This window comes from Paenibacillus sp. SAF-068 (assembly GCF_051967555.1).
In the GTDB taxonomy this organism is placed as follows: domain Bacteria; phylum Bacillota; class Bacilli; order Paenibacillales; family Paenibacillaceae; genus Paenibacillus.
Window position 1 is genome coordinate 1,354,272 of sequence record NZ_JBQCJX010000001.1, and the last position, 57,671, is coordinate 1,411,942.

Here is a 57,671-nt window from a genome sequence, read left to right on the forward strand (position 1 = left end):
GTCGGCGGTGATGATAGCTGGGGTGCTCCGGTTCATCCGGAATATCTGATCCCTTCGGACGGCGAACTGACATTTGAATTCGTTATTCGTGGACTGTAATTCAAGAATCCTAGAAATTAAAGAATGTATTCTATTAAGAACAGAGGTCTTCGCTCATCGGAGGCCTCTGTTTTGTCATGTCAAACGAACAGTTCGAAAGGCATTGAATGAAACCGTTCTCTCTCCAACCTCGTAATGTACGAGACAGGAAACATAAGAGGGGGGATTCAAAATGAGTCGAAAAGCAAAGACAGGGATATGGGTCACGGTGTTGGTCTTTCTGGGCATCATTGTTGGATGTTTCATATGGTATTTCAATACAGCTTCGGGTGAACGCGCACTCAAAACGATGAGATCCAATAACTCGGGCGGCCTGGAGAGGGTTGTTAAAGTGTACAGCAATAATGGTGAATTGATTCAGACCTATGATGGCAAAATTGACGTGGAAGATACCGAATACGGAAATAAAGTATTATTCGATCTGAATGGTAAACGTGTTGTGATCTATAATGCAACGATTGTTGTTGAAGAGAAGTGAAGACACCCTATTGCTTATATGGTAAAATTAAGGAAATGACATAAGGGTCGGGTGAGATTTTTATGGTGGATATGTATCTCATAATCACTGTTGCCATTTTGGGAATGATCCTGTTCTATAGCTTGATCGCCTATTTCTTGATTCGTTTCATTTCGAAAAAAGCATTCAAGCTTACGTTAACCAAATATGAGATGACGGAGATTATGACTTGGCTCGCCGTGCTGTTTATTACCTTCATGATGATTAAGAATGGTTCAATAAATCTTCTCTTGCCGGTTGTTGTACTTATCATTCCATTGATCAATTTGCGAAGGTCTAATCGGAAGCATCGAGAGATGAACTAGTATAGCTTCCTGAGTTTGGTAATACACAAGAATGATAAACATTAGGAAAGGTTGACGGGGATTACATCACTAGTCAACCTTTTTTAGTTGCATTATGAATGTTGAAAATGAACAAGAAGGAGTTTAATGATGATCCTGGGCAAATCAACGGATACTTCCGGATTAACGCGGGTTGACGATCTTTCGGATGAGTTGCAGTCTGTTTTTGATAAAGCAGAAACCAAATATCAAGGAGTTGATATTGAAGTCTTCTTTGTTTTCAGGTGTCTTCCTGAAGAATACGATAGAAGGTCCACGGTTAGACATGTGAAGAAGGAGAATGTCATCTATTTTGATCTGGTGGTCAGTGAGGACCGGTATAAGACATTAAGCAAAACCAAACAACGGTATGCGTTAAGCCATGAGTTCTATGCTTTTTTGAGTGAGAAAATACAGAAGTACAAGATTGAACATCTAAACACAAATGAATTTATCGCAGATATAGGCATGTGGCTAAGGGAGATCGGATGGTTGCAGACCGAAGAGCAAGCCGAAATAAGTGAATTTGAAGAAACATATAACTAACAAAATAAATGAAAATATAAACAACAAAAATAGACCCTCTTTCGAGGGTCTACTTTTCATGGGAGAGGAGAAACCGGACGAAGAGCTTATGGGGAAACGTAAGTCTTCTCCGCGGTTGTCTACGACACTTGTGATGTCGATAATTATAGAATCGCCCGAATGTTTTCTTTTTATACATATGCGTTAACAATTCGTCAACATTTTTCCAAGTCATATCAAGACTGAGTATTTTTCAAACAGAACCCGAGTGTGGTACGATAGCTGTATCAATAAATTTACATAGAGAAAAGGTGACTCGTCAGTGAGAGTGGTATCTGGGAGTGCGAAAGGCAGGCCTCTGAAGGCTGTTCCTGGCACAGGTACGCGGCCGACCACCGACAAGGTGAAGGAAGCGTTATTTAGCATGGTTGGTCCTTATTTTGAGGGCGGTGCAGCATTGGATCTGTTTGCAGGCAGTGGAGGTCTCGGTATTGAGGCACTGAGCCGCGGCATGGACAAGGCTGTTTTTGTTGATTTGGAATCAAAAAGTATTGAAGTTATCCGCATGAATCTGAAGGCGACCAAGCTGGAAGACCAAGCGGCCGTATATCGTAATGATGCAGGTCGTGCATTGAAGGCACTCGCCAAACGAGGCACAACATTTGATCTGGTGTTTCTCGACCCGCCATATCGTATGAAGAACGGACACGAGTTGATGATGACCATGCACGAATTGGAACTTCTGGAACCCGAAGCAACGATCGTGCTTGAATATGAATCCAAACATGATTACCCTGAGCAATTCGGCCCGTTTGAACAAACGCGCAAAGCTGTGTATGGGGAGACGGCAGTATCCATCTATTATTATGCTCCTGAAGCAGTAGAAGATGGTGAATCCATTACACCGGAAGAGGAGGCTCCTCATGACTGAAATGATACATCGACAGGAACGGATTGCCGTATATCCTGGAAGTTTTGATCCTGTAACGATGGGGCATCTGGATATTATCGCCAGAGCATCGAAGCAATTCGATCGCGTCATTGTGGCTGTGTTGAACAATATGAGCAAAAATCCGCTGTTTACGGTGGAGGAACGCAAAGAACTGATTACGGAAGTAACCCGCCATCTACCCAATGTGGAAGTGGACAGTTTCCGCGATCTGACAGCCAATTACGTCCGGCAAAAGGAAGCTCAGGTCATCGTTCGCGGTATACGCTCGGTAACTGATTTTGAATACGAGTTGCAATTGGCATCGACCAACAGCAAGTTGAATCCGGATGCGGAAACGATATTTATGATGACGAATCCGAAGTATTCCTATTTAAGTTCCAGCATCGTGAAAGAGATCGCTCATTATCATGGAGATGTTACAGATCTTGTATCACCTGAAGTGGAAGCTGCGCTTCGTCAGAAAATCAGCGAGAAAACCGGCGGTTAAACCAGAAGGTAAGACCCGATAGACTAATCATGACTGCAAGAAGTAACGCAAGACCCATGCATGCAGCAGGGAAGATGCTCCAAATGGTGTTGATTGTGTATGTGTTACCTGGACCATGTATCCATAGCCAACCGAATGGTGTCGAGAGCCCCTGCGCTGCATTGGTCTGTATTGTGGTCCAGGCTTCTGTGCTATAACGACTGAACGGCATCCATAGGAACAGACTGATGAAAAAGGCGGTTAATCCATGAATCAGACGAACTCCGGCAAAGTACAACATGGATTTGCTGTTTGGACCCGTTGTTTTCAGTACAGCAGAGACTTGCAGATGGGAGCATAAACCACCCCACCCCAGAACGGCTGCAAGCAGAGGTATAAGCAGGGCGGGGGTAAGTGTAGTCTGACTCAAATGATAGGTTCCCAGGTGAAGCTCAAAGAAGGCTGGCCATAGCGCAGCAGAGGACCCTGGCGTCAGATAAAGGGAGACCAACCGGATAAACACGGCAAAACCGATCATGTATCCTCCAGTCATCATCAAGGTCTGCACAGCTTGGGATACGGTGTCACCGAGCAGTTTGCCAAACCCTCTTCCATCACGACTATGGGCTTCCCTTGCTGCAATCGTCATTTCAGACCACATACTGCGTCTTTTGAACGTAGAGTGTTGAGGTGCAGATGAGCGACTTATGGAACTTGGAGGACTTGCAGACTGAGAATCAAGAGAGCTGTCATTTGCTTGCACGGCTGTCGAGCCAACCTTGTCTGTCTGGTTACCCGGTGCAGGCAGGAGACGTGTGGCCAGAATGGCGGCGATCCAGCCGCTAATCCAGTGGACCACGAGTAAAAAATATCCGGCCGCTGGCTGGTGGAGAAATGCAGCACCGACGACCAGTATGATCATCATTGGATTGGCAAAATGAGATGCCGCCGCAAGGACAACCGCCTGCTTGGCGGTAATTTGTCTATCCTGAAATAAACGGGATACCGCATCTGCTCCTGCGGGGAATCCGCCGCACATGCCAACGGCAATCGCCAGACCTGCGTTGCCTGGAAGTCTGAACCATCGTTGCATTAACGGTCCGAGCAAGGCGCCGATCGCATGGGTGAAGCCAAACGCAGTGAGCATTTGGGATAACATGAGGAACGGGAGCATGGCAGGGAAGATAATTTTCCACCATATATCCAGGCCTTGAATAGAGGCATCAAACGCTTCTTTGGGGGACGCCACTACTGCAATGACCAACATTAAAGCGCTAGTACTTAGGATTATCGTTCGTAACGGGCCAGTATCTCTAACCTCGCTCTGTAATGTCATCGTTTCACCTCATATCAGATAACGCCCATTCGGCATTTGAATCGTTATGGACGGCCGAATGACGCCCGAAGGGCGGTTCGGCCTTGGCCGGACAGGCTATTGTATACAGCGGCCTATCCGGCCTGTACCATTGTATGCACAGGGACCAGAGTGTTAGACTTGAAATAAATGTACAGCTTATATAGAGATACAAAGAACGGAGGCTCATGCGATGAATCGGATTCGGAAATCTGGCGGATTCAGAGCTTCGATCTTTGTGATCGTGGTGGCTCTGGTCGTCTATGTTGCCGTGTACATGCCAACGCCGTATATCATATATATGCCTGGCAGTGCAGATGAAGTAAAACCAATGGTAACTGTGAAGAGTGGGGACCAGGAGGAACGCGGTGTGTTCATGATGACGACCGTGTCGGCAACATATGCCAATGTGTTTTTGCTAGGAACCTCTCTGTTCAATAAAAATGCTCAAGTGGATAAAAAGGAAGACCGACTGCGCGGCAAAAGCGAAGCGGAATACTCTGCCGAACAGGTGTGGTTCATGAGTGATTCACAATCCTCCGCAATGGAGGCCGCATATGAACAGGCGGGTGTGGCTTACTCTATTGTACCTGAGCATATCTTTGTATTTGGACTGTCCGAAGACCCCAAACCGGAGGGCGATATTGCCCCGGGCGATATTATTCTGGGCGTAAACGGGACAGCTACGCCGGATAATACGGTGCTTTCTGCCCAGTTAAAAGATAAGAAGGTCGGAGATACAGTCGAAATGCAACTGGAACGTGGTGGAGAGACCATTAGCCGGGACGTGAAACTGATTCAGGTCAAAGACAATAAAACAGGTGAAACCCGCCCGGGACTCGGCGTAATGATTGGTGCGGTTCAGAAGGTGAAAGCCGAAGATCCGAATAAACAGATTTCTTTCACAGATACTCAGGTGGGGGGTCCGTCTGCGGGCTTGATGTTTACGTTGGAGATCTATAACCAGTTAACACCTGGAGATCTGACCAAGGGGCATCGAATCGCGGGTACAGGTACCATTACCAAGGACGGTACGGTGGGTGCCATTGGGGGTGTCGTGCACAAGATTGTAGCCGCTGACCGAAAGGAAGCGGAGATCTTCTTTGTACCGAAGGATAACTATAAGGAAGCAGCAGCCAAGGCTGAACAGATCGGCACCAAAATGAAGCTTGTGCCTGTGAGCACGGTGGATGATGCACTCGCTTATCTGAAGACGTTGTCCGTGAAATGATAGGATTATGGACGTGCGGGAAGTGATCGAGTTGAATTGAACCCGGATGGATAAAGAACGGATGAAATCAGAATAATTGATTACAGTGAAATGAAGTGAATTGTAATCAATAGAAATGAGAGTATCAGCAGATTCAAAGGGTGTAAGTGAACCAAGAGAATCAAGCTAAATAAGGAAGTTAATGAGAGAATCCCCTTGTTGCGATGTGCCTGGGCGGCGCGCAGCAAGGGGGTTTTTAGTTGTATAGTTTAGTGTCCAATAATCGATATGAACGATCTGTTTGATGATGGAATGAAAAGCTTATTAAGATTAAAGCATATGGTCAAAAACGGATTACAGTCTCACAGGCGACTCATAGTAATCACTGAACATCCTGCGTGTGTCCCCATGCTCGCAAGCGAGCCCATAAGCAACCTGGGCTTGGATATCCAGTTCAAGTTGATTGTGAGTGAACGTCGAAGGTCTTAACACAACAGGCAAGGACGCTGTCTTCTTCATCCGTTTAAGCAGGCTCTGCCCCTGAGTATTGAACCCGAGGACTCGGAGATACCCGGGTCCGTCAGCCAATTGCTCTGGTGAACACTCGACTTTGGTGTGATTCAGGAGCAGGTGGGCGAGCATACGCTGGAGTTTGGTGCGTGTGTAACGTTTGGTCTTCAGTGCATTCAGGAGTGCTTCGACTGAAGGCTCCGGGAGCTGAGCGAGTGCGCGGCTCAGTCGATGTTCGAGGCCTTCCGTGACTTCGGCGATGCGTTCCAGCTCGGAGGCCCGGCGGGTGGCCGCAAGGTGCAACAGCGGCTGTGCAAAGCGCTCCCAGTGTATGGGAGCGCGCCCCTCTTGCCATTCGCGATGCAGAATGGCAAGAGTTGCCGCCGGCACGTATGGCGCGGCGGCATCGGGTCCGTCCGCCATCAGCAGGCGGCGGACGGCTGTGGCACTGGCGATCGCCCCCGGCCCGGGCGTCGCCTCATGATACGCGGCACCGGTACGCGCCGCCGTAAAGGGCTGAATCGCGCTGCCAAGTCGTTGCAGCGCGATCAGGTAGTGCAGCCCAAGCGAATTGTTGGGCTGCTCCAGCAGTGCGGCGGCGTCGTGAGCATCGACGCCGCCGGGCGCCAGCGCTGCCGCCGCTCCTGCGTACGCGGCGGGATAGCTGGCGCCTTCCCGCAGGCGGTGCGCGATGTCCTCGCGCATCCCTGCGGGCTCCACAGCCAGCACGCGCGCAATGCGCTGCAGGCTGTCCAGGTCGCCGGACTCGCTGCCGAAGCAAAGCGAGTCCACAACGCCGGTGCGGTGCAGCAGCGATACCGCACCGAAGGCAAACCACTCCGCCGGTTGCACAGCATAAGCCACCGGCAGTTCAAGCACGAGATCCGCTCCTGCGTGCAGCGCCATCTCGGTGCGTGCCCTTTTACCCACGATGGCGGGTTCGCCGCGTTGGAGAAAAGGGCCGCTCATGACTGCAACAACGGCGTCTGCGCCGCTCAGCCGCCGAGCTTCCTGCAAATGATAGACATGCCCATTGTGCAAGGGGTTATATTCAACAATGACGCCTACGGCTTTCATGATTAGACGTGCTCCTTTCAATTGCATAACCGATTATGTATCACAATCATTCCATCATAGGGGATGTCATGTATTAGATCAAATCAAGCACCAATACAGACCAGAAAAGGCACGAATCCGACATCAACGGATGTCAGACTGTGCCTGCAAATTTATTGTATAAAACGCTTATACGTTTTCCGGCGCGGGAGAAAGACTTACTTTCGGCCCGAAAAATTCATAATGAATGTTGTCCGCTGCAACACCAAGCGCCTGAAGCTCTGTATACACTGATCGCATGAACGAAACTGGGCCGCATAGATAATAGCTGGCATCCAGTTCATCAATCACTTGGCGAAGCCAGGCCGCATCCATATACCCTTCCTTATGGAAAAACTCACTTTCACGATCAGAAACAGCAGGTTGAGTATAACAATAATAAGCTTTAACCCCCTGATTACATTCGGCCAGACTGTTCACATGATCACGGAACGCGTGAGATTGACCATTCGGACTTGCATGCAAAAATGTAATTGTGCGATTTTCGTTCAAGTTAACCAGCGTATTTAACATACTGATCATGGGTGTTAGACCGACGCCACCACTTAGGAGAACAACAGGACGTTTATCGTCCGTATTCAGCGTGAAGTCGCCGGCAGGGGCGGATAGTTCCACTTGACTGCCTTCTTCAATGTGATCGTGAAGATATGTGGATATGACTCCATCAGGACGTTCTAATCCACCTAGCTCGCGTTTAACGGAAATGCGATAGTAAGGTTTACCCGGGCTATCTGAAAGGCTATACTGACGAATCTGGGTAAATGACTGTGCCTCTGGTTTGATTTTGATACTGATGTATTGTCCCGGTTCATAGCTTGCAATGGGCTGACCATCATCCGGAACGAGGTAAAAGGACGTGATGACTTCACTTTCCTGCACTCTTTTGGCGACCTTGAAGGTGCGAAATCCTTCCCAGCCACCCGTCTGGCTTTCCGCTTGCGCATACATGTCCTGTTCGATCCCGATAAAGGCGCCTGCAATGACATTGTAGGCCTCACCCCATGCGGTGATAATTTCATCCGAGGCCGCGTCTCCAAGGACATCTTTGATGGCTTGCAGCAGATAGGTACCGACAATCGCATATTGTTCCGGAACGATACCCAGGCTGCGATGCTTATGTGCAACTTGTCGAACGGCAGGCAGGATGGAAGTCAGATTGTCGATATGAAGGGCAGCGGTGTATACCATATTGGCAAGGGCCGCTTGCTGCCGTCCCTGCTTCTGATTTGCATGATTGAAAATATTTAGCAGTTCCGGATGAGCTGTGAACATCGTTTCATAGAAATGGCGTGTGATCGCTTCGCCGTGGACTTCAAGAACGGGGACTGTAGATTTAATGACTTTAATGGTGTGCTCGCTTAACATACATTTTCCCTCCCGAGTGGATATGAGATGATTGGATATAAACGGTTATGGAGCTGTTCGTGCTTCGTTTTATAGCAAGTATAGGGAGAGAGCAAGAGGGTCTGTGTGATATAGATCACACTAAACGTTAACGAAATGTGACCGGTGTTTGCAAGCAACTGCAACTGAAATGACGACTTGTAGTTTATCTTGAAGTGAGTCTATAATAGACCAGATGGAGTAAACGGCTGTGTGGTCCGTGGTTTTAAAAAGGGTGTAAAGTTAAAAGTGTTGACAAACGTCTTGAAAAATCGGTATAATGATTTTTGTTTGTTAAGTCAATTTCATAATACTTTTAACGATGAAACGTCAGAATACATACAGTCAGGATTTATTGCTTTACAAAAGCAGGCTTGACCTGTATAACTGTCGTGATACGTTTGACATGAATTATGAAATTGGTTTCGTTTGGAGTGATGGAAATGTTAATGCCATTTCGCAAAGTGGCTACCAGTGATGGTCCCCTGAAGTTTAACGAACAATGGGATATCAAGGAACTGGTTTCTAACCGACAAGATATCACAGCCGTTACCCCCCTGACTGCGGACTTATCTGCAGAAATCAGAGAAGGTGACGTTGTGGATGTTCATGGCAAGCTGACAGTAGGAGTGGACATGTTATGCTCCCGTTGTCTTAAGCCGATCAATGAACATTTTCATATTGATTTTCATGAGCAATTCAAGCAGGGAAAACAGCCAGAGGAATTACACGAAGACGACGATACGCTCTATGTGGATGGGGATAGCGTTGATCTGAAAGGTTATGCCGAGGAAGCTTTTCTGCTGGATCTTCCGTTTATACCGCTATGCAGCGATACATGCAAAGGGTTATGCCCTAAGTGTGGCCATGAGCTGAACGAAGGTGACTGCGGTTGTGATAACCAGGTTATCGATCCGCGGCTTGCAGGGCTCAAGGATTTTTTTAAATGAGCATGATTGAAAATCGAACGTAACAACTACCTGCAAAGGTTGATTTTGATAAGGAGGTGGGAATAATGGCAGTACCTCAACGGAGAACGTCCAAGACGCGTCGCGACAAACGTCGCACTCACTTTAAATTGGCTGTACCGGGCATGGTGAAATGTGAACAATGTGGCGAACTTAAACTTAGTCACCACGTGTGCAAAGTGTGCGGAACGTACAAAGCAAGAGAGATCATCTCTCAATAATAGTTGGACATTAAGTAGCACTTCATTTCGATGAGGTGCTACTTTTTTTGGATTAGAGTGTGTAATAGAGTGAGTTAACAAGCGTGAGATCGATGCTCCGCAAGGGTGAATTGTTTTTGTTAGGCCAGCCTTTCTTTTTGACACGGGATGAGATATACTATAGTTTAGTACCAGGTTCTAAGATTTGACGTTACATATAGATGAACCATAATCCGTTTGAGAACGACCCTGGTGACCAGGGATGCAACTTATAGAAGCAACACGAAAGAATGGTTGAACTGGCCGGAGGGGACGGTTCCGTAAACGATACAGCGGGGGGTGTCAGGCATCGAACGTGTACCGAAGAGACAGAGGCAACAGCAGTTAACCAAAATGATAGAAGAGAACCCGTTTGTGACGGATCAGGAACTTACACGCCAATTGAAGGTGAGTATTCAGACGATTCGTCTTGACAGACTGGAACTTGGAATACCCGAACTTCGGGAGCGGATGAAACTGATGGCGGAGCGCTCGTATGATCAGGTACGCTCGTTGCCCCTGCATGAAATTATCGGTGATATTGTTGATTTACAGCTGGACAAGAGCGGGATTTCCCTGTTTGAGATTAAGGAAGAACACGTGTTTTCAAGAACAGGGATTGCACGTGGGCACTATGTTTTCGCACAGGCCAACTCCTTGGCTGTAGCCATTATTAATGACGAGATCGCGTTGACTGCATCAGCAGACATTCGCTTTGTGCGTTCGGTTCATTTGGGTGAGAAATGTATTGCGAAGGCTTATGTCAGATCGATTCCAGGTCAAAAGGGCAAAGCCAAAGTGGAAGTATTCACTTATGTAGGTGAAGAAATGGTGTTTCAAGGCAACTTTGTAATCTACCATTCAGGTGGAGAAGACAGCGGAGAAGGAGGTCATTTGGAATGAAAATCGTCATTGATGCCATGGGAGGCGACAATGCACCCGCATCAACGGTAGAAGGTGCGATTGCCGCAGCCACGGAATGGGCGGACACACAGATCGTCCTGATCGGCGATGAAGCCAAGCTGGAGCCTCTTTTGAGTCAGTCAGGTGTTAGACCTGCCAATCTTACGGTCCGGCATGCTTCCGAAGTGATTGGTTCGGATGATGAACCCGTCAAAGCAGTACGTCGCAAGAAGGATGCCTCCATGGTGGTCGCAGGCCGCATGCTGAAAGAGGGCGAAGCGGACGCGATGATCTCGGCGGGCAATACCGGAGCGCTGATGACAGCGGGTTTGCTTGTTGTGGGTCGAATGGAAGGCATTGAACGTCCGGCGCTTGCGCCCATGATTCCAACGATTGATGATGTAGGTGTGCTTGCGCTGGATCTCGGAGCGAATATGGATGCCAAACCGGAGCACCTTGCACAATATGGCCTCATGGGCAGTTTGTACCGGCAAAAAGTACAGGGCATAGAGTCCCCACGAGTGGGATTGCTCAATGTAGGAACAGAGCCAGGCAAGGGAAATGAGTTAACCAAACATGCATATCCTTTACTGGAACAACTCCCCATTCGTTTTGTCGGTAATGTCGAGGCACGTGATGTTTTGACGGGTGCTTGTGATGTGCTTGTATGTGACGGTTTTGCAGGGAATATACTGCTGAAGTCACTGGAAGGCACAGCAGGTGCCATTTTCGCCTTGCTTAAGGAACAATTCTCATCTTCCCTCAAAAGTAAACTGGCTGCGGCTGTACTGATGCCTGAGCTGCGTGGGTTGAAACGGAAGCTGGATTATACGGAGCATGGCGGTGCGCCCCTCCTCGGTTTGAGCAGACTGGTTGTGAAAAGTCATGGATCTGCTGATGGCAATGCCATCAAAAATGCTGTGCGCCAAGCTCGGATTGCAGTACAGAATCAGCTGGTAGAGAGCATATCTAAGGAAATTAGCGGGAAGTGAGTGACGACATGAATAATTTGCGCCCAGTAGGGATTATTGGTACGGGGAAATATGTGCCTGAGAAAATTTTGACGAATAGCGACCTGGAGAAAATGGTCGATACGAATGACGAATGGATCGTCAGTCGTACAGGAATCAAAGAGCGTCACATTGCTGCACCCGATCAGGCAACCTCTGATCTCGCATACGAAGCGGCTATTAAAGCCCTTGAATCTGCAGGCATGACAGGCAGTGATCTGGATCTGATTATTGTGGCAACCATTACCCCGGATTCTTCGTTCCCGTCGACAGCTTGCATTTTGCAGGACAGATTGGGTGCAAAAGGTGCGGCGGCATTTGATCTGTCGGCTGCTTGTTCCGGATTTGTATACGGTTTGGCAAGTGCCACAAGCTTTATCCAAAGCGGTATGTACAACAACGCTCTTGTTATTGGAGCCGACTGCTTGTCTCGTATTACGGATTATACAGACCGTAACACATGTGTTCTCTTTGGTGATGGAGCAGGCGCAGTAGTCGTTGGTGAAGTTCCGGAAGGTCGCGGATTCAAAGCATTCGATCTCGGCGCTGAAGGTGCTGGCGGTAGTCTTCTTCAGATGGAAGGCGGCGGCTCCCGTCTGCCTGCTTCCGCAGAGACCGTTGAAAATAAAAAGCATTACATCTACATGAACGGTCGTGAAGTGTTCAAGTTTGCGGTACGTGTCATGGGCACGGCTACCGTTGAGGTATTGCGCAAGGCTGGGATGGAGCGCACGGATGTGGATCTGTTTGTTCCTCACCAAGCGAATATTCGGATTATTCAATCTGCGATGCAACGACTTGAACTTCCTGAAGAGAAGGTTGTAGTCAACGTGGATAAGTATGCAAACACATCGGCTGCTTCCATTCCGCTTGCTCTCGTGGAAGCGGCAGAGGAAGGTCGTATGAAAGCCGGAGATACTGTCCTGATGGTTGGATTCGGTGGCGGTTTGACATGGGGAGCATCGGTACTCGTTTGGTAAAATAGACATCTGGGAGATGAATGAGATGGGTAAAATAGCATTTGTATTTCCCGGACAGGGATCACAGGCTGTAGGCATGGCCAAGGACGCGTATGAGTCCGTGCCTGCGGCAACCGAAATTTTTCGCACAGCGGATGAAACGTTGGGTTTCTCGCTGAGCAACCTTGTATTTGAAGGACCGGAGACCGAGTTGAAACAGACATCAAATACACAACCGGCTCTGTTGACAGCAAGTATTGCCTTGCTTGAAGCTTTCAAAGAAAAAGGAATTCAGCCTGACTATACGGCTGGACACAGTCTGGGAGAATATAGTGCACTGGTGGCAGCGGGCGTTCTTTCGTTTGCTGACGCAGTTAGCATTGTACGGGCACGTGGTCAGTATATGGAACAGGCAGTACCGGGTGGACAAGGAGCGATGGCTGCTGTGCTTGGTGCGGATCGGGAAGCGCTGGGGGTGCTTTGCCGTGACGTATCCGAAAGTGGTCATGCGGTTGAACTTGCCAACATTAATTGTCCGGGACAAATCGTCATTTCTGGTGTGAAGGAAGGCGTAGCTGCTGTCGCGGAACGAGTGAAAGAAGCGGGCGGCAAACGCGCCATTGCACTTGAAGTAAGCGGTCCGTTCCACTCTTCATTGATGAAGGGTGCAGCTGAGAAGCTGGAAGAGAAACTGAGAACTGTTACCTTCTCACCGGCAGTAGTCCCTGTAGTCGCTAATGTGACTGCAAGACCTGCAGAGGATGGACTGGTTGAGGATTTGTTAACGGCTCAGGTCTATTCTCCTGTATTATGGGAAGACAGTGTGACATGGCTTATTGAGCAAGGCGTGGATACGTTCATTGAAATTGGATCTGGCAGTGTATTGACCGGTTTGATTAAAAAAACAGATAAAACCGTAAAACTGTACAATGTGAACAGTCTTGAAACGCTCGAAGCAACGGCAAGTGAATTAGAAGGAGTTATATGAGTTAAACTAAACTTTTTACACGAGAACGGAGAGGACAGAAAAAAACTGAAGAAGCGGAGCGTTCGCCTTTATCACCGGATTTTCCCATTAGAAAAGGGAAGCAAAAAATCTGGGGATAACAACGATCGGAAGTTTATTCTGTCATCGGAGTGGCAAGTGTAAACATTCTTTGGTTGAACTGATATAGATTTGGGGAAAGGAGGAATGATTATGTCTAAACCATTAGAAGGTAAAAATGCACTCGTTACCGGGGCATCCCGGGGAATTGGGCGCAGTATTGCATTGGCACTTGCAGAAGCTGGAGCAAACGTAGCCGTGAATTATGCGGGTAGCCAAGCGGCAGCTGAAGAAGTGGCGGAAGAGATTCGTGCCAAAGGAGTCAAGGCGATTACACTTCAAGCCAATGTTGGCCTGATGGATGAAGCTGAACAAATGGTCAAAGCTACACTCGAAGCATGGGGCAACGTTGACATTTTGGTGAACAACGCCGGTATTACCCGTGATAATCTGATCATGCGTATGAAAGAGGAAGAATTCGATCAGGTTATTGAAACCAATCTCAAAGGAGTGTTTAACTGTCTTAAGGCAGTTACACGTCCAATGATGAAACAACGGTCGGGAAGAATTATCAATATCTCCTCGGTTGTAGGTGTGCTCGGTAATGCTGGACAAGCAAACTATGTTGCTGCCAAGGCAGGAGTCATTGGTCTGACGAAGGCATCTGCTCGTGAACTGGCTTCCCGTGGAATCACAGTCAACTGTGTAGCACCAGGTTTCATTGAGACGGATATGACAAAAGAGTTGTCCCAGGAGCTGGTAGACGGTATGCTGAGTGGTATTCCGTTGTCCCGTTTGGGTCAGCCGGATGAAATTGCCGGTGTAGTCACGTTCCTGGCTTCGCAGGCTTCATCTTATATGACAGGGCAGACGCTGCATGTCGATGGTGGCATGTACATGTAATTCTTCCCGGACTTGAACAATAGTCGGGGAACAGGCGCTGGACGATCCGAAATGCCGGAAAAAGGCCGGGTTCCCCGGCCGGGAGCCGCATATGTCTTCTATGGCATTTTGCCTGCGATTCTCGTATAATACCAAAGAAGGAGGTGAACCGGATGTCCGATGTATTGGAGCGTGTAAAACGCATCGTCGTCGACCGCTTGGGCGCAGACGAAGCTGAAGTTACACTTGAAGCATCTTTCAAAGAAGATTTGGGTGCTGATTCTTTGGATGTAGTGGAATTGGTCATGGAATTGGAAGATGAATTTGATTTGGAAATCTCTGATGAAGATGCAGAAAAAATCACGACCGTAGGTGAAGTTGTAAACTACATACAATCTCATACCTAAAGTCATTTTAGTCCCGCACATGTTTTCGAACAGGCGGGACTTCTCATCATTCATTGGTTTTTCTCATTCCGCAAGCAGCTCTACTCAATCAGATCTTCCGATCTTGGTTGTATAGATGCCTGTTTGCGGTTATTCCCACAAAATACTTGCGTAATGCAGTCGATATAGAGGTGACTCGGTTTGAAACAAAGAGTAGTAATTACCGGAATGGGCGTAATGACATCGCTCGGAAAAGATTTGGAAACGTTCTGGGGCAGTTTAATGGCAGGAAAGTCCGGAATTTCTCAGATTGAGGCGTTTGATGTTAGTGAATACACGACACAGATTGCAGCTGAGATCAAAGATTTCAACCCGGAAGAATATATGGATCGCAAGGATGCTCGCAAAATGGACCGTTTTGTACAGTTCGCTGTGGCAGCCGGCTTCAAAGCCGTTGAAGACAGTGGTCTGAAAATTGACGAGAATATTGATGCAGAACGTTTCGGTGTGTCTATCGGATCAGGTATTGGTGGATTGGGTACGTGGGAGGACCAACATAATGCATTGTTGCAAAAAGGTCCAAAACGGGTAAGCCCGTTCTTCATTCCCATGATGATCTCCAACATGGCTTCTGGCCAAATGTCCATTTCTCTTGGCGCCAAAGGTCCCAACATTAACGTGGTTACCGCTTGTGCAACAGGTACACACTCCATCGGAGATTCCTTTAAGCTGATTGCCAATGGTGATGCAGATGCCATGATCTGTGGTGGTGCGGAAGCAACAATCAGACCAACGGGTCTTGCAGGATTCTGTGCTATGCGCGCAATGTCTACACGTAATGATGATCCTGCGAAGTCGAGCCGTCCTTTTGATACAGAACGTGATGGTTTTGTTATGGGCGAAGGCGCTGGCGTTCTGATTCTGGAATCCCTGGAGCATGCTCAAAAACGCGGTGCACGCATCTATGGTGAAGTGATCGGTTACGGTCTGACAGGTGATGCACATCACATGACAGAACCAGATCCGGACGGAGCAGCACGTTGCATGAAGATGGCGCTTCGTAATGCGGGTATTGAGCCTGAAGAAGTGGATTACATTAATGCACATGGAACTTCGACTCCAGTAGGCGACAGATCCGAAACGCTTGCGATCAAAAAGGCGTTTGGTGATCATGCGTACAAGCTCGCAGTGAGTTCAACGAAATCCATGACGGGCCACATGCTTGGCGCTGCTGGTGGTGTAGAAGCGGTTATCTGCGGATTGTCACTGACACATCAGACACTGGCTCCAACAATCAACCTGGAAAATCAGGATCCGGAATGTGATCTGGATTATGTTCCAAATGTTCCACGTCAAACCAAAGTTAATATTGCCATGTCCAATTCATTTGGATTCGGCGGTCACAATGCCACCATTATTCTCAAAAAATTTGAAGCATAAGGGGCTAGTTCGTTTGAGTGAAGATCTGAAGCAGTTACAACATAAACTTCAAATCAAATTTGACAACAGGCAGCTTTTAAAACAAGCGTTTACCCATGCTTCTTATGTAAACGAACACCGGTTCAGTCAGCATCAGGACAATGAGCGTCTGGAGTTTCTGGGCGATGCCGTGCTGGAACTGACTGTATCGGAATACTTGTATCATTTGTATCCTAACCGTCCGGAAGGCGAATTAACTAAGCTGCGGGCATCCATTGTCTGTGAGCCTTCCCTCGTCAAATTTGCTGAAGCGTTGGGTTTTGGTCAGTATGTACTTCTTGGTAAAGGTGAGGAACTGACTGGAGGACGGACACGGCCGGCTCTGCTGGCGGATGTGTTCGAGTCTTTCATTGGTGCATTGTATCTGGATCAGGGGCTTGCGCCTGTCCGGGCATTTCTCGACCAGCATGTCTTCCCATTAATCGTGTTGGGCAGCAAGCTGCAAATGAGTGATTACAAAACGGAACTGCAGGAACTTACTCAGCATCACAATATGGGAGCTTTGGAGTACCGTATCGTTGAGGAACGGGGACCTGCCCATGAACGTGAGTTTGTCTCGGAGGTCCATATGGGTCAAGAACGGCTTGGCAGAGGTACAGGGCGTTCCAAAAAGGAAGCGGAACAACAGGCTGCTTCTGCAGCACTTGATCGACTGAAGCTTCCGGAAGCCGGAGCTTAACCGATAGCGCATAGACAAACGAAGAGCAAAGAGCAGCCCGCGGGTCCGCCCCGGCGGAAGTAATCGGCCGGACTGCTTTTTGCTCTTTTTTTTGTAAAGAGGTTCAGGGGGAGTTAGCCTGATCGTTAACTAATAAGTTAAACCTTATTTTACACAAAACGAAGAGTGCAGAACCAATCTGAAGAAGCGAAGCGTGCGCATTTATCAACGGATTTTTCCCTTGGATAAGGGGATCAAGAAAATCTGGGGATAAGGGCGATCGGAGGATGGTACTGCAATCGAAGTAGTGATGTGTAATAACAATGGTCAATTTATTTAGGCGCTGGAATGCAATACTTGAAATTTGCAAGAGGAGGTGACGAGAAACCCTATGTTTTTAAAACGGATTGAATTGGGTGGATTCAAGTCATTCGCCGACAAAACGGAGTTGGAATTCGTTCGTGGCATTACGGCTGTTGTAGGTCCGAACGGAAGTGGCAAGAGTAATATATCGGACGGAATCCGTTGGGTTCTGGGGGAACAAAGTGCCAAGTCGCTGCGTGGTGGCAAGATGGAAGATATCATTTTTGCAGGCAGTGACGCACGAAAGGCCGTTAATTTCGGTGAAGTATCGCTAACGCTTGATAACGAGGATCACGCACTTGCATTGGATTTCGGTGAAGTGACGGTGACTCGTCGTGTACACCGCAGCGGAGATAGTGAGTATTTTATTAACAAGCAATCTTGTCGCCTGAAGGATATTACGGAATTGTTTATGGATACCGGTATCGGTAAGGAAGCCTATTCGATTATTGGACAAGGACGAATTGAAGAGATTCTGAGTACCCGTTCAGAGGACCGCAGGGGCATCTTTGAAGAAGCTTCAGGTATCGTTAAATATAAATCCCGCAAGCGGGATGCTACGCGCAAGCTGGATGAGACAGAACAGAATTTGCTGCGTATTCATGATCTGGTGACCGAACTGGAAGATCAGATTGGACCGCTGAAGGAACAATCGGAGAAAGCCATTCACTATAAAGAACTTCGTTCTCAGCTCAAATCGCAGGAAATTTCCATGTATGTGTACCAGATCGAACAGATTCACGCATCGTGGAGTAAGGCCAACGAAAGGTTGCAATCGCTCAAACAGGAAGAGGTTGGACTGGCTGCGATTGTCTCCACGCATGATGCCAAGTTGGAAAATGATCGGAATGCGCTGCGTATCCTGGAAACAGAGACGGAGCAACTGCAATCCGCTTTATTGCAATTTAGTGAAGCGACGGAGAAAAGTGAAGGACTTGGGGAATTGCTCAAGGAGCGCTCGCACCATCTGCAAACGAATCAGGAGCAGCTCAAAGTAACGCTTGCAGCCAGTGAAGAGAGACATCGCGAACGGGAAACCGAGCTGCTTGCACTGCGAGAAAAGTTTGGCAAACTTGAGCATGAACTGGGTGAAGTTAGAAACCAGTTGTCTCAGGAAGAAGCCAAACTCATCGGTGTCACAGGCGGCATCAGTCAGCAGCAAGAGGAAAGCCTCAAAGGCAACTTGCTGGAACTGATGAATCAGATGGCTCAGACACGCAATGAAATTCGTTATGTGGATCAGCAGAAAGAAACGCTGGAGCGCAGAATGAATCGCGCGGCTGAAGAATCAGGCAAATGGGAGGATCAGAAAGAAACACTGGAAAGTCGCAAAGCGGGCATTGAGAAAAAAGTTGTTCGTTTGGGCAAAGAAATCAGTGATTTGCGTGGTGGTTATATTACGGAAAGTGAACGACTCCAGTCGTTGCAGAAGCTGCTCGAAGAAAGTCGGGGCACGGTCCGTAAATGGGAACAAAAACGTGAAGCTCAAGTCTCCCGCCGCGATACGATGAAAGAGATGCAGGATGATTTTGACGGATTCATGCTGGGTGTCAAGGAGGTCCTCAAGGCTTCACGCAAAGGTACGCTGAGCGGTGTTCATGGAGCTGTGGCTGAACTTGTTAAAGTTCCCGAGAAGATCGAACTTGCGGTAGAGACAGCGATGGGAGCATCCCTGCAGCATGTGGTCATGGAGAATGAATCAGTTTCCAGACAGGCGATTGCTTTCCTGAAGCAACGTCAATTGGGGCGAGCAACGTTCCTGCCTCTGGATGTCATTCGTCCTCGTGCCATTGGAGCGGCCGAACGTTCCATGATCGAAGGTATGGAAGGTTTTGTGGGGATTGGTGCTGATCTCGTACAATTCGATTCCAAGTATGCTGCGATCATTGGCAGTCTGTTAGGTAATGTGATTATTGCGGAAACACTGGAGGTCGCCAATAAAATTGCGGCTCGCTGCCAGTATCGTTTCCGGGTTGTGACACTTGAAGGTGACGTGGTCAATGCGGGTGGTTCCATGACCGGTGGTAGCCAGCACAAGAAAAATGTGAGTCTGCTCAGCCGGAAACGGCAGCTGGACCAGCTCGACCAGGATATTTTGGATACCGAAAATCAGATCGTGAAACTGCATCGCAGTGTGGATGATGTAAAAGTTCAACTGGAGCAGTGTCAGGACAAGCTGGATGAACTTCGTCAGTCCGGTGACGACACCCGAAATGCGGAACAACAGGCATCGATGGAAATGAAGCAGGTAGAGCATGAGCTTCGTCACGTACTTGAACAAGTTGCCGTGGCCGGGCAGGAGAAGAGCGGGTTTACCGAAGAGATCAAAGAGCTGGATGCGGCTCGCATCGTGGCTGAGAAGAAGCTGGAGCAGCTTGAAGAGGAAGAAAAAGCGACGCATCGCGCCATTCATGCAGCTGAGTTTGCTCGCAAAGCCAATGAATCCGCGAAGGAAGAATTGCAGAGCCAACTCACCGAATTGAAAGTACGCGAAGGCAAGCTCGATCAGGAGCGATTCTCCAATGGGGAACAATTGCGACGTCTGGAGCGGGAAGTAGAGTCTCTGGTCAAAGATCTGCGTCAGAATCGCACGTTGTTAGCTTCGATGGAAGCAGATCTCAAGAAAACCCAGACCGAGAGTGTCAAGCAGATTGAAGATCTGAACCAGTATAAGCTGAAAAAAGCGGAAGCCTCCCAAGAGCTGGACTTTAAACGTGCCGCCCGTAGCGAGCTGTCGAAAAAGCTTGAACTAGCCGAGAGTGAAACGAAGGAACAGCGCACTCAGTTGAAAGCTGTGGAAGAGCAGATGCGACAGACGGAAATTTCTGTAAACCGGTTGGATGTTGAGCTGGAAAATATATTGCGAAAGCTGACGGATGAATACGAACTGGGCTATGAACTGGCCAAAGAGCGTTATCCTGTGCCGGAAGATGTAGAGCATACTCAGGCAGAGGTACAGAAGCTCAAGCGCAGTATATCTGCGCTGGGGGATGTTAACCTGGGAGCGATTGAGGAGTTCCAGCGAGTTAATGAGCGATACGAGTTCCTGAGTGAGCAGAAGAATGACTTGGTGGAAGCCAAAACAACGTTGTATCAGGTGATTCGGGAAATGGAAGACGAGATGGCGAAGCGATTCAAGATCACGTTTGATGCAATCCGTCGTGAGTTCGGCACCGTGTTTACCAAGCTGTTTGGCGGGGGACGTGCTGACCTTGTTCTGATGGACCCGGAGCGCTTGCTTGAAACGGGAATAGATATTGTGGCTCAGCCACCAGGCAAGAAACTGCAAAACCTGCAACTGTTATCCGGTGGGGAGCGGGCTTTGACCGCGATGGCATTGTTATTTGCTATTCTTCATGTCAAACCTGTACCATTCTGCGTGCTGGATGAAGTAGAGGCAGCGCTGGACGAAGCTAACGTGGTACGTTTTGCCCAGTACTTGCGTGAATTCTCCGAACAGACACAGTTCATCGTTGTTACCCATCGTAAAGGTACGATGGAAGAGGCTGATGTGTTATACGGTGTTACAATGGAAGAGGGCGGAGTATCCAAGCTCGTTTCGGTTAAACTGGAAGATGAGGAAGCGGTAATTGCCTGATCTGATCCAAACCTGCGAGACCAATGAACTCATTGAAAATCATTGAGATTGAGCATTTTTTGCAAATGTGCTTAGATTATGTACACGATGGAGGGGCTTTATGAGTTTTTTTAAAAAGCTGAGAGACAGCATTGCAAGCAAAACGGAGTCGGTCACCAAACAGTTCAAGGACGGATTGGAAAAGACACGTAAAGGGTTAGTGGAAAAAGTGTCGGATCTCGTAATCCGCCGCAAAAAAATCGATGAAGAGTTCTACGAAGAACTTGAAGAGATTTTGATCGGAGCAGACGTTGGCGTAAATACGGTCATGAATCTGGTTGAAGACCTGCGTGTTGAGGTGAAAAAGCGCAAAATTGAGGACGCTGCTGAGTTGCAGCCTGTATTGTCCGAGAAACTGACGGATCTTCTTCGCGGTGAACAGAACAATGAATTGAAAATGAATCCGAATGGCATTACCGTCATTTTGTTCGTTGGCGTTAACGGTGTTGGTAAAACAACAACGATTGGCAAGCTGGCACATCGATTTAAACAACAAGGTAAAAAAGTCATCATGGCAGCTGGAGATACATTCCGTGCCGGAGCCATAGAACAGTTAGAAGTATGGGGACAACGTGCTGGTGTTGATGTCATTAAACAGCAATCCGGTTCTGATCCAGCAGCGGTTATGTATGATGCCGTCCAGGCAGCGAAGCAACGGGGTGCAGATGTGCTGCTCTGTGATACAGCAGGTCGTCTGCAAAACAAATCTAACCTGATGGACGAGCTTAACAAGATCTATCGTGTCATTCAGCGTGAGATTCCGGAAGCTCCACACGAAGTACTGATGGTACTAGATGCAACAACGGGCCAAAATGCCTTAAACCAGGCTAAACTTTTCGGTGAGAAAAGCGGCGTAACTGGTCTCGTACTGACGAAACTGGATGGAACGGCCAAAGGGGGAATCGTTGTTGCGATCCGTCAGGAGCTGGACTTGCCAGTGAAACTCGTGGGACTGGGTGAGAAGATCGATGATCTGCAACAATTTGATTCCGAGCAATTCGTGCATGCCTTGTTCGCCGGATTGATTCAGGAACAGCCAGCTGAAAGTGTCGAAGAAGAGGAAGCTAATTCCTAGACATTATTAATTGGATAAATGAATAGCGTTAACCGTAATTGCCAGTGATATACGTGATAAGTGTCACGTGTAATGTCACTGGCAATACGTGTATAATGGGAATAAAGCAGGCAATGCTAAAGGGTTAGAAAGGACGGTTGAAAATGGCCAATACGTATACCTATTCTCGCCGTGAAGAAGTCGCCAATGCCGTGACACATGGAATCGGTGCTGCACTCAGTGTGGCTGCACTGGTGATATTGATCGTATTTTCAAGTTTGAAAGGCACGGCTTGGCATGTGGTCAGTTTCACGATCTACGGGATTACCATGCTGCTGCTCTATACGAGCTCGACACTCGTGCATGCATGGAAAGAAGGAAAAGTGAAAGATTTATTTGAGATTTTCGACCATTCTTCCATTTATTTGTTTATTGCGGGATCGTACACTCCACTTTTGTTTGTTGCTGTTCGTGGTACACTTGGATGGACCCTGTTCGGTATAATCTGGGGAATCGCACTATTCGGTGTGATTTTTAAGGCGTTTTTCACGAAAAGGTTTCTATTCATGTCCACGATTTTCTATATTGCGATGGGCTGGCTCATCGTTATTGCCTGGCAACCGCTCATGTCTGCCATTCCTACAGGCGGAATTGTTTTGCTGGTCGCCGGAGGCCTGATGTATACCCTGGGTACGCTCTTTTATGTGTGGCGTGGATTTCCTTACCACCATGCGATTTGGCATCTCTTTGTATTGGCAGGCAGTATTCTTCATTTCTTTATGGTATTGCTGTACCTGACACCACTTCGCTAGAAAGCCCTAAACGGATGCATCTCACGGACTGAGACGCATTCGTTTTTCTTCTACATAGAGGTGATCGCAGAGATGGAGATAGAAATTGCATATTGTGAAAAAAGAGCATAAACCACGTGTTAAACATCGAAATAACCTATCATCAGCACCGTTTTTATTGTGACAAGTATTTTTGCTTGACAACCTGATTTGTTTTAGGTATTATTAGGAACGTTGCAAGAGTGTAAAGTGTTTTTCCTTGACGAAGGGAGTGCCCCGATGTGAGTCAAGAAAACCGGCTTGAGAAGACAAACCGGATTAACTTGCTGTTTGCTTTTTATGAATTGTTACTTACCGAGAAACAGCAGACTTTTCTAAAGTATTACTTTCATGACGATTTTTCACTTGGTGAAATTGCAGCCGAGTTTGAGATCAGCCGCCAGGCGGTATACGAGCATATCAAGCGTGCCGAACAAGTGCTGGAAAATTACGAAAGCAAGCTGGGCTTGCTGGAAAAGCATGAACGGCGTAATCGCAATCTTGAAGATTTGCAAAATGCATTGGAACGCGCAGGCGTCTCCGTTGATAACAACAAACAAATACACGATATCGTTGCTCAGCTCAGCGAATGAGAAAATATCATAACGGCTGAGTGGAACGTATCGGTCTTAAAAAAAAGTAATAAAGCTTAAGGAGGTGGGATCATGGCATTTGAAGGATTAACGACCCGATTACAGAATGTGTTCAGCAAGCTGCGCGGCAAAGGCAAGGTATCTGATGAAGATGTAGCCGAGGCTATGCGCGAGGTACGTCTGGCATTGCTCGAAGCGGATGTAAACTTCAAAGTGGTCAAGGAATTCATCGCCAAGGTGAAAGAGAAGGCTGTTGGCAAAGAAGTGATGGAGAGCTTCACGCCAGGAATGGTCATCATCGACATCGTTAACAAGGAACTAACGGATTTGATGGGTGGAAGCCAGGCGAAATTGGCTAAAGCAAACAAACCGCCTACGGTGCTGATGATGGTTGGTTTGCAGGGTGCTGGTAAAACAACCACATCGGGTAAACTGGCCAAAATGCTGCAAAAGCAAAACAGCAGACCATTGCTTGTTGCAGGAGATATTTATCGTCCGGCAGCGATCAAACAGTTGCAAGTACTTGGAGAGCAGATCAAAGCGCCGGTATTCACACTGGGAGATCAGACAAGCCCTGTGGAGATCGCACGTCAAGGTCTTCAACATGCAAAAGATAACGGTAATGACTATGTTATTATCGATACAGCTGGACGTCTGCATGTTGATGAAGAGCTCATGGAAGAGCTTCGCCAGATTCACAGCGTAGTGAATCCGGATGAAGTATTGCTTGTGGTAGACAGCATGACAGGTCAGGATGCGGTTAACGTAGCAGAACATTTTAACCAGCAGCTTAATCTGACCGGGGTTGTGCTGACGAAGCTGGATGGCGATACTCGTGGTGGTGCTGCGCTTTCTGTCAAAGCAGTTACAGGGTGTCCAATCAAGTTTGCTTCCCTTGGAGAGAAACTTGATGCTTTGGAGCCGTTCCACCCGGAACGTATGGCTTCACGGATTCTCGGTATGGGTGATATGTTATCTCTGATAGAGAAAGCACAATTAAACATTGATACCGATAAAGCCAAGGAAATGGAACGGAAGATGCGTAATGCAGAATTCACGTTTGAAGATTTCCTGGAGCAGATGGATCAAGTGAAAAAGCTGGGACCAATCGATCAGATCATGGATATGATTCCCGGCATGGGTAAAATGAAACAAGCCAAGGACCTGAAGGTTGATGATAAACAGATGGGCCGGATCGAAGCGATCGTTTACTCAATGACGACGGAAGAGAAACGCAACCCGGACTTGATCAACCATAGCCGTCGGAAGCGTATTGCTACCGGAAGCGGAACATCTCTGGCTGAAGTAAATCGTCTGATCAAGCAATTTGATGAGATGCGCCGCATGATGAAACAGTTCTCGGATATGATGGGACCTAAAGGCGGTAAAAATAAAGCGATGAAGCAGCTTAAAGGTATGGGCAAAGGAATGAAGTTCCCTTTCCGTTGATTTAAGCGAAGCTGGATCATATACAGATTTCATTGAAGGAGGTGAATTTTCAAATGGCAGTTCGTATTCGTCTGAAACGTATGGGTGCTCACAAAGCTCCTTTCTACCGCGTAGTGGTATCGGATTCCCGTTCCCCACGTGACGGTCGTTTTATCGAGGAGATCGGTTACTACAACCCGGTTGAACAACCGGCTGTTGTTAAGATCGATGAAGATAAAGCATTGGCATGGCTTCAAAACGGTGCACAAGCATCTGACACTGTCCGCAACTTGCTCAGCAAAGCGGGCGTGATGAAGAAGTTCCACGAGTCTAAATTATCTAAATAAAGTGCTGATTCGGAGGGTCATCTATGGAAGAATTAGTAAGCATAATTGCTAAGGCTTTAGTCGATCATCCGGAAGATGTGGCGGTTCGGACGGTTGAGAAAGACCGGCTTGTCGTTTATGAGTTAACCGTTCATCCTGACGATGTCGGGAAGGTAATTGGTAAACAGGGACGAATCGCGAAATCACTTCGTACGGTCGTCACATCAGCAGCAGTTAAGATGGATAAACGGGTTACCGTTGATATCATATCTTAAAGATATACGAAAGGGGGTTAGGATGCATGTCCTAGCCCCTTTTCGTGCATGCTGAAACTTAAATAATATGATTGAAGTAGTTCGTCAAGTATGATTATTTGCGGAAGTAGTGAAGGGGACGGAATCGATTCTGAAGAAGCGTCAGCGTATAACAGCGATCCGAGGAACGATCCGTCACCGGAACGGTCGCAGGAAGATCATCAAATATGAGTACCATATGAATGGATTGTAGGAGGAAATATGGCAGAGTTTATGAATGTAGGTAAAATCGTTAATACGCATGGAATTCGTGGTGAGGTGAGAATCATGCCTTTGACCGATTTTCCGGAAGTGCGATTTGCTAAAAATGCGGAGTTGTTTTTCTTTACACCAGATAATCATCCAGTCATGGTTAACGTAGAATCTTCACGTTTGCATAAAAATATGTATATTCTTCGTCTGAAAGAGTATGGCAATATTAATGAAGTAGAGAAGTTTAAGGGCGGCATGGCTAAAGTGTTAAAAGAGAATCTGGCTGAACTGGAGGAAGGTGAATACTACTTCCATCAAATCGTTGGGTGTACTGTCATCACTGAAGAGGGTGAAACGCTCGGAACGATCTCTGAAATACTGACTCCTGGTGCGAATGATGTATGGGTTGTCAAAACGCCGGCTGGCAAAGAAGTGCTGATTCCTGTTATTGATGATGTCGTGCTTGATGTGGACATCGAACAGAAGCAAGTGAAGATTCACCTGATGGAAGGGCTGCTGTAACATGAAAGTGGATGTATTAACGCTATTCCCTGAGATGTTTGACGGTGTGTTCGGTGCAAGCATTCTGGGCAAAGCTCAAACGAAGGGACTGGTATCCCTCGGTGCAACCAACTTCCGTAATTATGCGACCAATAAACACAATACAGTAGATGATGCTCCTTATGGCGGGGGTGGGGGTATGGTGCTAAAACCAGATCCCATCTTTGCTGCTGTGGAAGATGTTCTGGAGCAACGCGGAGAAGCTGCGGCAACGATGAAACCTCCACGTATCATTCTAATGTGTCCGCAAGGTGAGACGTTTACACAGAAAAAAGCAGAAGAACTTGTACAGGAAGATCATCTGATTTTTATATGCGGACATTATGAAGGTTACGATGAACGAATCCGCGAATTTCTCGTGACGGATGAACTATCCATTGGTGATTACGTACTCACGGGTGGGGAGCTACCTGCTATGGTTGCGATTGACAGCATCGTACGTCTTATCCCTGGTGTGCTTGGAAATGAGACAAGCGCCGTAACGGATTCATTCAGTACTGGACTTCTCGAATATCCACACTACACACGTCCACCCGAGTTCAGGGGCATGAAAGTACCGGATATGCTGTTGTCAGGACATCATCTGAACATTGAGGCGTGGCGCAGAGAGCAGTCGTTGCTTCGTACGCTGGAGCGCAGACCGGAGATGTTGGAAACGGCCGACTTGACGGAGAAAGAACGCATTTGGCTGAAAAAGATACGCTCAGATCGTAAAAATAGTGCAGAGTAAATAGCTCTATCCTATAAGCACATAATAATTAGAGAGTTTAAAAATGCCAACCTTGATACCAAAGGCTGGCATTTTTTTATTTATAATGTAAAGACTACTGGATTTACTTGGATATATTCTATAAAATGAAGATATATTTTAAAACTAAGTTTCATTTAGTGAAACTAAAGGCGGTGTATGAATGACTTTCCAAATGATTGGTCTTGATCATATTCAGCTTGCAGCACCAGATGGTTGTGAAACAGAGGCACGTCATTTTTTCAATGATGTGTTGGGCTGGAAGGAGATTCCTAAACCTGAAGCCCTAAGTAAACGGGGTGGTGTATGGTTTGAGTGTGGCAGACACCAAGTGCATATTGGCGTACAAAAAGATTTTGTTCCCGCTACAAAAGCTCATCCGGCATTTCATGTACAGCATTTGGATCAGTTGCGTGATCATCTGATTCATAATCATATTCCTATTGTTGATGACGAAGCTAGGATAGATGAAGGTGTAAGGCGCTTTTATATAAATGATCCGTTCGGTAATCGCCTAGAATTTATGGAGTGGTTATAAGTCATAGGTTAGAGATGTATGCGTTGGACGTGCATACTTTTTTTGCAGATTTGAACATTTTTGCATGACCACATCAAAGGGTTGTAAAAAAGAGGGGATTTCTTTATGGTGAACTCAGTTGTAATGGAATGTTAACGTACGCTGAGGAGGAAGAAGATGAGCAACCAACCTTATGAAATCGCCAGAATCAAGATTAGCCAAGCCGGAGAACGCTGCAAAATGCTTTTGGGAGATCTGAATGGAGACGGCAGACTTGAGATGTTGTTGGTACAGGCTGATGGAGGGATAGACGATCGGTACGTTCCGCATCAGGTATGCTGTTTGACTGCGTTTGATCTGGAAGGAACATTACTATGGCAGGTGGGAACTCCCGATCCCGATGCAGGTGGTCCGGGCTCAGACTATCCCGCTCAGATCGCAGATTGGGATGGAGATGGAGATAATGAAGTATTGTGTGTCATGGGCAAACAATTTCTCGTGTTGGATGGCCAGAGCGGAGAGATCAAAGAAACACATGATCTGCCAGGTGATGAAGCACATGACTGCATTATTCTCGCCAACCTGACGGGCAACCAGCAAAAAATGGACATTATACTGAAAGACCGCTATAAGACGTTATGGGCACTGGACCATGATTTCCATTTATTATGGAAGCATGAAGGGAACCCGGGACATTTTCCTTGGGTATACGATATCGATGGAGACGGGAAGGATGAAGTCATGGCCGGATATGACATGCTGGATCATGATGGGACATTATTATGGTCTTGTCATAATCTCGATGATCATGCCGATTGCATATGGTTTGGAGACGTTGACGGCGATGGGGAAGTCGAGGTAGTTATCGGTGGCAGTGTCACGGTTATAATGGACCGCTACGGTAATGAGAAATGGCGTTATGAAGATTCGATTGAATCACAGCATATTGCGTTGGGCCATTTTTGTACTGAAATGGAAGGTTTACAGATTGCAGGCCTGGACCGGATTGTCCGGGGGGATGAGCACGGTAAGGACGGAATGTTCATGCTGGATAACGCTGGGCAAGAGATATGGAAAGAAAATCGCACGACTCGTGGCTGGTTAACCATTATAGAGCCTGTTGCTGACTGGGATGAAAGTGGACTCGATTATATTTTGGCTTATCGCCGAGGTGGCGATGTGTTGCCTTCTTTGGTAGATGGAAATATGAGAACGATTACCGAATTTCCAAAAGAGGGATATGCGGTACATGCAGATCTGGCTCAGAGCGGACAGGAACAGATCATCATCTATGACGCACAAGAAGCAGTGATTTACGCCAATTCTCCAATGACATTATCACTAACGGATGCAAAAAAAGCCAAGCCACAGCTCAAAAGGCTATATAGCTCGACTCTTTATCCAGGCGGTGAAGTTGAATTCTAGGTATTACTGGTCATCCTCCGATGAAGGTAGTTCATTCTGCGGACTGGATCCGGGTTGAAGTAAGGCTGCCAAGTCAGTGCCTGTCGTGACCGTCAAACGAGGCAGTTTCATGAGATCATCTCCAGGATGAACAAATCCGGGCTTTACGGTAAAAGCCATACGATATCCATGTTGCTGTAACTTGTAGATCATCTGTGTACTGGTATAACCAAAGGGGTAAGCCAGATATGGTGTGTCTATTCCGGTTTGCTTCATTTGCTGGACATCCTCATCCAGAAGACGGGTGTCCAGACCGACGGGTACGCTGTTACCACAGCGCATAAATCCCTTGTGATGCAGGTTATAGGTATGGCTGTTGAATTCAAATACGTCAGTTGCCGCCTGCATCTCTGGCTTGGAGATGAAACTGTTAATGGCGGGGCCAGATTCTGAAGGTTGATCTTGAATTTTACTACCAATGACAAACAATGAGGCATGGAAATTATATTTTTGAAGCACAGGGTAAGCTAACGTATAATTGTTCTGGTACCCATCATCAAAGGTAATTACAATGGACTTCAGTGGTAGGGAGAGTTTCCCGTTTACATACTGTTCAAGCTGATCCAATGTAATCGTACGGTAACCTTCATCGTGCAGGTATTTCATGTTTTGCTCGAAATCCTCCAGACTAATGATGGATTTGTTACCTGTCTGGTTATTGTTCAGTTTGGGCTCTATGTAATGATACATTAGTACAGGAACTTCTGTAGCCGTGCCTTCTTCAATCTTGAAGGTAGAACGATCCAGTACAGATTGATTGGAGTAGTCAGTGTGTGACAGCTGGAACGCTTTGTGTTTAACGATGTCCCATGAGGTACAGGCTTTGTGTGACATGGCATTCGTAGGATGAGTTACGGCATAGGCATATAGTGTAATGGAGCATGTGAGTATGGCAAGTACAGAAAGCGTGATCTTTTTCCAATGTTTCATGAGTCTTGGGGTTCTCCTTTAAAGTGGTTATTAAGTTATATCATAGACGATATTTCAACACGGGAGGTTACAGTATCTTTTCCTGTATCAGGTTGACATGCAGATGAGAGCGCTGATTAACGATTTGGATAGTAATGAGTTTCAGCATTGCGGATTGAGGAATAGGCATTTTGTATAAATTCTCTTGTGTTTTGATATGCTGCGTGATACAATAAGTCTGTTATGTGGAATACGGCGGTCCTCTATGGATAATGAAGGAGACAAGGTGATCTCTGGAAGAAGTATGAACGCCTGTACGGAAGGAGGGAGTCATAGATGAATATCGTTCAAGCGATTACACAAGAACAACTTCGTAAGGATATTCCGAGTTTTCGTCCTGGTGACACTTTGAAAGTGCACGTTAAGGTAATCGAGGGAACTCGTGAGCGTATCCAATTGTTCGAAGGTGTTGTGATTAAACGCCGTGGTGGTGGAATCAGTGAGACTTTTACAGTTCGTAAAATTTCTTACGGTGTAGGTGTGGAAAGAGCTTTCCCGCTTCATTCCCCTAAAATCGATAGAATCGAAGTGGCTCGCCGTGGTAAAGTGCGTCGTGCGAAGCTTTATTATCTTCGTGAACTACGCGGTAAAGCAGCGAGAATTAAAGAAATTCGTTAATATAACGGATACCGGGAAGGGCTTGGAGACAAGCCCTTTTCGTTTTTGTCCGGGAAAAGTTGAACCGGAGGTACACTTCCGAGTAAAATGATATGGCAACACATGCGGGGAATAGTCCGGGAGGCTTGTAAAATCAGTTATTGAAGTGCGTGTTCAAAAGACCGGTCTCAGTACCGACTTTTTGAACAACCTCTTGAAGGCATTTGAATTGTGGATTAAATGTACTGTAATGCTTGGTGTAAGATTACATAACTGATATGAATGTTTTGTATCCGTCCCTTGAGTTATTGGAACGATACAAAACAAAATGCTGGATGTGTGTACTGCTATAAACATGTACTGTGAAGAGAGGAAGATCTTGAATGGAACAAGAAGTTCAACATGACCGGGGCAATCCTGCCGAAGAGAAAGACAGTCGATCCAAAAAAGCCAAAAATGAAATTGTTGAATGGCTTAAAGCCATTGTTATCGCATTAGTCCTCGTCATTCTGATTCGGTGGTTGCTCTTCAAACCGTTTGTTGTGGACGGACCGTCCATGCAGCCGAACTTTGAAACGGGTGAACGTGTGATCGTCAACGAAATCTTATATGATATCCGAGAGCCGAAGCGCGGTGAAGTTATCGTCTTCCACGTACCAACCGAAGGTCGAGATTTCATTAAACGTGTTATTGCTGTCGAAGGTGATACGGTTGAGGTTCAAGGCGATACGGTAATGGTTAACGGGAAGAAGGTTGATGAAACCTATATTCAAGGAGCCATCGATGCAGCTGAAGCCAATGGTGGAACCTATAACGTGAAGGATTTCCCGAATGAGCAGTTCCCTGATGGCAAAGTGCCTGCAGGTCATGTGTTCGTCATGGGGGACAACCGTCCAAATAGTACAGACAGCCGTATGATCGGTTATGTTTCATTAGAAGATATTATTGGTCGTGCAGATGTTATTTTCTGGCCGATTGGGGAGATTAAGTGGATTAACCACTGAAATTGAAGTAAATAATGAGGTGAAGACAAGGTGACGATACAATGGTTTCCAGGTCATATGACTCGAGCCAGACGCCAGATTCAGGATAAGTTAAAGCTCATCGACGTGGTCATCGAACTATTGGATGCCCGTCTGCCTGTCTCCAGCCGTAATCCGATGATTGACGAAATATTGCTGGATAAACCCCGGATGATTTTGTTAAACAAGTCGGATTTGGCAGATGCCAAAGTGACGCAAGAATGGATTGAATATTTCAAGAAAGAAGGAATTACCGCCTTCCCTGTGGATGCCTCGACAGGCACCAATGTTAAAGACATTCCGGTACAGGCGAAGCTTCTTCTGAAAGAAAAGATTGATCGTCAACTGGCCAAAGGAATTAACCCTCGTGCGGTTCGCGGATTGATAGTGGGAATTCCAAATGTGGGTAAATCAACACTGATTAACCGACTGGCTGGACGGAGTATTGCGTTAACAGGAGATCGTCCTGGTGTGACGAAGGGGCAACAGTGGATTAAGGTAGGCAAAGAAATGGAGTTATTGGATACTCCGGGTATTCTTTGGCCCAAGTTTGAAGATCAGAATGTAGGTTATCGTCTTGCCGTAACAGGTGCAATCAAAGAGGAAATTCTGAATGCAGAGGATATCGCCTTTTTTGGAATCAGTTATCTGATGCGTTATTACTGGGACGCTCTGGAAGAGAGATACGGACTTCAGGAGTTCTCCAAGGATGCAGATGATTCAGACAGTGTTATTGCGATTATGGAACAAGTCGGCCGTATCCGTGGTTGTGTTGTAAGCGGTGGACGCATTGATCTGGAAAAGGCATCGCGAGCATTTTTGCGTGAACTGCGAGCGGGTAAAATGGGACGTTTCTCTATGGAAGCCCCTTATTAAAAAATGGACTCTACACGATGAAGATCAATATCTTTATCTGTTCATTTCATATATACAAGTGCCGCAAGAAGCGGCCGTTACCGGATTACCGGGAGCGGTCGCTTTTTTGTGTATAAAACGCCGAATTGGAGTTGGACTTATGTTCAATACGATAAAAATGGAAGAGGATTGAAGAACAGTGCGCTTTATGGAATTGGCAGAGCTATATATCAGGTGTATCTAAATCGTGCTATGATGAATGGTGGCGCAATTTAGATCAGACGAGGTCTGATATATTCAATTTAAACCATCAAATACCGATAAATGAAGACATCACTATCTTTATTATTGTAAACCCTCAAAGAAAATTTTTGCTGAGAGCGACAGGTTATACAGAACAAAGACAGCGAATCTACGTCTATATTATAAAAAGTTGTAAGTGATACGCATGTTGAAGAAGCATGGGTAGAGGAGATGAGCGTTATGATTGAAAAAAATGAAGAGATCGGGTTGAATCTACTGGATTCCCCGATTGGACCAAAGAAGAAAAAAGAAGCTAGTGAACCAAGGGACCTGTTGCTCTACGAGCGGGAGTATTGGGATAGTGGATTTGAACGTATTGCTGGTATAGATGAGGTAGGACGGGGATGCTTGTTTGGGGATGTTGTCGCGGCGGCAGTTATTTTACCGAAGGATCTCATTCTGGAAGGCGTGAATGACTCCAAGAAATTGACGGAGAAAAAACGTGATGCCCTGTATGACGTCATTATGGAAAAGGCACTGGCTGTAGGTGTCGGGTATGCGGATGCAGAGACAATTGATCGGCTTAACATCAAGCAGGCTGCGAGACTCGCGATGAAACGGGCTGTTGAAGCGTTGGGAGAAACTCCTGATTATATGCTGGTGGATGCCGAGAAAGTGGATATGAATATACCTCAACTGTCCATCATTAAAGGGGATGCCAATAGTCAATCCATCGCAGCGGCTTCCATCATTGCCAAGGTAACGCGAGATCGGCTTTGTAAGGAAGAATGGGATACGTTATATCCGGAATATGGTCTTTCGATACATAAAGGATATGCAACAAAAGTTCATCGGGAGCAAATTATGGCGTTGGGGGCAACCCCAATGCATCGGCGCAGTTTTCTGGGAAATCTGCTTGGAGAGCAGCAATCGTTGTTTTAACACAAGTTTGAAGGAAGGAGGGGGAGAGATTTGAATATCGGTTCCATGATTAAGGGATTATTGGGTGATAGTAAGCCAGGGAATGCCAAGCCGCTGGAATTAAAGGAAGGTCAGGTGGTTCGTGGCTCTGTAGTAAGTGTATCCGATGACGGAGGGGATGCAGTCCTGCAGATTCAAGGCGTGCAGGTGCGCGCCAAGTTGGAAACTCCACTTCGTCCGGGTGAGACCACATTGCTTCAAGTGCAGCCACCAGGTGAAAATGGCATAACGGTAATGAAGCCGATGTCGGGCACACTTGCTGAATTGCCACAAGCTTCTTTGAACAACCTGCTTCAGGATGTGGGACTGCCGGATACAAAAGGGAACCGGGAATTGTTGCTTGCCATGCAGCGTAGCGGTTTGCCGCTCACGAAGGATAATGTGGCAATGGTCCAGAATGTGATGACTGCCAAACCCGCACAGGTCCCTGTGGAAGAATGGGTGCAGGCGACGGGGATTGCTTTTCAACGTGGTCTTCCGGTTACGGCGGAAACGGTAAAAGGATTACACCAGACGGTGTTTGGCCCCCCTCTGCACCAGTTGTTAAGCGGACTGGCTGATGAATTGGAAACGATGCTGACTCAAACAACAGGTAAACCGACCCTGAATGGAGAACAATCTGCTACGTTAAAACCAGCAGTGAATGCTGGTGTACCTGTATTGCCGAATGTAGCGCAGATGGAAGAAGGACTGGCTGCATCAGCCAATGGTCGTCAGGTAGCCGGAACTGGAACCGGAGCACCTGCTCTGTCGACACAACAAGGTCAAGCGGCGTTGGCAGGAGCTACATCCATGACAGATGGTGTGGCGGAGGATGCAGGTACTGCAGTAAAAGGAAACATGCAGCCTGGTGGGAGCGCGGGAAATGCTGAAGCTGCGACGAAGGCCGCTGCCAGCCACGTTGAAATGGCTGGCAAAGGTGGTGCGAGTATTCCGTCAGGAACCGGAATACCTGAAGAGAGCCCGCGCGGGGCTGACGCGGGTGGGAGCCGCCCACTTACACCAGGGGCGGCAGCTGAATCTCAGGCTGGCCGTGTAAATGCAGGCCAGCCTGAAGCGGGCGCGGCCGGACGGACTGACGGCCGCGCTGAAACGCCTGCTGCTGCGGGGACGCCGTCCGCAGCAGGTCAGGCGGCGCCAGCAGCACCTACGGCAGCGCAGCTGGCGCCCAAGTTGCTGGCGCTGCTGGACGCACTGCGCAGCGCGTCCACTGCCGCACCGGCCGCCCCTGCATCGCAGGGCGGCCAGGCGGCTGCGGCTGCCGGAGGCGTGCCGCAGCCGTTGCCAACCGGCGCTGATGCGCCGCCGGCTGGCGGTACTGCCGCAGCACCTGCGGGTGCTGCGGCAGTGCACGCGCCTGTCACCCACGAGGGGGACCCGTGGGTGGGGCGCGTGCTGAAGCTGCTCGGTGCGGAGCACGAGCAGCAGGCCGTTCACGGCGCGGCAGCGCAGCCGCGCGTGGGGGGCGATGCGGCGAGTCCGGCGAATGCGGACACGCTGAAGGGCTTGCTGCTGCAGCTTGCCAGCAGCGAAGGTGCACCGGCGGCGCTTAAGGATGCCGCCGGACAGGCTGTGCAATATCTGACAGGTCAGCAGTTATTGCTGACGACAGATCGCAGTGCAACCTTTGCACAGATGCACTGGTTTATTCCGATCACTGGACCGGACGGGGAAGAAACCGCTTCTGTTCAGATTCAGTCACGTCGTGGAGCACGTGGAGAGTTGGATGCTTCCAACTGCCGTCTGTGGTTCGATCTGGATATGAAAAGTCTCGGGCCTACTCTCGTAGATGTACATGTGGTTAATAACATTGTCAGTCTGCGTGTATTGAATGATCGCGAGGGAATGGGACCGCTCCTGGAGAGCGGACGAGAGGTGATCCATCAGGCATTGGACAAACTGGGTTATCAACTGCTGACCTTCAAGGCAGAACCGTGGCCTGTGGGTCAGGAACCGGGAGCGGAACGAAAAATGAGGGCCTCAGACTATAGTCCCGAACGATACAAAGGGGTGGACGTGAAGGTATGAAAGACGAGTCGTCACAACCGGACCTGCTCTCCAAAAAGGCGGTTGCCCTTAAATATGTTCCTGGAGAGAGCGAAGCGCCTGTTGTTGTAGCCAAAGGGCGCGGCAAAGTGGCAGAAGCCATTCTGGATAAAGCCAGAGAAAACGGTGTAGCTGTTCAGGAGGATGCAGCACTTGTGGAGGTGCTCTCCAAGTTGGATCTGGATGAACAGATTCCAGCGGAACTGTATCAACTGGTCGCGGAGGTGCTGACGTATGTCTATCGTGCAGACCGGCTAGCCTCAGGACGTGGGGAAAATGAGTCATGGTAGAACATAGATTGGGCCAGGGCCAGGAGCCGGTTCTGAAGCTTACACGACAACAGAAGGGCCGATTAGGTGAAGAAGCTGCCTGTCAATGGTTGCGAGAGAACGATTATCGGATCATCCGACAGAACTGGCGTTGCCGTAGCGGTGAGATTGACATTATTGCTTCCCGCGAGGGCCTGATTGTCTTTGTAGAAGTAAGGAGTAGAAGTGGATCGGCTCGATACGGTACACCTCAAGAATCGGTTGATATGCGTAAAATGCAGCAGGTGCGCTCAACTGCATCCGTTTATTTGCAAATGACGGGAGAGGCGGACCTTCAGATCCGTTTTGATGTCATTGCCGTAATGCTGGATCAAGCAGGAGAGACGGTCTCCGTGAATCATATTGTTAATGCATTTTAAGAAAGACAATAAAAATCATTACTGTAATTTTGTTGATACGTAATGTATCTCATGGATTTGAACGCATAAGTTATTTCAAAGTACAAGTTTAATTATGTCTTATCTTTGCATTCGTTAAGTTTTGTAATGAGATGGTATAGTAAAGCCACGGTTCCTCCTTACACAGGAACTGTGGCTTTTTTTGTTTTATCCTATGAAATCATACAATAGAGGATAAGAGTATCAATAAAAAATCAGTGTATTTCAGAAATTTATAGATACAAAATGTATCATTTGTAATACACTAAGAAAGTTGAAATACAAAGAGAGGTTGGTGGGATGTATGAAAGAGATTCAGAATACTTCGAACAACTCAGTAAAACAAGTATGGGAGTGCCCTCGGATGGAAGTGTTGGATGTTAGTGAGACCATGAACGGTGGGCAAGGGATTTGGCAATATGTTTGGGACGGTGAATTCTGGAAGCTTGAGCTTTTAGTTAGTTAAGAGAGGTTATAGGAGCATTAGGTTTATAAATATATAGTGAGGTGTAGTGAGAAAATGAAGACAAGTATCAAATGGATAATTCGACTAAGTGCACTATCTTTATGTTTCATTTTGTTTGGAATGATGTATTCTGGCGTTTCTTATGCAGCTGATCCGTCTACACAGGCAAAGGTATCAGGTAAAGTTACGGATCCTGAAGGATTTCCTATCCAGGATGCAACAATCAAGTATTCCCTTAGATATCAAGGGGAAAATACCGAAAAAAGCGTGAAGACAGATGGCACTGGAAGTTATTCCATCCTTGCGTCTGTTCAGGATTATACTGAAATTAGTTTTATTATTGAAGCAGAAGGATACGTGACAGACAGGCATCGTAACACCTACTATTTGTCAGAAGGGGAACAGATTCTGGTTAACTTCGAACTATATGAACCTTCTACGATTGTAGGGTCCGTAACCGATCCTGCAGGTAAACCTGTTCCGGATGCTCTTGTCAAAGTAACAGGTGCCTTGGATCGTCCGGTGAAGACAGACCAACAAGGCAGGTATACCGTTACGGGCATTGATTACGACTATAATCCAAACATTGCAATCTGGGTCGATTCTGCCGATTATATGCTGTATGAACAGGATCGTTTGAATGTTCAGGCTGGAAAGACCTTAATCGTGGATGTTGTTTTGACAGAAGCCGCCCACGTGCGGGGAAAAGTTGTGGATGAGGCGGGCAATCCAGTAAGTGGAGCTAAAGTTAATGCCGGGGTTTTGGCAACAACAGATGCCCAAGGCAATTATTTTATAAAGCGCGTGCCAACGGGAGTCAGAACGATCACAGGGGAAGCTGCTGGATATTTAAAATCGAGCTTGAGTGTTACACTTGTGCAAGGAGATCGAAATACATTTGATATCGTACTTAAGAAGGATGCGGATATTACGCCGCCTGTAACCAAATACAGATTAGTACCGATTACAGATACGGTGAACGGGAAGGTATACATCAAAGGATTTACATTCAGACTTCAGGCAACGGACGAAGTCAAAGGTTCGGGCGTAAAAACAACGCAATATCGAATCAATGGCGGAGCATGGAACACGTATGAAGGACCCGTCAAATTTTATGCTCCCGATGTCAAAGTGGTAGAATACTATAGTACAGATGTTGCAGGTAACCAGGAGAAGTACAACAAAATGGATTTTGTTAAAGGCACATTTGAGGGAGCAGGCGCATACTGATCCAATCGTTGACGTAAGCGTGATCTCGTCATGATGCAAGATTACCGGTTTAAATAGACGGCTCCGACTTGATGATCGCCATTAGTGGATCAGGATTCGGCGTCGTCTTTCTTATTTTAAGCGCTGCTGTCTTACTAGTAAGAGCAATCCCTTTGAATCTCCCGAACAGAAGAGTGTATAATTAAGGATGTAATCTGGCGTTTTAATCTTTTGATTTGTCATAAACGAATTGTTCCAGACCGTAACCCGTCGTTAGGGTTACAAATCATATAATAAACAGGAGGTACGGCCGATGAGTAAAGCTACGAAAACAACGAATGAAGTCAGAAATGCGATTCAAAACCGTCGTACGGTGAAAAAATTCAAAAAAGAAGCTGTTCCTACACAGCAGATTATAGAATTGCTGGACACCGCAGTCTGGGCTCCTAACCATAAACTGCGTGAACCTTGGAGATTTTTACTGTTTACCGGGAATGGGCGGAAGAAACTGGCTGAAGCCATTGACGCAGAAATGGGAGAAGACAATAAATTCTCAGCCAATATTATGCAAGTCCCAGCCGTTATGCTTGTTGTTTTGGAGGAAGATCCAAGACAGAATATTTGGGACGAAGACTTCGCTGCGGTAAGTGCATTGGTTCAGAACTTTATGCTTGCAGCCTGGAGTGAAGACATTGGAACGTTCTGGGTGACCAAGCCATTCCTGTACGCTCCCAAATTCCGCAAACCTCTTGGAATAGAGCCGGGTGAGAAGATCATAGGCATGGTTTATATGGGGTACCCCGATGTTATTCCTTCTGCCAAAGAACGTACACCTGCGAAGGACAAACTGACTCTTTTTGAATAATGAATAATTGTAATAGGTAACTGCACATGCCCTAACAGTTTCAGATAAATTGACGTACAAGTACCTTTCTTTTCAAAAGGGAGGCACCTGCACGTTTTTTTGTCATGTTGACATACCGTATATTAAAACCTGCATGAAACATCCGTTGTCTTGGCCAAGTTATTCAATCTACAGGTTGAACTTCGCGTTGTTGTGTTTGGTAAACTTGTTCTTCCTTCATATGCTACTCAAAATAAATTAAGATCCAATTGACGGTACTGTATGGCTTCAGCTACATGAGCTGTCACAATCTCACCATCATGGTCCAGGTCGGCAATGGTCTGTGCCATCTTGATAATCCGGTCATGTGCACGCATGCTCAGGTTCAATGTTTGCAGCGTTTGCTCTAACAGTTGCTCTGCCTCTTGAGGGAGACGGATCGTTCGTCGCAAAAACGTGCCCGAAAGCTGACTATTCCAGCGAACGGAACTTCGGGCATAGCGGTTGGCCTGAATTAGATGAGCGTGAATTACTTTTGCCTGCATTTCTGCAGAAGAAGGCGAGACCGTAGACTTGCGCCACTCGCCTGGTGAAGGGACCTCAACCTGAAGATCGATACGATCCAGCAATGGTCCTGAAATTTTGGCACGGTACGCGGCAACGCGGGAGGGACTGCATATACAGCGCTGCTCCTCCGAATGAGCGGATAAATATCCGCAGGGACAGGGATTCATGGAACATGCAAGCATGAACTGTGCAGGGAAAGTGAATGCAGCACGTGCCCGACTAATTGTCACTGTGCGATCCTCTAACGGCTGCCGTAATACCTCCAGCACTTGGCGCTGGAATTCAGGTAGTTCATCCAGAAACAAAATACCCCTGTGGGCTAGGCTCACTTCACCCGGTTTCGGAATACCACCGCCTCCAATCAGGCCCGAGGTGGATATTGTGTGGTGAGGGGAGCGAAAAGGTCTGTCTGCAATCAGGCCTTGAGGCGCTTCTTTCAATTTGCCTGCGGCACTTAATACTTTGGTGACTTCCAACGCTTCATCTTCTGACAAAGGAGGAAGGATGGAGGGCAGCCGTTTGATTAACATCGTTTTGCCAGTGCCTGGCGGTCCAACGAGCAGTATATTATGCATGCCTGCTGCAGCAATCATAAGCGCGCGTTTTACATGATGCTGCCCCAAAACATCACTATAGTCATCTGCAAATAATGGTGTTTGTCTCGGCGTTCCATCCGCCATCTTGTTAGTCTTAACTGTTATAGGAGCAACAAGGTGAGCATAATTTTTCAATACGACTGGTCCTGCATTCGCATGGTTTGGTATCCCTGCTGAATTAGCAGGCTCATCTGGACTTTTCGGAGCAATATCCTGCAAATGACGAATGCCAAACACCTGAATCTCACGAATAAGTGAAGCTTCCTCCACGTTATCCAAAGGCAGAAGCACAGATGTAAAGCCTTGTCGTTTGGCCAGATCCACCATGGATAAAATGCCAGGCACGGACCTGACCGAACCGTCCAATGCCAGTTCGCCAACCACGAGTGTCCGTTCCTGGGGAGGAAGTACAAGCTGGCCACTTGTCATAAGTAAACCCATCGCAATAGCAAGATCAAAGGAAGATCCTTCCTTGCGCAGATCAGCGGGGGCCAGATTAATTGTGATCCGCTGTAAAGGATATTGATATCCGCAGTTTTTAATCGCTGCCCGAACACGTTCAACAGCTTCACGAATGGCTGAATCCGGTAAGCCGATGATGGATGTCTGTGGCAGACCGTTGGATAAATCGGTCTCTACCTCGATCAGAACACCATCAATTCCGTACAAACACGCACTGTGCAATTTTCCGTACATGACAAAGAAACACCTCACTCGATTCTTGGCTCCGAATAACACGGGCCAGTCTACGAATTAAGGTGCTTCCTCAGCTTCTACTAAGCATTTTATATAAAAGGAATCATGGAGTCAACCTGCCCATATCATTGTTTTTGTCATCATTCCTGATCCCTGAATTTTATTTCTGGAAGGAAATCATAAGATGTATCAATTACTTTTTTTAATGAAGCATGAAGAATGTATTTCGGGTAATATATTCTCTTTTATATTTTACACAATCTAATTTAACATAATTAAATTGAATAGTAAAATCATTTGTGCTCAATTATTCTGTTTTTTTTCTAATTTGTGATAAGATAGATTTATAGTTCCTTTTTATTAGGAATAGAATGCACAATAGGCAGGTGAGAAAGACATATGCAGACTGACAGTTTGAAGCTGGATAACCAATTATGCTTTGCCATATATGCTTGTTCACGTGAGATTACGAAGATGTACCAGCCTTATCTGGAGGTACTTGGCGTAACGTATTCCCAGTATTTAGTTTTAATGGTGTTGTGGGAACGTGAAGAATGTACGGTTAAAGAGATCGGGGAGGCACTCTATCTCGATTCGGGAACATTGACACCACTTCTCAAACGTTTGCAGTCCGCAGGACTTATTAATCGCGAACGCTCGGCTCAGGATGAACGAAAAGTATTAATTACACTAACCGACTCCGGCCGTGAGTTGCAGAACAAGGCATTGTCCATACCTGCATCCATTCAGGGAGACGCGTGTTTGAACAGTGCAGAGTTTGAAGCATTGCTGGGTCAGTTCAAAGGGTTGCTGGAGAAGGTTCACGAAACCAACACGAACACAGCCAAAAAATAAAATGTAGATATATACCAGGGAAACCTTAGCTTTCAGCTGAGGTTTTTTCCATATATACCCAAGCATTCACAATATGGGATCATACTCATATCAAAATACTGTCTATTAACCATTAATTTTTTAAGGAAAGCGTTTTAAAAACGTGTTACAATGAATTGGGTTTAAGTGAAAATAGTCAACATTTGTCTTTTGTTAGTCTACCAACCCGCCTTGTTGCAGTCATGTTGATAGGAGGATTCGAGAATGAATATCCATGAATATCAAGGAAAAGAAGTACTGAAACAGTATGGAGTTACCGTTCCAAACGGAAAGGTTGCTTATACAGTCGATGAAGCGGTTGCGGCCGCAGAGGCACTGGGCAGTCCGGTGACTGTTGTTAAAGCGCAAATTCACGCAGGTGGCCGGGGTAAAGCCGGCGGCGTAAAAGTGGCGAAGAGTACGGATGAAGTTCGTGCCTATGCTTCCGAAATTCTGGGTAAAGTATTGGTAACACACCAGACTGGACCAGAAGGAAAAGAAGTGAAACGTCTTTTGATTGAAGAAGGATGCGATATCCGCAAAGAGTATTATGTGGGTGTTGTTGTGGACCGTGCCACAGGCCGTGTAGTTATGATGGCTTCCGAAGAAGGCGGTACTGAGATTGAAGAAGTAGCTGAAGCTACACCTGAGAAAATTTTCAAAGAAATTATTGACCCTGCCATTGGATTGCAAGTGTTCCAGGCGCGTAAACTGGCTTACAGCATTAATATTCCGAATGAACTGGTGAACAAAGCTGTTAAGTTCATGCTCGCGCTGTACACTGCATTTGTCGAAAAAGATTGCTCTATTGCCGAGATCAATCCTCTCGTTGTTACCGGAGATGGAAACGTTATCGCTCTAGATGCGAAATTGAACTTTGACTCCAACGCGTTGTTCCGTCACAAAGACATTATGGAACTGCGTGACCTGGATGAAGAGGATGAAAAAGAAATCGAAGCTTCCAAATACGACCTCAGCTACATAGCACTCGATGGCAACATCGGCTGTATGGTCAATGGTGCGGGACTTGCGATGGCAACGATGGACATTATCAAATACTACGGTGGAGACCCGGCCAACTTCCTTGACGTTGGGGGCGGTGCTACAACGGAAAAGGTGACTGAAGCATTTAAGATCATCTTGTCCGATGCCAAAGTAGCGGGAATCTTTGTTAACATTTTCGGTGGCATCATGCGCTGTGATGTAATCGCCAATGGTGTTGTTGAAGCCGCGAAGCAGCTTGGCCTGACCAAACCGCTGGTTGTTCGTCTTGAAGGAACTAACGTGGAGCTTGGCAAACGTATTCTGGGCGAATCTGGCCTGAATATTGTTCCTGCTGATTCCATGGCCGATGGTGCACAGAAAATTGTTGCCCTCGTAAAATAAGTTCATTCCTTAGTACCGGAGCTGTCCGGGAATTGAAAAATAACCGTAAGGATGTGAAGCAACGTGAGTATTTTGATCGATAAAAATACAAAAGTCATTACGCAAGGCATTACGGGTTCAACGGGAATGTTCCATACGAAGGGCGCATTGGACTACGGAACCCAGATGGTAGGCGGAGTTACACCGGGTAAAGGCGGAACTAATGTGGATATCACGCTGGAAGACGGCACAGTAGCCAGTCTGCCAGTGTTCAACACTGTGCAGGAAGCGAAGGAAGCTACAGGCGCAACAGCGAGCGTCATTTACGTTCCTCCAGCATTTGCAGCAGATTCCATCATGGAAGCTGTTGATGCAGAGCTGGACCTCGTGATCTGTATCACAGAAGGTATTCCGGTTCTTGACATGATCAAGGTTGACCGCTTCATGGAAGGTAAGAATACTGTTCTGATCGGACCGAACTGTCCAGGTGTCATTACACCGGGTGAATGTAAAATCGGTATCATGCCTGGTTATATCCACATGGCAGGACATGTTGGCGTGGTTTCCCGTAGTGGAACCCTTACCTATGAAGCCGTTCATCAACTGACGACGCGTGGCATTGGACAATCTTCTGCTGTAGGAATCGGGGGAGACCCTGTCAAAGGTTCCGAGTTCATTGATATCCTCAAACGATTCAATGAAGATCCACAGACTCATGCAGTCATCATGATTGGTGAGATTGGTGGTACAGCTGAAGAGGATGCTGCAGATTGGGTACGTGAAAACATGACCAAACCGGTTGTTGGCTTTATCGGTGGCGTAACAGCGCCTCCAGGCAAACGGATGGGCCATGCTGGCGCTATTATCTCTGGCGGTAAAGGTACAGCCAAAGAGAAAATTGCAAAGCTGGAATCTTGCGGTATCAAAGTGGCACCAACGCCTGCTGAGATGGGCTCCACTTTGGTGAGCGTACTTGAAGAACGCGGTATTTTGAATTTATGCACGACACATTAATTCTTTTTCGTTATAATAGAAGAAACGGCTCGGATATAATACATTTCCGCTAGTCCGACTATTATGTATACGGAAAAGGTAAGCAACCTTTTGTCCTTAAACAGGGCGAAGGGTTGCTTTTTTGCGTTTATTTACAGGAAAAAGGAAGAGAAATTGCTTCTCATCTGCGTAAACGCTTGCATTCCGTGGTCACATAACACACAATATGAGGGAAGATTCTCTTCCCGCTTTGGGAGGTTTATGGTATGGAAGAACGATGGATCTTGTTTGGTTTGCATGAGATGGAGGGTATTGGCAAGAAAACAATCTTGAAACTAATCCAGGGACAACATCAATTGTCCGATCTTTTGGATTATCAGGAAGGTGACTGGACTGCGGCAGGCTTGCGCAAAGATCAGGCTGTCCGCTTGGCTAGTCTTTTTAACCGTAACTGGATTGAGTGTAAAAGAGAATACGTTTACAATCAGGGGATAGAGGTTATTACTTATCTGGATCAGAATTATCCTATATTAATGAAGGAAACCGTTCAGCCTCCCTGGGTAATGTATGGTCGAGGGGATATAAACTTGCTACACAACCCGTCCATTGCGATGGTGGGAACTCGTATGCCAACCGTGTATGGGCGCAAAGTTGGCGAGAAGCTGGCAGAACAATTATCCGGTGCAGGGCTGACGATCGTAAGTGGGCTTGCCCGTGGTATTGATAGCGTATGTCATGAGGCCGTATTGCGTGCGAAAGGAAAAACGATTGCGGTATTCGGAACAGGGATTGATAATATATACCCACCCGAAAATACAAGTCTTGCCGAACGAATCGCTGAGTCGGGTCTGCTTTTGTCGGAATATCCACCAGGTACGAGAGCACGCCAGGGACTATTTCCAGAACGGAATCGAATCATTGCCGGCTTGACGCTGGGAACATTGGTTGTTGAGGCTGACATTCGCAGTGGTTCACTCATCACAGCGGATGCTGCGCTTGAAGCGGGCAGGGAGGTATTCGCAGTTCCTGGACCCATTACATCACCGAAGAGTCGGGGGGCACACAATCTAATTCGTCAAGGAGCCAAATTGGTCACTTGTGCAGCAGATATATTGGAAGAGTATCGTTTGGGCTTGCCAAATACAGATCAACTTCCTTACAATAGAGGACGTTCGACTGAAACAACTGAGCCTTCCAGGCAAGGGATATTCGCTGAGGTTGAGCTCTCTCCAGATGAACAACGTGTGATTTATCTGTTGGAGCAGGAGGAGCAATCACTGGATCAACTGCTTGAACAGCTAGGCTGGGATTTTGGACATTTGCATTCAGTTCTGTTATCTTTAATCATAAAAAAGCAGATTAGCCAATTACCAGGCACCAAATATGCGCGGGTATGACAATGCTGCAACCTATGCAACGTGTGGAAATATATAATTAGCTGAAGTTATTTTACCTATGCATAAGCATACAGAAACAGTTACATGACAGTTTCATGACTGAGAGGAGGATGAACCTATGGCGGATGCACTCGTAATCGTGGAGTCGCCCTCAAAGGCGAAGACGATAGGCAAATATTTAGGCAGCAAGTTCATCGTGAAAGCTTCGATGGGACATGTTCGCGATTTGCCAAAGAGTCAGATCGGCGTTGAGGTGGAGAATGATTTTAATCCGAAATATATTACGATCCGCGGCAAAGGTTCAATTTTGAAAGAACTGAAGGATGCACGAAAGAAAGTGAAAAAAGTGTATCTCGCAGCTGACCCGGATCGCGAAGGCGAGGCTATTGCATGGCATTTGGCCCATGCGCTTGAATTGGACGATACGGCAGATTGCCGGGTAGTATTTAATGAAATTACAAAGCAGGCGGTCAAAGATGCGTTCAAAACGCCGCGCAAAATCAATATGGATCTGGTTAACGCGCAGCAGGCAAGACGTATTCTGGATCGGCTCGTTGGATATAAAATTAGTCCATTATTATGGAAAAAAGTTAAAAAAGGTTTATCTGCCGGCCGGGTTCAGTCCGTAGCTGTTAAAATCATTCTGGATCGTGAAAATGAAATTGATGATTTTGAGCCGGAAGAATACTGGAGCATTACCGCCAAACTGACAGCAGACGGCAATCCGTTTGAAGCCAAGTTTCATAAATTGAACGGGGCCAAAACAGAGTTAGGCAGTGAAGCGGAAGTGCAAGCGATCCTGAAACAGATCGAAGGTGCAGACTTTACGATCAAGGAAGTTAAAGAGAAGGAACGGAGCCGTAACCCTTCTGCCCCGTTTACGACGAGTTCTTTGCAACAGGAAGCAGCTCGTAAATTGAATTTTAGAGCTTCCAAGACGATGTCGGTGGCCCAACAACTCTATGAAGGTGTAGACCTTGGAAAAGAAGGCACAGTAGGTCTCATTACGTATATGCGTACGGACTCCACACGAATTGCAGCATCTGCACAAGAGGAAGCCAAAGAGTACATCGTTGGGAAGTATGGTGAACCATTTGCACCAGAAACACCACGAAATTATTCCAAAAAAGCAGCCAATGCTCAGGATGCGCATGAAGCGATACGTCCAACTTCCATTCTGCGTGATCCCGATTCAATCAAGTCATTTATGAGTCGTGATCAGTTCCGGTTGTATAAACTGGTATGGGAACGTTTTGTAGCGAGCCAGATGTCTTCAGCAATCCTGGATACACTCTCTGTAGATATTGCTGCGGGGGATACGATCTTCCGTGCAGCAGGTTCAAAAGTACGGTTCCATGGTTTCATGAAGGTATATGTTGAAGGAAACGATGATGGTACAACCGATGAAGATCGTCTGCTACCTCCATTGAAAAGTGGAGATGTGCTTGAGAAGCAGGAGATTGAGCCAAAACAGCATTTTACACAACCGCCACCCCGTTATACGGAGGCAAGGTTGGTTAAGACGCTTGAGGAATTGGGTATAGGGCGTCCGAGTACATATGCGCCAACGCTGGAGACCATTCAGAAGCGCGGATATGTTGCGATAGAGGAAAAGAAATTCATGCCGACCGAGCTGGGTGAACTGGTCATTGAACAGATGGAAGAATTCTTCCCGGAAATCCTGAATGTTGAATTTACCGCTAACATGGAAGGCGATCTTGACCATGTGGAAGAAGGTTCGGAGGATTGGGTCAAAGTACTCGCGGAATTCTACGAATCTTTTGAGAAACGGCTTGAGTTTGCGGAAGAAGAAATGAAAGAAATCGAGATTGAAGATGAAGTATCCGATGAGATTTGTGAGAAGTGCGGCAAACCGCTGGTTTATAAACTCGGACGTTTTGGCAAGTTTCTCGCGTGCTCAGGCTTCCCTGATTGCCGGAATACCAAACCGATTATTAAGGACATCGGCGTAAATTGTCCGAAATGTAAGGAAGGTCATGTTGTTGAGCGTCGTAGCAAAAAGGGACGTATTTTCTACGGTTGTGACAAGTATCCTGAATGTGATTTCGTCTCATGGGACAGACCTTCAGCCAAACCATGTCCAAGTTGCGGATCGTTAATGATTGAAAAGCGGAACAAAAAGGGAGCCCGATTGCAGTGTACTTCATGTGATCATCAGGAGCCAGTGGATGAACCGGATGACGAATCAGCGGATTAATATGAAATAGAATCAATTTTAGTGAATAATGAAATTGTTTTGTGGGGGTAAATGATTTTGACGAATGAACAACAAGTAACTGTAATTGGTGCCGGGCTGGCAGGAACAGAAGCGGCTTGGCAGATTGCAAGTCGCGGTGTACGCGTAAAATTATATGAGATGAGACCTGTTGTGAAAACACCAGCTCATCATACCGATAAATTTGCAGAACTGGTATGCAGTAACTCGCTGCGTGCGAATGGATTGACGAATGCAGTGGGTGTGCTAAAAGAAGAAATGAGAATGCTCAATTCTCTTGTATTGTCAGCAGCAGACAAACATGCCGTTCCGGCAGGTGGAGCACTTGCTGTGGACCGGGATGGATTTTCAGGTGAGATCACATCCACGTTGCACCAGCATCCGCTAATCGAAGTGGTGAATGAGGAACTAACTTCTCTGCCGGAAGATGGCATCGTTGTTGTTGCAACGGGGCCCCTGACTTCCCCTGCATTGTCTGAGCAGATCAAGGCACTGATGGGAGAAGAGTATTTCTACTTCTATGATGCAGCTGCACCGATTATCGAAAAAGATTCCATTGATATGAATAAAGTGTATCTGGCTTCCCGTTATGATAAGGGTGAGGCGGCGTATCTAAACTGTCCGATGACAGAAGAAGAGTTTGATGTCTTCTATGAAGCTCTCATCACTGCTGAAGTCGCTCAATTGAAAGAGTTTGAGAAAGAAATCTACTTTGAAGGCTGTATGCCAATCGAAGTGATGATGAAACGGGGAAAACAGACGGCTCTGTTTGGACCCATGAAACCGGTAGGCCTGGTTAACCCGCACACAGGAGAATTGCCACATGCGGTTGTTCAGCTTCGACAGGACAATGCAGCCGGTACCCTGTATAACCTGGTGGGTTTCCAGACGCATCTGAAATGGGGAGAACAAAAACGTGTCTTCTCCCTTATCCCGGGACTTGAAAATGCAGAGTTTGTCCGTTATGGTGTGATGCACCGTAATACGTTCATTAACTCTCCTAAACTTCTTCTTCCGACGTATCAGTTTAAAGAGCGTCCAAACCTGTTCTTTGCAGGTCAGATGACCGGTGTTGAAGGATATGTGGAATCTGCTGCATCAGGGCTTATTGCCGGCATGAACGCAGCCAAAGCAGCGCTTGGACAGGAACTGGTGGTATTGCCGGTAGAAACAACACTTGGCAGTATGGCTCAGTATATTACAACGGCTGACTTCAAGCACTTCCAACCAATGAATGCAAACTTTGGTTTGTTGCCGAAGCTTGAAACGAAAATCCGTAACAAAAAGGAAAAAAATGAAGCTCTTGCACAACGCGCACTGGACGGCATCACCAGTTTTGCAGCGGCAGAAGGTCTAACTGTTCCGGAACGCGTATAAATTATTCGTGGGAGGAGGCTGATATCATGGATATGTCATTTCATGCTACAACGATCTGTGCTGTTCGTCATAATGGTAAGGCAGCAATCGCCGGTGATGGTCAGGTGACCATGGGCCAAAGTGTTGTGATGAAGAATACAGCCAAGAAGGTAAGACGTTTGTACCGCGGACAGGTTGTGGCTGGCTTTGCTGGTTCTGTGGCGGATGCAATCACGTTGTTTGAGAAATTCGAAGGCAAGCTGGAGGAGCACCATGGTAACTTGCAGCGTGCCGCTGTGGAGCTTGCCAAGGATTGGCGTCAGGATCGGATCTTGCGTAAGCTTGAGGCACTGTTGATTGTAATGGACAAATCAGGCATGCTGCTCATTTCAGGCGGCGGGGAGATTATCGAACCGGATGATGACGTCATTGCTATCGGATCAGGTGGAAACTTTGCCTTATCTGCTGCACGTGCGTTGAAACGTCATGCTGTAAACCTTGAAGCCAAAGATATTGCCCGTGAATCGCTTCAGATTGCCTCTGAACTATGTGTATATACCAACAGTAATATTATTGTAGAAGAGTTATAAACCAAAGAAATCTCCCGTAGTGGAGCATGATTCTATAATCTGCTCCATGACGTCTAGGGGATTCTTTGTCCTTGTTAGGTAAAATTAATTCAACATTCTGATAGGAGGGAAGCAATATGAATACTCAAGCGCTAACACCAAGACAGATTGTTGCAGAGCTTGACAAGTATATTGTAGGTCAAAAGAAAGCTAAAAAATCGGTAGCTGTAGCCCTTCGTAATCGTTATCGGCGTAGCCTTTTGCCTGAGCACACTCAGGACGACATTGTGCCTAAAAATATCCTCATGATCGGACCTACGGGTGTGGGTAAAACGGAAATCGCCCGTCGCCTTGCTAAACTGGTAGGTGCACCATTTGTGAAAGTGGAAGCTACCAAGTTCACTGAAGTAGGTTACGTTGGTCGTGACGTTGAATCGATGGTGCGTGATCTGATTGAGACATCACTTCGGATGGTGAAGCTGGAGCGGACTGAAAAAGTGAAGGACAAAGCTGAAGAAGCTGCCAATGAGCGAATTGTACATATTTTGGCTCCTTCACAGTCCAAGTCCAAAAATCAACGCAATCCTTTTGAAATGATCTTTGGTAACAATGGGAACAACACGCAGGAACAGGAAGATCCAGAACCCGATACAGGGGTTGCGGAGCGTCGGCGCAAGATCAAGTTTGATCTGTTATCTGGCAAGTTGGAGGATGACATCATTGAAATTGATGTTGAAGACACTGCACCTAACATGATGGATATGTTTGCTGGTCAAGGCAATGATCAGATGGGGATGAACATGCAAGAGATGTTTGGTAGCTTGCTGCCTCGTCGTACGAAGAAACGTAAGCTCGCTATCAAAGAAGCGCGTAAAGTGCTGATCCAGGAAGAAGCAGGAAAATTGATCGACATGGATGATGTTACTCAGGAATCCATTCGTCGGGCGGAACAGACAGGTATCATCTTCATTGATGAAATCGATAAGGTTGCCAGTCAAGGACGCGGTAGCGGACCTGATGTATCCCGAGAGGGGGTTCAACGGGACATTCTTCCTATTGTGGAGGGTTCTACAGTGATGACGAAATATGGTCCTGTTAAAACGGACTATATTCTGTTTATGGCAGCTGGTGCATTTCACGTCGCCAAGCCTTCTGATCTGATTCCTGAGCTACAGGGACGCTTCCCGATCCGTGTGGAACTAAGCAGTCTAACATTGGAGGAGTTTGTATCCATTCTGACTGAACCTCAAAATGCATTGACCAAACAGTATGTTGATCTGCTGCGTACCGAGAATATTGAGATTGAGTTCTCGGATGAGGCCATTCACGAGATTGCCAAATTGGCTGAATCCGTCAATCAAAATACAGAAAATATAGGTGCTCGTCGTTTGCATACGATCCTTGAAAAGCTTTTGGAGGATTTATCCTTTGAGGCGCCTGAGCTTACACTGGAACGTATGGTGATAACTCCGGAGTATGTCCGTGAGAAATTAAACGATATTGCGCTAGATCGTGATTTGAGTCAGTATATTCTTTAACATTAGGCCTAACCAGTAATGGACTACATGGTCGTATCAATGAACGATATGCACTGAAGAGTAGAGAGCACTTACGGATCGACGAAGGATGGTCATTCCTTAATCGCATCGTGTAAGGTACTCATACGGACCAGTGTATGTCGTTTATTTTTGTTTCAACCTAAAGGATTTCAATGTTATAACCGATAAAAGAGGTGGGGTTGTTATACGGATCGACAAAAACTAGGACTTGTGCCGCATGTATACGGAGTTAAAACCTATCGGAGTGGTCGTTATTCCTTGTTTCTATATCCAATGATTCCCATTAAAAGAATTTTACTTATTCCAAGTCTGGTTATCGGTTTAGTGAATAGATTGGTAAATGTTGCGTAAATGCGCAAAATGATGAATTGTAGAAAAGTGTGAAGTCACCAATTGTTTTCTCGAGATTAAAATATAGAGACCCCTCCTAATTGTTAAGAAAGTGTTGTGCAGAAAAGGTGAGTTTTCTTCATTCTTGAAAAATAACTTGTCAATTGATTAAGATACAGCTTTATATGTATACCTACCATATTATCCATAAACCCTTAGTGCAACGCCAAAAAATTCTAATAATAACAACGATGAAATATTCGGAAATATACATAATTACGAGCGTTATACGCTCATGTAGAGACTGGAAAGTCTTTTTTTATTTTAAGAATGTTTAAGAAGAATAAGGCAGAGTATTAACATACTTTTGATTTGGGCCTGAACATTTACGAAAAAATTCATAATTTGCAGAAAATACACAAAAAGCCCTGTCTTTCAGAAAAGATAGGGCTTTTTTCTTATTGTAATAAATCCCAAACTCGAAGAAACTTATGTTATACGACAACATCAGAGTTAATTCTACTTAAGTCCTAGAAAACCGTGTAAAGACGAATGTTTTTGTCGAAAAAACATAAGAATTTTCAAGGGAAAAGATTCAATCTTTTTCCATAACTTCTAAAGAGAGGAGGGGGATTGTGAATCTTTTAAATGATATCAGTTTTAAAAGATTACAAGGTGCACTCGACGCGGCCAATATCAGACAAGGAACGCTTTCTGACAACATCGCGAATGCCGATACCCCGTATTTCAAGCGCTCGGACGTTTCTTTCGAAGAAATGTTACAAGGGCAAATGAATGGAGATATGCCTGTTCTTAAAGGCAAAGTAACTGATGCAAGGCATTTTGTCATAGGTCCTTCCTCTTCCATACCTGCGCCAGTAGTTAATATGGACCAGTCAACGTCCATGAATAACAACCAGAATAATGTCGATATCGACAGAGAAATGAGTCTTCTGGCGGAGAATCAGTTGCGGTATAGCGCTTATATTCAGCAAGTGAACGAACAAATTAAAATGATGCGCGTTGGCGTGGAAGGGAGATAACCTAAATTGAACATTAGTAACAGCTTTAGTATCAGTAGCTCTGCACTGACAGCTCAACGGTTGCGGATGGATGTTATATCTTCCAACATTGCCAACGCAGAGACGACGCGCGCGAGCGTATCCAATGGTGAAGCGATTCCTTACAAACGTAAAATGGTCGTGCTCGAGCCGAATAAAACGTCATTCGGCACAATGCTGCAAAATCAGATGAGAGGTAGCGGTTCAGGAGATGGCGTCAGAGTAACTGAGATTCGCGAGGATCAGTCACCATTGAAGCCTGTGTACGACCCTTCGCATCCAGATGCCAACGCTGAAGGATATGTATTTATGCCTAATGTGGATATTGCGAAAGAAATGGTCGACATGATCTCTGCTTCGCGTTCCTATGAAGCAAACGTAACGGCACTGAATTCAACTAAAGCGATGATCTCGAAAGCTATGGAGATTGGAAAATAATTTGTTACGAAATGAAATAAGAAATATACAAACCAGGGATGAAGGGGAGGGACATTAATGATTCAGAACAACATGTTCAGCACTCAAGGAATACAACCGCTACAGATGAAGACTGCAACCGAAAGCAAGCCTTCTACACCAGCCGAAACCATTCAGAGCTTCGGTACATACTTACAGAATGCATTAGGGTCCGTCGCAGCTCAAGAGACTCAATCGCATGAAATGTCGAATCAATTTTTGGTCGGCAAAGCGAATGTGGATCAGGTGTTGATTGCTTCAGAACAGGCCTTGTTAAGCCTGCAACTCACAACTCAAGTCCGAAACAAAGTGGTCGAAGCATACCAGGAAGTTATGAGAACGCAATTATAGAATAACCTACTTGCGCTTCGACAATAGCGCTGATCATTACAACAAAGCAGCTGCGATGCTGCTCCTGATTATCAACCTATGGAAAGGCAAAGGTTGAGTAAGGACAGACTAAGCAAAGTTTCGGATGGGGTGACAGAGTGAATGAGAGAATCGCCCAGTACAGGGATAAGGCATCCCAGTATTGGAATAGTTTTAGCAAAAAGCAAAAAGTATTATTTATATCGACCTTCCTGTTTCTGATTTTGGCAGCAGTTGTACTTACGATGCAATTGTCCAAGACTGAATACGAAGTTGCCTTTACAGATTTGAACGCGAGTGATTCAGCTGGCGTAATCAGTTATCTCGATTCATCTAGCATTCCATACAAATTAAGTTCAGATGGTAAGACCATATCCGTACCGAGCACAAGTGTTGCAATTGCAAAGGTGAATGTCGGATCTCAAGGGATTATTCAGAATGGTTCATTAGGGTATAAGTCATTCGAGGAGTCATCATCCCCTATCGGGATGACAGACAAAGAGTTTGATGTAAAATACAACAACGCTATAAACGGAGAAGTTGAGCAGTTGCTTCAGCGGATGCAAGGCATTCAGGATGCTAAAGTACTGGTGAATATGCCGAAAGATAACATTTTTGCTGGTTTAGAAGAACAAGACAAAGCATCAGCATCGGTAGCTCTCCAATTCAAACCGGGTTATCACCCAAATCAGGCAGCGGTAGATGGCTACTTCAACTTGGTGAAGACGGCCATTCCTAATCTACCTATTGAAAACATTACAATTACGAACACGGATGAAGCAGAATTGATTCCAACTGCCCGAGGTGGAAGTGGCGGGTTGTCTTCCGAAGTTCAAGAAAACATGGCATTACAGAAAAAGTTTGAAAACGATGTTCGTAACAATGTAAAACAATTTCTTTCCCAGATTGTAGGCGAAGACAAAGTTAATGTGTTGGTCGCCTCCAAGCTTAATTTTGACAAAGAAACACGTAAGGAAAATCTGGTCACACCTGTTGATGTAGAGAATATGAAAGGCATCGAGATCAGTGTGCAGGAGATTCAAAAAAGTTACACTGGCGCAAGCAACCCGACAGGTGGTGTTGCTGGCACAGGACAAGAGGAAGTTCCGGGTTATCCATCAGCTGATGCAACAGGTAACTCGACCTCAGAAGAATCATCAAGCACTATAAACTACGATGTTAATCGAATCGCCAAGGATATTATTTCCAGTCCATATACTGTAAAAGACTTAACCATTAACGTAGCAGTTGAACCACCGGATGGAGAAACGGAATTGCAGGGACCGGTTCAAGACGCGATTGAAAACATTCTGGTTAACATTGTTCGCGCTTCATTGGCAGACTCAGGCACCGTAATAAGTGACGCTGATCTGACAAAGAAGGTTTCAGTCATGTCACAAGGGTTCCAGGCTGCCTCGACAGCAAATACAGGCTTCCAGTTGTCCCCAACCATGATGTGGGGCGGAGGCGCACTCATAGCGGCATTGATCGCAGCGGTTATTATTTTGTTAGTACGCCGTCGCCGCAAACAGAACGAAGTCGAAGAAGAAGAGATTCCTCTTCCAATAGCAACAGAGTTCCCGTCCATTACGCTGGACAGTGTAACGAACGAAAGTCAGGTGCGCAAACAATTGGAGAGTTTGGCCAAGAAAAAGCCAGACGAATTCGTCAATCTGCTGCGTACATGGCTGGCTGACGAATAGAGGTGAACGAATTGGCGAAGGCAAGCAGTCAGGGTTTGACTGGCAGACAAAAAGCAGCAATTTTGTTGATTACATTAGGTCCGGAAGTATCGGCTCAGATCTTTAAACATCTGCGTGATGAGGAGATAGAGCAACTTACGTTGGAGATTGCCAACGTTCGCAAGGTTGATTCTTCCGAAAAGGACATGATCATGGCCGAGTTTCATCAGATCTGTCTGGCTCAGGAATATATCTCTCAGGGCGGTATCAATTATGCAAGAGAAATCCTGGAGAAAGCGCTGGGTTCTTCAAAAGCACTTGAAGTCATTAACCGTTTAACAGCTACGCTGCAAGTCAGACCGTTTGACTTTGCACGCAAAGCGGATCCAAATCAAATTTTGAACTTTATTCAAAATGAAAGTCCGCAAACGATCGCACTGGTTCTGTCCTATCTTCAGTTCGAACAGGCTGCAGCAATTCTGTCATCCTTGCCACAAGAGAAGCAGGCAGATGTCGCTCGCCGGGTGGCGGTTATGGATAGTACTTCGCCAGAAGTTATCTCTCAAGTGGAGCGGGTTCTGGAACAGAAGTTATCTTCTACGGTAACGCAGGATTACACCAATGCAGGTGGCATCGAATCGATCGTTCAGATTTTGAACGGAGTCGATCGTGGTACAGAGCGTACCATTTTGGACTCACTTGAAATTCAGGATCCAGAGCTTGCAGAGGAAATCAAAAAACGCATGTTTGTATTCGAAGATATCGTCAATGTGGATGATCGTTCGATCCAGCGTATTATTCGGGATATCGACAACGCGGATCTGCAACTTGCACTCAAGGTGGCCAGCGAAGAAGTTCGGGATGCTGTGTTCCGGAATATGTCGAAGCGGATGTCCGAAACATTCAAAGAAGAGATGGAATTCATGGGCCCTGTGCGATTGCGTGATGTTGAGGAAGCTCAGACGCGCATTGTAGGAACGATACGCAGATTGGAAGAAGCCGGTGAGATCATTATCGCACGCGGTGGAGGAGATGATATCATTGTCTAATTTGATTAAATCTTTCCAGTATGTACCCGTAGATGACCACAAAAAACTAGAGAATCATCATCATTACGGTGGTGCTGAGGAGTCTGAAACGGAATTATACGGCGATAGTGCCGAGAGTTCTGAAGCAGAGACGCTTCAAGCACGCGTGGACGAAGAAACACAACGTCTTACCGCAGAGATGCTGGAAGATGCCAAGGAGTTTGCAGAAAAGCAAGTACGTGAAGCTTCGGAAGAGGCAGAGCGCATGCTTCAAGAGGCCCGTGAACAGATCGACAGCTGGTGGCAGGAACAACGACAACAGGATGAACATCTGACTGAAGCGCTTCGTTCACAAGGTTTCCAACAGGGTTTTGAAGAAGGCAAAGTACAAGCTGAACTGGATCTCCAGGTGCAGATCGATAAGATGATGATTGAAGCGCAGGAAGTGCTCAAGGAAGCTTATGTAGCTAAAGATCAGATCATTCAGGAAGCCGAACCGTTCCTTGTGGATCTCGCTTGCGGGATCGCTGAGAAGGTTATTGATAAGCAACTTACCATTGAACCTGATCATACATTGGAACTGATTCGTCAAAGTTTGTCACGTAAACGCGAGCAGGGGTTAATCACACTTTGTGTGACACCTGATCAGTTTGCATTTGTACAGGCAGCTCGTGAAGAATTGTCTCTGTCTATTGACTCCCAGGCAGAATTGCAGATTTTGCCTGATTCAACAGTCAAAGATAAAGGTTGTGTCATTCGTTCTTCGTTCGGAAGTGTAGATGCGAGAATTGATACACAGCTTGCTGAGATTAAGAAAGAACTGGTCCGCATAGCACTTGAGGATGAGGAGCGAAAAAATCAACATGAAGGTTCTTAGTTCACAGCGATACATGGAACATTTGCGGCAATTCGATCCTGTTCGTATTAACGGCAAAGTTACTCAGGTTATTGGTCTTATGGTGGAGTCAGAAGGGCCGGATGCAAGTATCGGAGACGTATGTTATATCTATCCTGGTAAATCAGCCAAGCCTCTGCAAGCCGAAGTCGTTGGGTTTCGAGATAACAAAGTGTTGCTTATGCCACTAGGTGAACTTCAATCTATCGGCCCTGGTTGTGATGTAGTAGGTACGGGTAAACCACTTGGTGTTCAGGTGGGCTCCGAATTGCTTGGTAAAGTATTGGACGGACTTGGACAACCGTTGGACGGTTCACTCCTTCCATCCAGAATGCCGATGTACTCCACATCCAATACACCTGTCAATCCAATGGATCGTCCGCGTGTACTTGAAACGATGGGTGTTGGTGTAAGAGCTATCGACGGATTGTTGACCGTAGGTAAGGGACAGCGTGTAGGTATTTTTGCAGGTTCAGGTGTTGGTAAGAGTACATTGATGGGCATGATCGCCCGTAATACAGCGGCGGATGTCAATGTCATCGCGCTTGTGGGTGAGCGTGGACGTGAGGTACGCGACTTCATTGAACGGGATCTGGGTCCGGAAGGACTGGAACGCTCCGTAGTCATTGTTGCAACTTCAGATCAGCCTGCCTTGATTCGGATCAAGGGAGCAGTTATTGCGACTACGATTGCA

58 protein-coding genes (2 of these 58 cut by a window edge) are annotated in these 57,671 nt (G+C 46.5%); 53 read left to right on the plus strand and 5 right to left on the minus strand.

Going from position 1 to position 57,671, the window contains the following annotated elements; all coding sequences use genetic code 11:
- The 6 genes from ACTHPG_RS05975 to coaD form a co-directional block, all read left to right on the plus strand.
- A protein-coding gene (locus tag ACTHPG_RS05975; protein ID WP_440388224.1) for a glycoside hydrolase family 2 TIM barrel-domain containing protein crosses the window boundary here: on the plus strand, window positions 1-99 show its end. The gene continues 2,949 nt to the left of window position 1, outside the view; only the last 99 of its 3,048 coding nucleotides appear in the window; its start codon lies beyond the left edge, outside the window; it ends in the stop codon at window positions 97-99.
- 172 nt (window positions 100-271) lie between these two features.
- Complete coding sequence (locus tag ACTHPG_RS05980) at window positions 272-577, plus strand: hypothetical protein (RefSeq protein WP_062833752.1); 306 nt, start codon at window positions 272-274, stop codon at window positions 575-577.
- A 62-nt stretch (window positions 578-639) separates the two neighbouring features.
- On the plus strand, window positions 640-921 hold the full coding sequence (locus ACTHPG_RS05985) for a hypothetical protein (protein ID WP_440388225.1): 282 nt from the start codon (window positions 640-642) through the stop codon (window positions 919-921).
- Window positions 922-1,047: 126 nt separating this feature from the next.
- Window positions 1,048-1,485 carry a hypothetical protein gene (locus ACTHPG_RS05990; protein WP_440388226.1) on the plus strand — a complete coding sequence of 146 codons (438 nt, stop codon included), beginning with the start codon at window positions 1,048-1,050 and terminating at the stop codon, window positions 1,483-1,485.
- A gap of 301 nt (window positions 1,486-1,786) precedes the next feature.
- Window positions 1,787-2,395 carry a 16S rRNA (guanine(966)-N(2))-methyltransferase RsmD gene (rsmD, locus tag ACTHPG_RS05995; RefSeq protein WP_440388227.1) on the plus strand — a complete coding sequence of 203 codons (609 nt, stop codon included), beginning with the start codon at window positions 1,787-1,789 and terminating at the stop codon, window positions 2,393-2,395.
- Window position 2,396: 1 nt separating this feature from the next.
- On the plus strand, window positions 2,397-2,903 hold the full coding sequence (coaD, locus tag ACTHPG_RS06000; protein ID WP_085981453.1) for a pantetheine-phosphate adenylyltransferase: 507 nt from the start codon (window positions 2,397-2,399) through the stop codon (window positions 2,901-2,903).
- Here coaD and ACTHPG_RS06005 read toward each other — a convergent pair.
- Complete coding sequence (locus ACTHPG_RS06005) at window positions 2,881-4,218, minus strand: nucleoside recognition domain-containing protein (RefSeq protein ID WP_440388228.1); 1,338 nt, start codon at window positions 4,216-4,218, stop codon at window positions 2,881-2,883. The two genes, coaD and ACTHPG_RS06005, sit on opposite strands and share 23 nt — an antisense overlap.
- A 211-nt stretch (window positions 4,219-4,429) precedes the next feature.
- Here ACTHPG_RS06005 and ACTHPG_RS06010 point away from each other — a divergent pair, with 211 nt between their 5' ends.
- Window positions 4,430-5,467, plus strand: coding sequence for a SepM family pheromone-processing serine protease (locus tag ACTHPG_RS06010; protein WP_440388229.1), 1,038 nt, complete (start codon window positions 4,430-4,432; stop codon window positions 5,465-5,467).
- A gap of 333 nt (window positions 5,468-5,800) precedes the next feature.
- On the opposite strand, the gene ACTHPG_RS06015 is transcribed toward ACTHPG_RS06010, so the two are convergent.
- Together ACTHPG_RS06015 and hmpA are read right to left on the minus strand one after the other, a co-directional pair.
- Entirely contained in the window at window positions 5,801-7,033 is a 1,233-nt protein-coding gene (locus ACTHPG_RS06015; RefSeq protein WP_440388230.1) for a nucleotidyltransferase, read from the minus strand.
- A 168-nt stretch (window positions 7,034-7,201) separates the two neighbouring features.
- Window positions 7,202-8,437 carry an NO-inducible flavohemoprotein gene (gene hmpA / locus ACTHPG_RS06020; RefSeq protein ID WP_440388231.1) on the minus strand — a complete coding sequence of 412 codons (1,236 nt, stop codon included), beginning with the start codon at window positions 8,435-8,437 and terminating at the stop codon, window positions 7,202-7,204.
- Between the two features lie 461 nt (window positions 8,438-8,898).
- Between hmpA and ACTHPG_RS06025 the strand changes: the two genes are divergently transcribed.
- The 21 genes from ACTHPG_RS06025 to ACTHPG_RS06125 all read left to right on the plus strand — a co-directional run bounded on the left by ACTHPG_RS06025 (window position 8,899) and on the right by ACTHPG_RS06125 (window position 28,972).
- Window positions 8,899-9,405 carry a YceD family protein gene (locus tag ACTHPG_RS06025; protein ID WP_440388232.1) on the plus strand — a complete coding sequence of 169 codons (507 nt, stop codon included), beginning with the start codon at window positions 8,899-8,901 and terminating at the stop codon, window positions 9,403-9,405.
- A 65-nt stretch (window positions 9,406-9,470) separates the two neighbouring features.
- Window positions 9,471-9,644 carry a 50S ribosomal protein L32 gene (gene rpmF, locus ACTHPG_RS06030; RefSeq protein ID WP_017689233.1) on the plus strand — a complete coding sequence of 58 codons (174 nt, stop codon included), beginning with the start codon at window positions 9,471-9,473 and terminating at the stop codon, window positions 9,642-9,644.
- Window positions 9,645-10,016: 372 nt separating this feature from the next.
- Entirely contained in the window at window positions 10,017-10,565 is a 549-nt protein-coding gene (gene fapR / locus ACTHPG_RS06035; protein WP_062833760.1) for a transcription factor FapR, read from the plus strand.
- Complete coding sequence (plsX, locus tag ACTHPG_RS06040) at window positions 10,562-11,557, plus strand: phosphate acyltransferase PlsX (RefSeq protein WP_017689231.1); 996 nt, start codon at window positions 10,562-10,564, stop codon at window positions 11,555-11,557. Before fapR ends, plsX begins: the two co-directional genes overlap by 4 nt.
- A gap of 8 nt (window positions 11,558-11,565) precedes the next feature.
- Window positions 11,566-12,555 (plus strand): beta-ketoacyl-ACP synthase III, encoded by a 990-nt coding sequence (locus tag ACTHPG_RS06045; protein ID WP_440388233.1) that lies wholly within the window; start codon window positions 11,566-11,568, stop codon window positions 12,553-12,555.
- 25 nt (window positions 12,556-12,580) lie between these two features.
- Complete coding sequence (fabD, locus tag ACTHPG_RS06050) at window positions 12,581-13,522, plus strand: ACP S-malonyltransferase (RefSeq protein WP_440388234.1); 942 nt, start codon at window positions 12,581-12,583, stop codon at window positions 13,520-13,522.
- 210 nt (window positions 13,523-13,732) lie between these two features.
- Window positions 13,733-14,482 (plus strand): 3-oxoacyl-[acyl-carrier-protein] reductase, encoded by a 750-nt coding sequence (fabG, locus tag ACTHPG_RS06055; protein ID WP_341006894.1) that lies wholly within the window; start codon window positions 13,733-13,735, stop codon window positions 14,480-14,482.
- Window positions 14,483-14,634: 152 nt separating this feature from the next.
- A complete protein-coding gene (acpP, locus tag ACTHPG_RS06060) occupies window positions 14,635-14,868 on the plus strand; it encodes an acyl carrier protein (RefSeq protein ID WP_024630176.1) in 234 nt (77 codons plus the stop codon).
- Window positions 14,869-15,048: 180 nt separating this feature from the next.
- A complete protein-coding gene (gene fabF, locus ACTHPG_RS06065) occupies window positions 15,049-16,287 on the plus strand; it encodes a beta-ketoacyl-ACP synthase II (protein ID WP_024630177.1) in 1,239 nt (412 codons plus the stop codon).
- A 13-nt stretch (window positions 16,288-16,300) separates the two neighbouring features.
- A complete protein-coding gene (gene rnc, locus ACTHPG_RS06070) occupies window positions 16,301-17,005 on the plus strand; it encodes a ribonuclease III (protein WP_091031948.1) in 705 nt (234 codons plus the stop codon).
- 370 nt (window positions 17,006-17,375) lie between these two features.
- A complete protein-coding gene (gene smc / locus ACTHPG_RS06075) occupies window positions 17,376-20,945 on the plus strand; it encodes a chromosome segregation protein SMC (RefSeq protein WP_440388236.1) in 3,570 nt (1,189 codons plus the stop codon).
- 100 nt (window positions 20,946-21,045) lie between these two features.
- Window positions 21,046-22,059 carry a signal recognition particle-docking protein FtsY gene (ftsY, locus tag ACTHPG_RS06080; RefSeq protein WP_440388237.1) on the plus strand — a complete coding sequence of 338 codons (1,014 nt, stop codon included), beginning with the start codon at window positions 21,046-21,048 and terminating at the stop codon, window positions 22,057-22,059.
- Between the two features lie 143 nt (window positions 22,060-22,202).
- A complete protein-coding gene (trhA, locus tag ACTHPG_RS06085; RefSeq protein WP_440388238.1) occupies window positions 22,203-22,850 on the plus strand; it encodes a PAQR family membrane homeostasis protein TrhA in 648 nt (215 codons plus the stop codon).
- Between the two features lie 260 nt (window positions 22,851-23,110).
- On the plus strand, window positions 23,111-23,461 hold the full coding sequence (locus tag ACTHPG_RS06090) for a putative DNA-binding protein (RefSeq protein ID WP_278295751.1): 351 nt from the start codon (window positions 23,111-23,113) through the stop codon (window positions 23,459-23,461).
- 72 nt (window positions 23,462-23,533) lie between these two features.
- On the plus strand, window positions 23,534-24,910 hold the full coding sequence (gene ffh, locus ACTHPG_RS06095) for a signal recognition particle protein (protein WP_253433704.1): 1,377 nt from the start codon (window positions 23,534-23,536) through the stop codon (window positions 24,908-24,910).
- 53 nt (window positions 24,911-24,963) lie between these two features.
- Entirely contained in the window at window positions 24,964-25,236 is a 273-nt protein-coding gene (rpsP, locus tag ACTHPG_RS06100; RefSeq protein ID WP_017689219.1) for a 30S ribosomal protein S16, read from the plus strand.
- Between the two features lie 23 nt (window positions 25,237-25,259).
- On the plus strand, window positions 25,260-25,490 hold the full coding sequence (locus tag ACTHPG_RS06105; protein WP_024630185.1) for a KH domain-containing protein: 231 nt from the start codon (window positions 25,260-25,262) through the stop codon (window positions 25,488-25,490).
- Between the two features lie 240 nt (window positions 25,491-25,730).
- A complete protein-coding gene (rimM, locus tag ACTHPG_RS06110; RefSeq protein ID WP_440388240.1) occupies window positions 25,731-26,243 on the plus strand; it encodes a ribosome maturation factor RimM in 513 nt (170 codons plus the stop codon).
- A gap of 1 nt (window position 26,244) precedes the next feature.
- Window positions 26,245-27,012 (plus strand): tRNA (guanosine(37)-N1)-methyltransferase TrmD, encoded by a 768-nt coding sequence (trmD, locus tag ACTHPG_RS06115; protein WP_440388241.1) that lies wholly within the window; start codon window positions 26,245-26,247, stop codon window positions 27,010-27,012.
- A 181-nt stretch (window positions 27,013-27,193) separates the two neighbouring features.
- A complete protein-coding gene (locus tag ACTHPG_RS06120; protein WP_440388242.1) occupies window positions 27,194-27,568 on the plus strand; it encodes a VOC family protein in 375 nt (124 codons plus the stop codon).
- A 156-nt stretch (window positions 27,569-27,724) separates the two neighbouring features.
- The gene (locus tag ACTHPG_RS06125; RefSeq protein WP_440388243.1) at window positions 27,725-28,972 is read left to right on the plus strand and encodes a hypothetical protein; all 1,248 of its coding nucleotides are present in this window, start codon (window positions 27,725-27,727) and stop codon (window positions 28,970-28,972) included.
- A gap of 3 nt (window positions 28,973-28,975) precedes the next feature.
- On the opposite strand, the gene ACTHPG_RS06130 is transcribed toward ACTHPG_RS06125, so the two are convergent.
- Window positions 28,976-29,941: a polysaccharide deacetylase family protein gene (locus ACTHPG_RS06130; RefSeq protein ID WP_440388244.1), complete on the minus strand. Its 966-nt coding sequence runs from the start codon at window positions 29,939-29,941 to the stop codon at window positions 28,976-28,978.
- A 315-nt stretch (window positions 29,942-30,256) separates the two neighbouring features.
- Between ACTHPG_RS06130 and rplS the strand changes: the two genes are divergently transcribed.
- The 10 genes from rplS (at window position 30,257) to ACTHPG_RS06180 (ending at window position 38,970) form a co-directional block, all read left to right on the plus strand.
- On the plus strand, window positions 30,257-30,598 hold the full coding sequence (rplS, locus tag ACTHPG_RS06135; RefSeq protein WP_024630190.1) for a 50S ribosomal protein L19: 342 nt from the start codon (window positions 30,257-30,259) through the stop codon (window positions 30,596-30,598).
- A gap of 362 nt (window positions 30,599-30,960) precedes the next feature.
- Window positions 30,961-31,581 carry a signal peptidase I gene (gene lepB, locus ACTHPG_RS06140; RefSeq protein WP_440388246.1) on the plus strand — a complete coding sequence of 207 codons (621 nt, stop codon included), beginning with the start codon at window positions 30,961-30,963 and terminating at the stop codon, window positions 31,579-31,581.
- Window positions 31,582-31,611: 30 nt separating this feature from the next.
- Window positions 31,612-32,475, plus strand: coding sequence for a ribosome biogenesis GTPase YlqF (gene ylqF / locus ACTHPG_RS06145; RefSeq protein ID WP_440388247.1), 864 nt, complete (start codon window positions 31,612-31,614; stop codon window positions 32,473-32,475).
- Between the two features lie 462 nt (window positions 32,476-32,937).
- Window positions 32,938-33,639: a ribonuclease HII gene (locus ACTHPG_RS06150; RefSeq protein WP_440388248.1), complete on the plus strand. Its 702-nt coding sequence runs from the start codon at window positions 32,938-32,940 to the stop codon at window positions 33,637-33,639.
- A 30-nt stretch (window positions 33,640-33,669) separates the two neighbouring features.
- A complete protein-coding gene (locus tag ACTHPG_RS06155) occupies window positions 33,670-35,706 on the plus strand; it encodes a DNA ligase (protein WP_440388249.1) in 2,037 nt (678 codons plus the stop codon).
- Complete coding sequence (locus ACTHPG_RS06160; protein WP_440388250.1) at window positions 35,703-36,014, plus strand: EscU/YscU/HrcU family type III secretion system export apparatus switch protein; 312 nt, start codon at window positions 35,703-35,705, stop codon at window positions 36,012-36,014. Before ACTHPG_RS06155 ends, ACTHPG_RS06160 begins: the two co-directional genes overlap by 4 nt.
- Window positions 36,008-36,412 (plus strand): YraN family protein, encoded by a 405-nt coding sequence (locus ACTHPG_RS06165; protein WP_440388251.1) that lies wholly within the window; start codon window positions 36,008-36,010, stop codon window positions 36,410-36,412. The genes ACTHPG_RS06160 and ACTHPG_RS06165 overlap by 7 nt, the downstream gene beginning before the upstream one ends.
- 322 nt (window positions 36,413-36,734) lie before the next feature.
- On the plus strand, window positions 36,735-36,896 hold the full coding sequence (locus ACTHPG_RS06170) for a paeninodin family lasso peptide (RefSeq protein ID WP_440388252.1): 162 nt from the start codon (window positions 36,735-36,737) through the stop codon (window positions 36,894-36,896).
- A 54-nt stretch (window positions 36,897-36,950) separates the two neighbouring features.
- A complete protein-coding gene (locus ACTHPG_RS06175) occupies window positions 36,951-38,126 on the plus strand; it encodes a carboxypeptidase-like regulatory domain-containing protein (RefSeq protein WP_440388253.1) in 1,176 nt (391 codons plus the stop codon).
- Between the two features lie 292 nt (window positions 38,127-38,418).
- On the plus strand, window positions 38,419-38,970 hold the full coding sequence (locus ACTHPG_RS06180; protein WP_440388254.1) for a nitroreductase family protein: 552 nt from the start codon (window positions 38,419-38,421) through the stop codon (window positions 38,968-38,970).
- Window positions 38,971-39,197: 227 nt separating this feature from the next.
- Here the strand turns inward: ACTHPG_RS06180 and ACTHPG_RS06185 are convergent, their stop codons facing one another.
- Window positions 39,198-40,808: a YifB family Mg chelatase-like AAA ATPase gene (locus ACTHPG_RS06185; RefSeq protein WP_440388256.1), complete on the minus strand. Its 1,611-nt coding sequence runs from the start codon at window positions 40,806-40,808 to the stop codon at window positions 39,198-39,200.
- Window positions 40,809-41,207: 399 nt separating this feature from the next.
- Between ACTHPG_RS06185 and ACTHPG_RS06190 the strand changes: the two genes are divergently transcribed.
- From ACTHPG_RS06190 to fliI, 15 genes are all read left to right on the plus strand, one after another.
- Window positions 41,208-41,663 (plus strand): MarR family winged helix-turn-helix transcriptional regulator, encoded by a 456-nt coding sequence (locus ACTHPG_RS06190; protein ID WP_440388257.1) that lies wholly within the window; start codon window positions 41,208-41,210, stop codon window positions 41,661-41,663.
- 243 nt (window positions 41,664-41,906) lie between these two features.
- A complete protein-coding gene (gene sucC, locus ACTHPG_RS06195; protein WP_440388258.1) occupies window positions 41,907-43,067 on the plus strand; it encodes an ADP-forming succinate--CoA ligase subunit beta in 1,161 nt (386 codons plus the stop codon).
- A gap of 63 nt (window positions 43,068-43,130) precedes the next feature.
- Window positions 43,131-44,060 (plus strand): succinate--CoA ligase subunit alpha, encoded by a 930-nt coding sequence (gene sucD / locus ACTHPG_RS06200; RefSeq protein WP_036609382.1) that lies wholly within the window; start codon window positions 43,131-43,133, stop codon window positions 44,058-44,060.
- A gap of 245 nt (window positions 44,061-44,305) precedes the next feature.
- Window positions 44,306-45,436 carry a DNA-processing protein DprA gene (dprA, locus tag ACTHPG_RS06205; RefSeq protein WP_440388259.1) on the plus strand — a complete coding sequence of 377 codons (1,131 nt, stop codon included), beginning with the start codon at window positions 44,306-44,308 and terminating at the stop codon, window positions 45,434-45,436.
- 118 nt (window positions 45,437-45,554) lie between these two features.
- Window positions 45,555-47,654, plus strand: coding sequence for a type I DNA topoisomerase (topA, locus tag ACTHPG_RS06210; protein WP_440388260.1), 2,100 nt, complete (start codon window positions 45,555-45,557; stop codon window positions 47,652-47,654).
- 51 nt (window positions 47,655-47,705) lie between these two features.
- Window positions 47,706-49,049 (plus strand): FADH(2)-oxidizing methylenetetrahydrofolate--tRNA-(uracil(54)-C(5))-methyltransferase TrmFO, encoded by a 1,344-nt coding sequence (gene trmFO, locus ACTHPG_RS06215; protein ID WP_370511405.1) that lies wholly within the window; start codon window positions 47,706-47,708, stop codon window positions 49,047-49,049.
- 26 nt (window positions 49,050-49,075) lie between these two features.
- The gene (gene hslV / locus ACTHPG_RS06220) at window positions 49,076-49,618 is read left to right on the plus strand and encodes an ATP-dependent protease subunit HslV (protein WP_076208907.1); all 543 of its coding nucleotides are present in this window, start codon (window positions 49,076-49,078) and stop codon (window positions 49,616-49,618) included.
- Window positions 49,619-49,734: 116 nt separating this feature from the next.
- A complete protein-coding gene (gene hslU, locus ACTHPG_RS06225) occupies window positions 49,735-51,135 on the plus strand; it encodes an ATP-dependent protease ATPase subunit HslU (RefSeq protein ID WP_440388261.1) in 1,401 nt (466 codons plus the stop codon).
- Window positions 51,136-52,121: 986 nt separating this feature from the next.
- Window positions 52,122-52,529: a flagellar basal body rod protein FlgB gene (flgB, locus tag ACTHPG_RS06230; protein WP_440388262.1), complete on the plus strand. Its 408-nt coding sequence runs from the start codon at window positions 52,122-52,124 to the stop codon at window positions 52,527-52,529.
- 6 nt (window positions 52,530-52,535) lie between these two features.
- Window positions 52,536-52,985, plus strand: a complete 450-nt coding sequence (gene flgC / locus ACTHPG_RS06235; protein WP_440388263.1) for a flagellar basal body rod protein FlgC — start codon at window positions 52,536-52,538, stop codon at window positions 52,983-52,985.
- Window positions 52,986-53,042: 57 nt separating this feature from the next.
- Complete coding sequence (fliE, locus tag ACTHPG_RS06240) at window positions 53,043-53,354, plus strand: flagellar hook-basal body complex protein FliE (RefSeq protein ID WP_440388264.1); 312 nt, start codon at window positions 53,043-53,045, stop codon at window positions 53,352-53,354.
- A 137-nt stretch (window positions 53,355-53,491) separates the two neighbouring features.
- On the plus strand, window positions 53,492-55,075 hold the full coding sequence (gene fliF, locus ACTHPG_RS06245; protein ID WP_440388265.1) for a flagellar basal-body MS-ring/collar protein FliF: 1,584 nt from the start codon (window positions 53,492-53,494) through the stop codon (window positions 55,073-55,075).
- 11 nt (window positions 55,076-55,086) lie between these two features.
- Window positions 55,087-56,103 (plus strand): flagellar motor switch protein FliG, encoded by a 1,017-nt coding sequence (gene fliG / locus ACTHPG_RS06250; RefSeq protein WP_047842476.1) that lies wholly within the window; start codon window positions 55,087-55,089, stop codon window positions 56,101-56,103.
- The gene (locus ACTHPG_RS06255) at window positions 56,096-56,959 is read left to right on the plus strand and encodes a FliH/SctL family protein (RefSeq protein ID WP_440388266.1); all 864 of its coding nucleotides are present in this window, start codon (window positions 56,096-56,098) and stop codon (window positions 56,957-56,959) included. Before fliG ends, ACTHPG_RS06255 begins: the two co-directional genes overlap by 8 nt.
- On the plus strand, window positions 56,946-57,671 hold the 5' portion of the coding sequence (gene fliI / locus ACTHPG_RS06260) for a flagellar protein export ATPase FliI (RefSeq protein WP_036609365.1). 594 nt of this gene lie beyond the right edge of the window; the window shows 726 of its 1,320 coding nt (coding positions 1-726); the start codon lies at window positions 56,946-56,948; its stop codon lies off the right edge, out of view. Before ACTHPG_RS06255 ends, fliI begins: the two co-directional genes overlap by 14 nt.

What these genes read in the sequence shown, in the direction of transcription:
- ACTHPG_RS05990 (WP_440388226.1), top strand. Translation starts at nt 1,048, where the DNA reads ATGATGATCCTGGGCAAATCAACGGATACTTCCGGATTAACGCGGGTT.
- rplS (WP_024630190.1), top strand. Translation starts at nt 30,257, where the DNA reads ATGAATATCGTTCAAGCGATTACACAAGAACAACTTCGTAAGGATATT.
- trhA (WP_440388238.1), top strand. Translation starts at nt 22,203, where the DNA reads ATGGCCAATACGTATACCTATTCTCGCCGTGAAGAAGTCGCCAATGCC.
- ACTHPG_RS06025 (WP_440388232.1), top strand. Translation starts at nt 8,899, where the DNA reads ATGTTAATGCCATTTCGCAAAGTGGCTACCAGTGATGGTCCCCTGAAG.
- dprA (WP_440388259.1), top strand. Translation starts at nt 44,306, where the DNA reads ATGGAAGAACGATGGATCTTGTTTGGTTTGCATGAGATGGAGGGTATT.
- acpP (WP_024630176.1), top strand. Translation starts at nt 14,635, where the DNA reads ATGTCCGATGTATTGGAGCGTGTAAAACGCATCGTCGTCGACCGCTTG.
- ACTHPG_RS06125 (WP_440388243.1), top strand. Translation starts at nt 27,725, where the DNA reads ATGAGCAACCAACCTTATGAAATCGCCAGAATCAAGATTAGCCAAGCC.
- ACTHPG_RS06160 (WP_440388250.1), top strand. Translation starts at nt 35,703, where the DNA reads ATGAAAGACGAGTCGTCACAACCGGACCTGCTCTCCAAAAAGGCGGTT.
- ACTHPG_RS06150 (WP_440388248.1), top strand. Translation starts at nt 32,938, where the DNA reads ATGATTGAAAAAAATGAAGAGATCGGGTTGAATCTACTGGATTCCCCG.
- fabD (WP_440388234.1), top strand. Translation starts at nt 12,581, where the DNA reads ATGGGTAAAATAGCATTTGTATTTCCCGGACAGGGATCACAGGCTGTA.
- ACTHPG_RS06185 (WP_440388256.1), bottom strand. Translation starts at nt 40,808, where the DNA reads ATGTACGGAAAATTGCACAGTGCGTGTTTGTACGGAATTGATGGTGTT.
- ffh (WP_253433704.1), top strand. Translation starts at nt 23,534, where the DNA reads ATGGCATTTGAAGGATTAACGACCCGATTACAGAATGTGTTCAGCAAG.
- hslU (WP_440388261.1), top strand. Translation starts at nt 49,735, where the DNA reads ATGAATACTCAAGCGCTAACACCAAGACAGATTGTTGCAGAGCTTGAC.
- ACTHPG_RS06120 (WP_440388242.1), top strand. Translation starts at nt 27,194, where the DNA reads ATGACTTTCCAAATGATTGGTCTTGATCATATTCAGCTTGCAGCACCA.
- plsX (WP_017689231.1), top strand. Translation starts at nt 10,562, where the DNA reads ATGAAAATCGTCATTGATGCCATGGGAGGCGACAATGCACCCGCATCA.
- fliE (WP_440388264.1), top strand. Translation starts at nt 53,043, where the DNA reads ATGATTCAGAACAACATGTTCAGCACTCAAGGAATACAACCGCTACAG.
- smc (WP_440388236.1), top strand. Translation starts at nt 17,376, where the DNA reads ATGTTTTTAAAACGGATTGAATTGGGTGGATTCAAGTCATTCGCCGAC.
- trmD (WP_440388241.1), top strand. Translation starts at nt 26,245, where the DNA reads ATGAAAGTGGATGTATTAACGCTATTCCCTGAGATGTTTGACGGTGTG.
- ACTHPG_RS05980 (WP_062833752.1), top strand. Translation starts at nt 272, where the DNA reads ATGAGTCGAAAAGCAAAGACAGGGATATGGGTCACGGTGTTGGTCTTT.
- ACTHPG_RS06180 (WP_440388254.1), top strand. Translation starts at nt 38,419, where the DNA reads ATGAGTAAAGCTACGAAAACAACGAATGAAGTCAGAAATGCGATTCAA.
- ACTHPG_RS05985 (WP_440388225.1), top strand. Translation starts at nt 640, where the DNA reads ATGGTGGATATGTATCTCATAATCACTGTTGCCATTTTGGGAATGATC.
- ftsY (WP_440388237.1), top strand. Translation starts at nt 21,046, where the DNA reads ATGAGTTTTTTTAAAAAGCTGAGAGACAGCATTGCAAGCAAAACGGAG.
- sucC (WP_440388258.1), top strand. Translation starts at nt 41,907, where the DNA reads ATGAATATCCATGAATATCAAGGAAAAGAAGTACTGAAACAGTATGGA.
- ACTHPG_RS06175 (WP_440388253.1), top strand. Translation starts at nt 36,951, where the DNA reads ATGAAGACAAGTATCAAATGGATAATTCGACTAAGTGCACTATCTTTA.
- coaD (WP_085981453.1), top strand. Translation starts at nt 2,397, where the DNA reads ATGATACATCGACAGGAACGGATTGCCGTATATCCTGGAAGTTTTGAT.
- ACTHPG_RS06005 (WP_440388228.1), bottom strand. Translation starts at nt 4,218, where the DNA reads ATGACATTACAGAGCGAGGTTAGAGATACTGGCCCGTTACGAACGATA.
- ACTHPG_RS06170 (WP_440388252.1), top strand. Translation starts at nt 36,735, where the DNA reads ATGAAAGAGATTCAGAATACTTCGAACAACTCAGTAAAACAAGTATGG.
- ACTHPG_RS06130 (WP_440388244.1), bottom strand. Translation starts at nt 29,941, where the DNA reads ATGAAACATTGGAAAAAGATCACGCTTTCTGTACTTGCCATACTCACA.
- rpmF (WP_017689233.1), top strand. Translation starts at nt 9,471, where the DNA reads ATGGCAGTACCTCAACGGAGAACGTCCAAGACGCGTCGCGACAAACGT.
- ACTHPG_RS06045 (WP_440388233.1), top strand. Translation starts at nt 11,566, where the DNA reads ATGAATAATTTGCGCCCAGTAGGGATTATTGGTACGGGGAAATATGTG.
- ACTHPG_RS06165 (WP_440388251.1), top strand. Translation starts at nt 36,008, where the DNA reads ATGGTAGAACATAGATTGGGCCAGGGCCAGGAGCCGGTTCTGAAGCTT.
- rimM (WP_440388240.1), top strand. Translation starts at nt 25,731, where the DNA reads ATGGCAGAGTTTATGAATGTAGGTAAAATCGTTAATACGCATGGAATT.
- rpsP (WP_017689219.1), top strand. Translation starts at nt 24,964, where the DNA reads ATGGCAGTTCGTATTCGTCTGAAACGTATGGGTGCTCACAAAGCTCCT.
- lepB (WP_440388246.1), top strand. Translation starts at nt 30,961, where the DNA reads ATGGAACAAGAAGTTCAACATGACCGGGGCAATCCTGCCGAAGAGAAA.
- topA (WP_440388260.1), top strand. Translation starts at nt 45,555, where the DNA reads ATGGCGGATGCACTCGTAATCGTGGAGTCGCCCTCAAAGGCGAAGACG.
- ACTHPG_RS06105 (WP_024630185.1), top strand. Translation starts at nt 25,260, where the DNA reads ATGGAAGAATTAGTAAGCATAATTGCTAAGGCTTTAGTCGATCATCCG.
- ACTHPG_RS06190 (WP_440388257.1), top strand. Translation starts at nt 41,208, where the DNA reads ATGCAGACTGACAGTTTGAAGCTGGATAACCAATTATGCTTTGCCATA.
- hslV (WP_076208907.1), top strand. Translation starts at nt 49,076, where the DNA reads ATGGATATGTCATTTCATGCTACAACGATCTGTGCTGTTCGTCATAAT.
- ACTHPG_RS06010 (WP_440388229.1), top strand. Translation starts at nt 4,430, where the DNA reads ATGAATCGGATTCGGAAATCTGGCGGATTCAGAGCTTCGATCTTTGTG.
- fapR (WP_062833760.1), top strand. Translation starts at nt 10,017, where the DNA reads ATGATAGAAGAGAACCCGTTTGTGACGGATCAGGAACTTACACGCCAA.
- ACTHPG_RS06015 (WP_440388230.1), bottom strand. Translation starts at nt 7,033, where the DNA reads ATGAAAGCCGTAGGCGTCATTGTTGAATATAACCCCTTGCACAATGGG.
- fabG (WP_341006894.1), top strand. Translation starts at nt 13,733, where the DNA reads ATGTCTAAACCATTAGAAGGTAAAAATGCACTCGTTACCGGGGCATCC.
- hmpA (WP_440388231.1), bottom strand. Translation starts at nt 8,437, where the DNA reads ATGTTAAGCGAGCACACCATTAAAGTCATTAAATCTACAGTCCCCGTT.
- trmFO (WP_370511405.1), top strand. Translation starts at nt 47,706, where the DNA reads ATGATTTTGACGAATGAACAACAAGTAACTGTAATTGGTGCCGGGCTG.